Origin of the sequence: Bradyrhizobium canariense, assembly GCF_019402665.1 — a bacterium.
Lineage (GTDB): Bacteria > Pseudomonadota > Alphaproteobacteria > Rhizobiales > Xanthobacteraceae > Bradyrhizobium > Bradyrhizobium canariense.
This window is the reverse complement of the sequence record NZ_VSST01000024.1, coordinates 1-57,176: the sequence shown is the minus strand read 5'-3', so window position 1 is coordinate 57,176 and position 57,176 is coordinate 1. Positions and strand designations below refer to the sequence as shown.

52 protein-coding genes and 2 pseudogenes are annotated in these 57,176 nt (G+C 64.4%); 29 read left to right on the top strand and 25 right to left on the bottom strand.

What is annotated here, in order from left to right:
- Positions 1-5 precede the first annotated feature (5 nt).
- From FXB41_RS14040 to gltX, 3 genes are all read right to left on the bottom strand, one after another.
- Positions 6-1,184 (bottom strand): ROK family transcriptional regulator, encoded by a 1,179-nt coding sequence (locus FXB41_RS14040; RefSeq protein WP_219682255.1) that lies wholly within the window; start codon positions 1,182-1,184, stop codon positions 6-8.
- A gap of 177 nt (positions 1,185-1,361) precedes the next feature.
- Entirely contained in the window at positions 1,362-2,666 is a 1,305-nt protein-coding gene (gene gltA, locus FXB41_RS14035; protein ID WP_007603656.1) for a citrate synthase, read from the bottom strand.
- Between the two features lie 182 nt (positions 2,667-2,848).
- Positions 2,849-4,279, bottom strand: a complete 1,431-nt coding sequence (gene gltX / locus FXB41_RS14030) for a glutamate--tRNA ligase (RefSeq protein ID WP_219682187.1) — start codon at positions 4,277-4,279, stop codon at positions 2,849-2,851.
- Positions 4,280-4,346: 67 nt separating this feature from the next.
- On the opposite strand from gltX, the gene FXB41_RS14025 reads away from it, so the two are divergent.
- The 5 genes and pseudogenes from FXB41_RS14025 to FXB41_RS14005 all read left to right on the top strand — a co-directional run bounded on the left by FXB41_RS14025 (position 4,347) and on the right by FXB41_RS14005 (position 9,785).
- The gene (locus FXB41_RS14025) at positions 4,347-4,934 is read left to right on the top strand and encodes an NAD(P)H-dependent oxidoreductase (RefSeq protein ID WP_007603660.1); all 588 of its coding nucleotides are present in this window, start codon (positions 4,347-4,349) and stop codon (positions 4,932-4,934) included.
- Positions 4,935-5,013: 79 nt separating this feature from the next.
- Positions 5,014-6,690 carry a glutamine--tRNA ligase/YqeY domain fusion protein gene (locus tag FXB41_RS14020; protein WP_219682186.1) on the top strand — a complete coding sequence of 559 codons (1,677 nt, stop codon included), beginning with the start codon at positions 5,014-5,016 and terminating at the stop codon, positions 6,688-6,690.
- A 19-nt stretch (positions 6,691-6,709) separates the two neighbouring features.
- Entirely contained in the window at positions 6,710-7,096 is a 387-nt protein-coding gene (locus tag FXB41_RS14015) for a YybH family protein (RefSeq protein WP_219682185.1), read from the top strand.
- 85 nt (positions 7,097-7,181) lie between these two features.
- On the top strand, positions 7,182-7,415 hold the full coding sequence (locus FXB41_RS14010) for a DUF2171 domain-containing protein (RefSeq protein ID WP_007610829.1): 234 nt from the start codon (positions 7,182-7,184) through the stop codon (positions 7,413-7,415).
- Positions 7,416-7,510: 95 nt separating this feature from the next.
- Positions 7,511-9,785: pseudogene (locus FXB41_RS14005) on the top strand (ComEC/Rec2 family competence protein).
- A 137-nt stretch (positions 9,786-9,922) separates the two neighbouring features.
- Here FXB41_RS14005 and FXB41_RS14000 read toward each other — a convergent pair.
- From FXB41_RS14000 to FXB41_RS13975, 6 genes are all read right to left on the bottom strand, one after another.
- Positions 9,923-10,357: a hypothetical protein gene (locus FXB41_RS14000; RefSeq protein ID WP_219682184.1), complete on the bottom strand. Its 435-nt coding sequence runs from the start codon at positions 10,355-10,357 to the stop codon at positions 9,923-9,925.
- 452 nt (positions 10,358-10,809) lie between these two features.
- Positions 10,810-11,511, bottom strand: a complete 702-nt coding sequence (gene lexA, locus FXB41_RS13995) for a transcriptional repressor LexA (protein ID WP_007590583.1) — start codon at positions 11,509-11,511, stop codon at positions 10,810-10,812.
- 176 nt (positions 11,512-11,687) lie between these two features.
- On the bottom strand, positions 11,688-12,899 hold the full coding sequence (locus FXB41_RS13990) for a molybdopterin molybdotransferase MoeA (RefSeq protein ID WP_219682183.1): 1,212 nt from the start codon (positions 12,897-12,899) through the stop codon (positions 11,688-11,690).
- Between the two features lie 258 nt (positions 12,900-13,157).
- Positions 13,158-13,349, bottom strand: coding sequence for a hypothetical protein (locus tag FXB41_RS13985; protein ID WP_007590586.1), 192 nt, complete (start codon positions 13,347-13,349; stop codon positions 13,158-13,160).
- Between the two features lie 168 nt (positions 13,350-13,517).
- Positions 13,518-14,150, bottom strand: a complete 633-nt coding sequence (locus FXB41_RS13980) for an HAD family hydrolase (RefSeq protein WP_027567128.1) — start codon at positions 14,148-14,150, stop codon at positions 13,518-13,520.
- Positions 14,151-14,158: 8 nt separating this feature from the next.
- Positions 14,159-15,292 carry an alpha-hydroxy acid oxidase gene (locus tag FXB41_RS13975; RefSeq protein WP_219682182.1) on the bottom strand — a complete coding sequence of 378 codons (1,134 nt, stop codon included), beginning with the start codon at positions 15,290-15,292 and terminating at the stop codon, positions 14,159-14,161.
- 306 nt (positions 15,293-15,598) lie between these two features.
- On the opposite strand from FXB41_RS13975, the gene FXB41_RS13970 reads away from it, so the two are divergent.
- Complete coding sequence (locus FXB41_RS13970; protein WP_007590590.1) at positions 15,599-16,936, top strand: S41 family peptidase; 1,338 nt, start codon at positions 15,599-15,601, stop codon at positions 16,934-16,936.
- Between the two features lie 75 nt (positions 16,937-17,011).
- Here the strand turns inward: FXB41_RS13970 and FXB41_RS41480 are convergent, their stop codons facing one another.
- The 4 genes from FXB41_RS41480 to FXB41_RS13955 all read right to left on the bottom strand — a co-directional run bounded on the left by FXB41_RS41480 (position 17,012) and on the right by FXB41_RS13955 (position 21,584).
- Positions 17,012-17,143 (bottom strand): hypothetical protein, encoded by a 132-nt coding sequence (locus tag FXB41_RS41480; RefSeq protein ID WP_283843426.1) that lies wholly within the window; start codon positions 17,141-17,143, stop codon positions 17,012-17,014.
- Between the two features lie 45 nt (positions 17,144-17,188).
- Positions 17,189-18,049 (bottom strand): DMT family transporter, encoded by an 861-nt coding sequence (locus FXB41_RS13965; protein ID WP_219682181.1) that lies wholly within the window; start codon positions 18,047-18,049, stop codon positions 17,189-17,191.
- A 69-nt stretch (positions 18,050-18,118) separates the two neighbouring features.
- Complete coding sequence (locus FXB41_RS13960; protein WP_246648829.1) at positions 18,119-18,679, bottom strand: TetR/AcrR family transcriptional regulator; 561 nt, start codon at positions 18,677-18,679, stop codon at positions 18,119-18,121.
- A gap of 172 nt (positions 18,680-18,851) precedes the next feature.
- On the bottom strand, positions 18,852-21,584 hold the full coding sequence (locus FXB41_RS13955) for a bifunctional diguanylate cyclase/phosphodiesterase (RefSeq protein WP_219682180.1): 2,733 nt from the start codon (positions 21,582-21,584) through the stop codon (positions 18,852-18,854).
- A 193-nt stretch (positions 21,585-21,777) separates the two neighbouring features.
- Between FXB41_RS13955 and FXB41_RS40680 the strand changes: the two genes are divergently transcribed.
- Positions 21,778-21,894 carry a Flp family type IVb pilin gene (locus FXB41_RS40680; protein WP_246648839.1) on the top strand — a complete coding sequence of 39 codons (117 nt, stop codon included), beginning with the start codon at positions 21,778-21,780 and terminating at the stop codon, positions 21,892-21,894.
- Here FXB41_RS40680 and FXB41_RS13950 read toward each other — a convergent pair.
- On the bottom strand, positions 21,875-23,131 hold the full coding sequence (locus FXB41_RS13950; protein WP_007590594.1) for an MFS transporter: 1,257 nt from the start codon (positions 23,129-23,131) through the stop codon (positions 21,875-21,877). The genes FXB41_RS40680 and FXB41_RS13950 overlap by 20 nt on opposite strands.
- Complete coding sequence (locus FXB41_RS13945; protein WP_219682179.1) at positions 23,128-24,543, bottom strand: amidase; 1,416 nt, start codon at positions 24,541-24,543, stop codon at positions 23,128-23,130. Before FXB41_RS13945 ends, FXB41_RS13950 begins: the two co-directional genes overlap by 4 nt.
- Between FXB41_RS13945 and FXB41_RS13940 the strand changes: the two genes are divergently transcribed.
- Complete coding sequence (locus FXB41_RS13940) at positions 24,542-25,267, top strand: CGNR zinc finger domain-containing protein (protein WP_246648828.1); 726 nt, start codon at positions 24,542-24,544, stop codon at positions 25,265-25,267. The genes FXB41_RS13945 and FXB41_RS13940 overlap by 2 nt on opposite strands.
- A gap of 11 nt (positions 25,268-25,278) precedes the next feature.
- Here the strand turns inward: FXB41_RS13940 and moaC are convergent, their stop codons facing one another.
- Genes moaC through FXB41_RS13920 form a run of 4 tightly spaced genes read right to left on the bottom strand, consistent with a single transcriptional unit; the run spans position 25,279 to position 29,543 of the window.
- On the bottom strand, positions 25,279-25,791 hold the full coding sequence (moaC, locus tag FXB41_RS13935; protein WP_007590598.1) for a cyclic pyranopterin monophosphate synthase MoaC: 513 nt from the start codon (positions 25,789-25,791) through the stop codon (positions 25,279-25,281).
- Positions 25,791-26,609, bottom strand: coding sequence for an indole-3-glycerol phosphate synthase TrpC (gene trpC, locus FXB41_RS13930; protein WP_219682178.1), 819 nt, complete (start codon positions 26,607-26,609; stop codon positions 25,791-25,793). The genes moaC and trpC overlap by 1 nt, the downstream gene beginning before the upstream one ends.
- Before the next feature lie 7 nt (positions 26,610-26,616).
- A complete protein-coding gene (gene trpD / locus FXB41_RS13925) occupies positions 26,617-27,630 on the bottom strand; it encodes an anthranilate phosphoribosyltransferase (RefSeq protein WP_007590600.1) in 1,014 nt (337 codons plus the stop codon).
- A gap of 14 nt (positions 27,631-27,644) precedes the next feature.
- Positions 27,645-29,543, bottom strand: a complete 1,899-nt coding sequence (locus FXB41_RS13920; RefSeq protein ID WP_219682177.1) for a peptidylprolyl isomerase — start codon at positions 29,541-29,543, stop codon at positions 27,645-27,647.
- A gap of 223 nt (positions 29,544-29,766) precedes the next feature.
- On the opposite strand from FXB41_RS13920, the gene tpiA reads away from it, so the two are divergent.
- From tpiA to pyrG, 3 genes are all read left to right on the top strand, one after another.
- Positions 29,767-30,522: a triose-phosphate isomerase gene (gene tpiA, locus FXB41_RS13915; RefSeq protein WP_219682176.1), complete on the top strand. Its 756-nt coding sequence runs from the start codon at positions 29,767-29,769 to the stop codon at positions 30,520-30,522.
- A gap of 140 nt (positions 30,523-30,662) precedes the next feature.
- Positions 30,663-31,049 carry a preprotein translocase subunit SecG gene (gene secG / locus FXB41_RS13910; RefSeq protein ID WP_219682175.1) on the top strand — a complete coding sequence of 129 codons (387 nt, stop codon included), beginning with the start codon at positions 30,663-30,665 and terminating at the stop codon, positions 31,047-31,049.
- Positions 31,050-31,215: 166 nt separating this feature from the next.
- Entirely contained in the window at positions 31,216-32,847 is a 1,632-nt protein-coding gene (gene pyrG / locus FXB41_RS13905; protein WP_007590604.1) for a CTP synthase, read from the top strand.
- Positions 32,848-32,852: 5 nt separating this feature from the next.
- On the opposite strand, the gene FXB41_RS13900 is transcribed toward pyrG, so the two are convergent.
- From FXB41_RS13900 to FXB41_RS13890, 3 genes are all read right to left on the bottom strand, one after another.
- Positions 32,853-33,515, bottom strand: coding sequence for a class I SAM-dependent methyltransferase (locus FXB41_RS13900; RefSeq protein ID WP_219682174.1), 663 nt, complete (start codon positions 33,513-33,515; stop codon positions 32,853-32,855).
- 103 nt (positions 33,516-33,618) lie between these two features.
- Positions 33,619-34,995, bottom strand: coding sequence for a sensor histidine kinase (locus tag FXB41_RS13895; RefSeq protein ID WP_219682173.1), 1,377 nt, complete (start codon positions 34,993-34,995; stop codon positions 33,619-33,621).
- A complete protein-coding gene (locus FXB41_RS13890; protein WP_007590606.1) occupies positions 34,992-35,666 on the bottom strand; it encodes a response regulator transcription factor in 675 nt (224 codons plus the stop codon). The genes FXB41_RS13895 and FXB41_RS13890 overlap by 4 nt, the downstream gene beginning before the upstream one ends.
- Before the next feature lie 198 nt (positions 35,667-35,864).
- On the opposite strand from FXB41_RS13890, the gene FXB41_RS13885 reads away from it, so the two are divergent.
- The 4 genes from FXB41_RS13885 to glsA all read left to right on the top strand — a co-directional run bounded on the left by FXB41_RS13885 (position 35,865) and on the right by glsA (position 40,407).
- The gene (locus tag FXB41_RS13885; protein ID WP_007590607.1) at positions 35,865-36,191 is read left to right on the top strand and encodes an NIPSNAP family protein; all 327 of its coding nucleotides are present in this window, start codon (positions 35,865-35,867) and stop codon (positions 36,189-36,191) included.
- A gap of 125 nt (positions 36,192-36,316) precedes the next feature.
- Entirely contained in the window at positions 36,317-37,180 is an 864-nt protein-coding gene (kdsA, locus tag FXB41_RS13880) for a 3-deoxy-8-phosphooctulonate synthase (protein ID WP_219682172.1), read from the top strand.
- Complete coding sequence (locus FXB41_RS13875; RefSeq protein ID WP_219682171.1) at positions 37,180-38,388, top strand: MFS transporter; 1,209 nt, start codon at positions 37,180-37,182, stop codon at positions 38,386-38,388. Before kdsA ends, FXB41_RS13875 begins: the two co-directional genes overlap by 1 nt.
- A gap of 144 nt (positions 38,389-38,532) precedes the next feature.
- On the top strand, positions 38,533-40,407 hold the full coding sequence (gene glsA, locus FXB41_RS13870; RefSeq protein WP_219682170.1) for a glutaminase A: 1,875 nt from the start codon (positions 38,533-38,535) through the stop codon (positions 40,405-40,407).
- A 124-nt stretch (positions 40,408-40,531) separates the two neighbouring features.
- Here glsA and FXB41_RS13865 read toward each other — a convergent pair whose 3' ends face one another.
- Positions 40,532-41,926, bottom strand: a complete 1,395-nt coding sequence (locus FXB41_RS13865) for an amidase (RefSeq protein ID WP_311985845.1) — start codon at positions 41,924-41,926, stop codon at positions 40,532-40,534.
- Positions 41,927-42,266: 340 nt separating this feature from the next.
- Here FXB41_RS13865 and FXB41_RS13860 point away from each other — a divergent pair, with 340 nt between their 5' ends.
- Both FXB41_RS13860 and FXB41_RS13855 read left to right on the top strand, forming a co-directional pair.
- Positions 42,267-44,021, top strand: a complete 1,755-nt coding sequence (locus tag FXB41_RS13860; protein ID WP_219682169.1) for a winged helix-turn-helix domain-containing tetratricopeptide repeat protein — start codon at positions 42,267-42,269, stop codon at positions 44,019-44,021.
- A gap of 71 nt (positions 44,022-44,092) precedes the next feature.
- A pseudogene (locus FXB41_RS13855) lies at positions 44,093-44,368 on the top strand (hypothetical protein); the annotation flags it as partial.
- Here the strand turns inward: FXB41_RS13855 and FXB41_RS13850 are convergent.
- On the bottom strand, positions 44,334-45,119 hold the full coding sequence (locus FXB41_RS13850) for a substrate-binding domain-containing protein (RefSeq protein ID WP_219682167.1): 786 nt from the start codon (positions 45,117-45,119) through the stop codon (positions 44,334-44,336). The pseudogene FXB41_RS13855 and the gene FXB41_RS13850 sit on opposite strands and share 35 nt — an antisense overlap.
- Before the next feature lie 16 nt (positions 45,120-45,135).
- Positions 45,136-45,612, bottom strand: coding sequence for a preQ(1) synthase (queF, locus tag FXB41_RS13845; protein WP_007590611.1), 477 nt, complete (start codon positions 45,610-45,612; stop codon positions 45,136-45,138).
- Positions 45,613-45,735: 123 nt separating this feature from the next.
- Between queF and eno the strand changes: the two genes are divergently transcribed.
- The 12 genes from eno to FXB41_RS13785 all read left to right on the top strand — a co-directional run.
- Entirely contained in the window at positions 45,736-47,019 is a 1,284-nt protein-coding gene (eno, locus tag FXB41_RS13840) for a phosphopyruvate hydratase (protein ID WP_007590612.1), read from the top strand.
- A gap of 34 nt (positions 47,020-47,053) precedes the next feature.
- A complete protein-coding gene (locus tag FXB41_RS13835; RefSeq protein WP_219682166.1) occupies positions 47,054-48,187 on the top strand; it encodes a zinc-binding dehydrogenase in 1,134 nt (377 codons plus the stop codon).
- Between the two features lie 121 nt (positions 48,188-48,308).
- On the top strand, positions 48,309-49,307 hold the full coding sequence (locus FXB41_RS13830; RefSeq protein ID WP_219682165.1) for an MBL fold metallo-hydrolase: 999 nt from the start codon (positions 48,309-48,311) through the stop codon (positions 49,305-49,307).
- Between the two features lie 175 nt (positions 49,308-49,482).
- Complete coding sequence (locus FXB41_RS13825) at positions 49,483-50,034, top strand: NADPH-dependent FMN reductase (protein WP_219682164.1); 552 nt, start codon at positions 49,483-49,485, stop codon at positions 50,032-50,034.
- A gap of 236 nt (positions 50,035-50,270) precedes the next feature.
- Positions 50,271-50,588, top strand: coding sequence for an FtsB family cell division protein (locus FXB41_RS13820; protein WP_007590617.1), 318 nt, complete (start codon positions 50,271-50,273; stop codon positions 50,586-50,588).
- Positions 50,589-50,755: 167 nt separating this feature from the next.
- On the top strand, positions 50,756-51,718 hold the full coding sequence (locus tag FXB41_RS13815) for a helix-turn-helix domain-containing protein (protein ID WP_219682163.1): 963 nt from the start codon (positions 50,756-50,758) through the stop codon (positions 51,716-51,718).
- A gap of 294 nt (positions 51,719-52,012) precedes the next feature.
- Entirely contained in the window at positions 52,013-53,530 is a 1,518-nt protein-coding gene (gene adh / locus FXB41_RS13810; RefSeq protein ID WP_219682162.1) for an aldehyde dehydrogenase, read from the top strand.
- 267 nt (positions 53,531-53,797) lie between these two features.
- Complete coding sequence (pdhA, locus tag FXB41_RS13805) at positions 53,798-54,820, top strand: pyruvate dehydrogenase (acetyl-transferring) E1 component subunit alpha (protein WP_007590620.1); 1,023 nt, start codon at positions 53,798-53,800, stop codon at positions 54,818-54,820.
- 29 nt (positions 54,821-54,849) lie between these two features.
- On the top strand, positions 54,850-56,232 hold the full coding sequence (locus tag FXB41_RS13800; RefSeq protein WP_219682161.1) for a pyruvate dehydrogenase complex E1 component subunit beta: 1,383 nt from the start codon (positions 54,850-54,852) through the stop codon (positions 56,230-56,232).
- A gap of 3 nt (positions 56,233-56,235) precedes the next feature.
- Entirely contained in the window at positions 56,236-56,538 is a 303-nt protein-coding gene (locus FXB41_RS13795; protein WP_007590623.1) for a DUF5076 domain-containing protein, read from the top strand.
- A 2-nt stretch (positions 56,539-56,540) separates the two neighbouring features.
- The gene (locus tag FXB41_RS13790; RefSeq protein ID WP_007590624.1) at positions 56,541-56,993 is read left to right on the top strand and encodes a nucleoside deaminase; all 453 of its coding nucleotides are present in this window, start codon (positions 56,541-56,543) and stop codon (positions 56,991-56,993) included.
- 61 nt (positions 56,994-57,054) lie between these two features.
- The coding region (locus tag FXB41_RS13785) for a biotin/lipoyl-containing protein (RefSeq protein WP_219682252.1) at positions 57,055-57,176 on the top strand (122 nt) is incomplete at its 3' end.

Here is a 57,176-nt window from a genome sequence, read left to right as displayed (position 1 = left end):
ATATCTCAGGCGGCCTCGATCGATGCGGCCGGCATGCCGCCGCGGCAAGCGAGACAGAAAGCCGCGAATGCCAGCGCCGCTCGCGGATCGTTGCCATTCGACGGCGGTACGAAAGCGAGCGACACTTGCGCGTGCTTGCGGCCGCCCAACAGGCAGGCGTCGATTCCTGCGACGAGCGCGTTGCGATCGTCGTCGGCGAGAAGCGACGGCCAGCCGCTGATCGCGACGCCCTTGCATGGCTTCACGTTCAGCGTGTTGCCGATCGCAAGTCCAAGCCGGAACAGCCGCTGGCGCAATTCCTGCCGCACGCGCGACGAGAGCGGTATCTCAGTCACCCATTCGCTACCGAGTTGAAGCAACTCGGCTTCCGCGACGCCCAGAAGCTCGGCCAGGGCCGGAAGCGACGTATAGGCCTCGACGCAGCCATGATGACCACAGCGGCAAATTGGTCCGTCGGCTTCGAACACCATGTGGCCGAGCTCGACCGGCTGGAGGGCATCGTCCTCGACCGGATCATCCATCCAGGTGCCCGCAACGCCCTGGCCGACGAAGACGAAGAGATGTGCGCCGCTGAAGGGATAATTCTCCGTGCGGCAGCGGTGAAAGATGGCGTGCGCGACCACCGAATTGGTGAACTCGACCGGCGCGCCGGCAAACGTCCCGCCGAACATCTCGCTGATACGCCCGATGTCGCAGGGAATGATCGGATTGCTTGATGTGCCCGAGCGGCCGAGGCCCGGAATGGAGACGCCGATCTGCGCGAGGGAGATGCGCCGGCGCTGCGTCCAGTCGCGCAGCAATGTCATGGCCTCGCGAAACGCCCAGCCGACCGTCGCTGCGGTCGGCGTCTTCAGCAGCGGCACATGCCCGATGTCGTGCAGTTCGCCCGACAGGCCCCCGATGCCGACGCTGAGCCGCTGGGTGGTCAGCTCGAAAGCCGCGAGCGTCACCGCCCCATCGAGCGACACGAGGCCGGTCGGGCCACCGACATAAGGGGCAGGGCGCCGGACTTCTTCGATCAGGCCTTCGGCCTTCAGGTCGAACAGGATGCGCGACAGGCTCGCTTCCGACAGGCGCACGGCCTTGGCCAGCGGCGGGCGAAACGACCCGCCTGACTGAAGCAGATGAGTCAAAATGGCAGCACGCGTCTGCCGCCGACTTCTCGGCTGCTCCGGCATTTCCATCCCTGTCGTCATTCTTACTTAGTGTAAGAATGCGCGCGGAGCATTTCGGCTGTCAAGCGGTCGCCGACGCATTGCGCCGACTTGTTGTTGTGCGCGGCAGCAAGATTGTGTCGGCGCAAAACAAAAACGGCGCCATCCGGAGATGGCGCCGCTTCGAAAGCCGTGATGGGCTCGACCTTACTTGCGGTTGTTGATCGCGACGTAGTCGCGCTTGGTGACACCGGTGTAGAGCTGGCGCGGACGGCCGATCTTCTGCTGCGGATCCTCGATCATCTCGCTCCACTGGCTGATCCAGCCGACGGTGCGGGCGACCGCGAACAGCACGGTGAACATCGAGACCGGGAAGCCCATCGCCTTCAGCGTGATGCCCGAATAGAAGTCGACGTTCGGGTAGAGCTTGCGGTCGATGAAGTACTGGTCGCTGAGCGCGATCTTCTCGAGCTCGAGCGCCACCTTCAGCATCGGATCGTCGCCATGGCCGGTCTCCTTGAGCACGGCGTGACACATCTTCTGCATGATCTTGGCGCGCGGATCGTAGTTCTTGTAGACGCGGTGACCGAAGCCCATCAGGCGGACTTCAGAGTTCTTGTCCTTCACCTTGGCGATGAATTCGGGGATCTTGTCGACCGAGCCGATCTCGGCGAGCATTGCCAGCGCTGCTTCGTTGGCGCCGCCATGCGCCGGGCCCCACAGGCAGGCGATGCCGGCTGCGATGCAGGCGAACGGGTTGGCGCCGGAGGAGCCGGCGATACGCACCGTCGAGGTCGAGGCGTTCTGCTCGTGGTCGGCGTGCAGGATGAAGATTTTGTCCAGCGCGTCAGCCAGCACCGGGTTGATCTTGTACTCCTCGCACGGCACGGCGAAGCACATGTGCAGGAAGTTCTCGGCGAACTTCAGCGAGTTTTTCGGATACACGAAGGGCTGGCCGACTGTGTACTTGTAGGCCATCGCAGCCAGCGTCGGGATCTTGGCGATCATGCGCATGGAGGCGATCATGCGTTGCTTCGGATCGTTGATGTCGGTTGAGTCGTGATAGAACGCGGCGAGCGCGCCGACAGCCGCCACCATGATCGCCATCGGATGGGCGTCGCGGCGGAAGCCTTGGAAGAAGCGGGCCATCTGCTCGTGCACCATCGTGTGATGGATCACGCGATCGTCGAAATCCTTCTTCTGCGCGGCGGTGGGAAGCTCCCCGAACAGCAGCAGATAGCAGGTCTCGAGGAAGTCGCCGTTCTCGGCGAGCTGCTCGATCGGATAGCCGCGGTATTCCAGCACGCCCGCGTCACCGTCGATATAGGTGATCTTGGACTGGCAGCTCGCTGTCGAGGTGAAGCCGGGATCGTAGGTGAACAGGCCGGACTGGCCGTAGAGCTTGCCGATATCGATGACGTCGGGCCCGACGCTGCCGCTGTGGATCGGAAGATCGAAATTCTTGTTTCCGACCGTCAGTGTGGCGGTCTTATTGCTTGGTTTTGCGTCCATCAGAGGTCCCCGATGTATGGTGAAACGGGCCGGACCCGGAGGCCCCGACGAGATATCGCGGGGCAGGCCGGATGTTCCAGAAGGTACGGCTGAGATGGGTATATTATTGCTGTGTGCGCTGCAAGATGGCGCCACGCATGGTCGACTTACGTCGTAGCCTAGTCCTTGGGCCGGTCCTTGGCCTAGTCCCTGGCCTGATCTTTAAGCCGGCCCAGGCTTTCCTGGCGTCCCAGGACGTCCAAGACCTCGAATATGCCGGGCGACGTCGTCCGTCCGGTCAGCGCCGCCCGCAGCGGCTGGGCGACCGCGCCGAGCTTGAGACTATTTTCCTCGGCATAGGCGCGCAGGGCGGCTTCCGCATTGGCCGCGCTCCACGTCTCGACTTTCTCCAGCGCGGAATGAAGCTGGCCGATCAGCTTGCGGTTCTCAGGGGTCAGCAGCGCTGCCGCCTTTGGATCAAGCTCCAGCGGCCGGTCGGCGAAGATGAAATAGGCGCTGTCGATCAGCTCGATCAGCGTCTTGGCGCGCTCCTTCAGGGCCGGCATGGCCTTCAGGAGCTGCGCGCGCGTGGCGTCGTTTAACTTGGCCTTAATCTCGTCGCGGCTCGGCACGACGTGGTCGAGCACGTCCTCGAACATCTTCACGAGTGATTGATCGTCGGCATTGCGGATGTAGTGGCCGTTGAGGTTTTCCAGCTTGGCGAAATCGAAGCGCGCTGCTGCGCGGCCGACGCTGGTGAGGTCGAAGGCTGCGATCATCTCCTCCGTCGAGAAGATTTCCTGGTCGCCATGGCTCCAGCCGAGCCGGACGAGATAGTTGCGGAGCGCGGCCGGGAGGTATCCCATGGCGCGGTAGGCATCGACGCCGAGCGCGCCGTGCCTCTTGGAGAGCTTCGAACCGTCCGGGCCATGGATCAGAGGGATGTGAGACATGCTCGGCAGCGTCCAGCCCATCGCGTCGTAGATCTGCTTTTGGCGGGCCGCGTTGATCAAATGGTCGTCGCCGCGGATGACATGGGTGACGCCCATATCGTGGTCGTCGACCACCACTGCGAGCATGTAGGTCGGGTTGCCATCGCCGCGCAGCAGGACGAGATCGTCGAGGTTTTCGTTCTGCCAGACCACGCGACCCTGGACCTGGTCTTCGATCACGGTTTCGCCGGTCTGGGGCGCGCGGAGCCGGATGGTGGGCTTCACGTCGGTTGGGGCCGTCGCCGGATCGCGGTCGCGCCACAGGCCGTCATAGAGGCGGGTGCGCCCCTCTGCGCGCGCCTTCTCGCGCATCGCGGTGAGCTCCTCGGCGGTGGCGTAGCAGCGATAGGCCTTGCCCTCGGCGAGCAGCTGCTCGGCGACTTCGCGGTGGCGGGCGGCGCGGCTGAACTGGTAGATGACATCGCCATCCCAGCCGAGCTCCAGCCATTTCAGGCCGTCGAGGATGGCGCCGATCGCCGCCTCGGTGGAGCGCTCCCGGTCGGTATCCTCGATCCGGAGCAGCATCTTGCCGCCGTGCTTCTTCGCATAGAGCCAGTTGAACAGGGCCGTGCGCGCGCCCCCGATATGGAGGAAGCCGGTCGGCGAGGGAGCAAAGCGGGTGACGACGGGAGAGGTGTTCATTGACCGCGCGGGATAAGGGAGGTGGCTGATTGGCGACCGTGTATCATAGGCGCGGGAGATTGTGCCAATGCTAATCCAGGTCGTTCATAGCCATCCGCTCGCGGACAGTTACAACCATGCACTGTTCCATACCATCGTCGAGACGCTGAAAACTCGACACGAAGTGATCGCGACTGACCTTTACCGCGAGGGGTTTTCCCCGGAGATGACCGAGGCGGAGCGGCGCAGCTACTATCACGGCCCCTATGCAGAGGACGCGGTGGCGAGCCTCATCGAGCACGTACGGCGCGTCGACGGCATTATCTTCTGCTTTCCGCATTGGTGGTTTTCGATGCCTGCCATGCTCAAGGGCTATTTCGACCGGGTCTGGGCGCCGGGTACGGCGTTCGCCCACGATCTGAAGGGTGGGCGCATCAAGCCGCTGCTGACCAACATCCGCCTGTTCGGCGTTGTGACGAGCTACGGCTCACCGTGGTGGTTGAGCCGGATCGTCATGCAAGACCCCGGCCGCAAGGTGTTGCTTAGGGCACTGAAACCGATGTGTGGATCCGGCGTTCGGTCGTTCTATTTGGCGCACTACGATATGGATCGCTCCACCTTGGCATCCCGGGCTGCCTTCATCGAGCGCGTGCGTGCCAGAATCGCCGAAGTTTGACCGGACGGTGGGCATGGGGCTTGGCCTAGGGGCTCGAATTTGGCAGAAGGGCCGCTGATTTCCCTACAGGATTTTCGTAATGACAGAACCGGTGGCGAACGAGGTTGGGCGCGATTTCATTCGTGACATCATCCAGGCCGACCTCGATCAGGCCAAATACAAGGAGATCGTGACCCGGTTCCCGCCGGAGCCGAACGGCTATCTCCATATCGGCCACGCCAAGTCGATCGCGCTCAATTTCGGCATCGCCCAGGAGTTTCCGGGCCGCTGCCATCTGCGCTTCGACGACACCAACCCGGTCAAGGAAGAGCAGGAATATATCGATTCCATCCAGGCAGACGTGCGCTGGCTCGGCTTCGACTGGGGCAAGAACCTGTTCTTCGCCTCGGACTATTTCGACCGCCTCTATGAATGGGCGGAGCAGCTGATCCGAGACGGGCTCGCCTATGTCGACGACCAGACCCAGGAGGAGATCCGTCTTGCGCGCGGCACGCTGACCGAGCCCGGCAAGAACTCGCCCTTTCGCGATCGCACCGTGGATGAAAACCTCGACCTGTTCCGCCGCATGAAGGCGGGCGAATTCCCGAATGGGGCGCGCGTGCTGCGGGCCAAGATCGACATGGGTGCGGGCAACATCAATCTGCGCGACCCCGTGCTGTACCGCATCCTGCATGCGCACCATCCGCGCACCGGGACCAAGTGGAGCATCTATCCGAGCTACGACTATGCGCACGGCCAGTCGGACGCGATCGAGGGTATCACGCACTCGATCTGCACCCTGGAATTCGAGGACCACCGGCCGCTCTACGACTGGTTCATCGAGAAGCTGCCGGTGCCATCGAAGCCGCACCAGTACGAATTCGCGCGGCTGAACCTGACCTACACGCTGCTGTCCAAGCGCGTGCTGACCCAGCTCGTCCGCGAGGGCCATGTCGCGGGCTGGGACGATCCGCGCATGCCGACGATGGCGGGCATGCGCCGCCGCGGCGTGCCGCCGGCCGCCCTTCGCGAATTCGTCAAGCGCATTGGCGTGGCGAAAGCCAACAGCGTCGTCGACGTCGGCATGCTCGAGTTCTGCATTCGCGAGGAGCTGAACCGGACGTCACAGCGGCGGATGGCGGTGCTGAAGCCGCTAAAAGTCGTGATCGAGAATTATCCGGAAGGGCAGACCGAGGAGCTCGAGGCGATCAACCATCCGGACGATCCCTCTGCCGGCACCCGGAAGGTCACGTTCGGCCGTGAGCTCTACATCGAGCAGGACGACTTCATGGAGAACCCGCCGAAGAAGTTCTTCCGTCTGTCGCCAGGCAACGAGGTGCGGCTGCGCTACGCCTATTTCGTCAAATGCACCGGCGTGATCAAGAACGATGCCGGCGAGGTGGTGGAGCTGCGCTGCACCTACGATCCCGCGACCAAAGGCGGTAACGCGCCCGATGGCCGCAAGGTCAAGGCCACCATGCACTGGCTGTCGGCGGCGACATCCGTGCCCGCGGAAATCCGCATCTACAACCAGCTGTTTGCCAACCCGAGCCCGGACGCCTCGAACTTCGCCGCCGATCTCAATCCGCAGTCGCTGGAAATTCTAGCTGATGCCCGCGTCGAAGCATCGGTCGCCGAGAGCAATTCGACCGAGCCGATGCAGTTCGAGCGTCAGGGCTATTTCGTGCGCGACAACGACTCGACACCCGGCAAGCCGGTATTTTCCAGGACCATTGGTCTGCGCGACACGTTCGCGAAGGAAGTCGCGAAGGGCTGAAAAGGGCTGCGAGACCACAATGAGCGACGAAGCCGACGCGATCGTTTCCGCCATCATCGCCAAATGGCGCGCCGGCTTCGCAACGCTCGACGCCGCGGCACTCTCGTCTCTGTATTCGAAGAACGCCTTCTTCTTCGGCTCCAACCCAAAGCTCTATCGGGGCAGGGATGGCGTCGCAGACTATTTCAACGGCCTGCCGCGCTGGCGCAAGCCGAGCGCGGTCTTCTCCGAGGTGTATGCGGCGCAGGCAGCTCCTGATCTCATCAATATGGCCGCAACCATCTCGTTCAATCTCGCCGGCGAACGCCCCGATTTCTCGGTCAAGATGAGCTGGGTCATCATGCGCGAGGACGGCGACTGGAAGATCGTCAATCACCATGCTTCGTCGCAGACGCCGCTGATCTGACCAGCGGGGCACACGGCTTCGTCATTCTCGTGAGAGAACGAATGTGCACCTCGCGCGTTGGGGTGGGCCCAACAAGGAACCCACCATGCAGAACATCGCAGAACACATGGAAGTCATCGGCGCCGACGGCGTCCATATCGGCACCGTTGACAAGGTCGAAGGCAATCGCATCAAGCTGACCAAGAAGGACAGCGGCGAGGGCAGCCACAAGGGGCATCATCACTTCATCGACAAGGGCCTCGTCGCGGACATCGAGGGCAACAAGGTCCGGCTGTCGGCCAAGGCGGATGTCGCGGTGACGATGGAAGAGGAAAAGTAGGGGGCGCGCCCTTTCGTTCCTGATCCGTACCGCTATCCGCCCGCCTGCACGTTCCGGTAGCTTCGGCCTTCGTTGCGTATCACCGAGTGCAGGGAATGGCGGAGCCGGGCCGGCCAGTACGGTCGCAGGGGATCGCGGGGACGTGGCCCGCGGGCCGCGCCGCGTCCGCTGGCGGCCTCGCGCCTGCAGGCCTCGACCTCTGGACATCGCTGGCCGAGACCGTCCGCGCCTGGCTACGCGCCGAGGCTGGCGCCGGGCGGCTGTTGCCGTGGGTGCCCGTAGCGTTTGGCTGCGGCATCGCGCTTTATTTTTCCGCCGATCACGAGCCGGTGCTGTGGATCGTCGCCACGACCGCCATCGCGCTCCTGCTTGGCGCGGCTCTGTTGCGGCGGAGCCGGCTGTTCGCCCCGGCCATCATGATCGCGGCGGTCGCGGCCGGTTTTGCCGTGGCGACCTGGAAGACGGCGCGCATCGCCCACCCGGTGCTGGCCAAGGCGCTCTATTCAGTGTCGTTGTCGGGCTTCGTCGAGGCCCGCGATATCCGCGAGCGTACCGATCGTTTCGTGCTGCGCGTCACGGCGATGGAGGCGCAACGCAGCGACGTCAGGCTCGAGCGCGTGCGCCTGTCGGTCCGCAAGGGCACCGCGCCGGAGGTCGGCAGCTTCGTTCAGCTGAAGGCGCGGCTGATGCCGCCACTCGCGCCGGTGCGGCCCGGCAGCTACGACTTTTCGCGTGACATGTTCTTCCAGGGCATCGGCGCCTCCGGCTTCGCGATGGGCGCAATCACGGTGGCGGCGCCGCCTGAGACCGCCGGCTTGCGGCTGCGTTACGCGGCCTTCATGCAAGGCCTGCGCGATGCGATCGATGCCCGCATCCGGGCGACGCTCGACGGCGACAACCGGGCGATCGCGACCGCGCTGCTCACCGGGCGGCGCGATGCGATCACCACGCCCGTCAACGACGCGATGTTCATCTCCGGCCTCGGCCACGTGCTCTCGATCTCCGGTTATCACATGGCGGTCGTTGCCGGTGTCGTGTTCTTCGCGGTGCGCGCGCTGCTCGCTCTGATCCCCAGACTGGCGGCCGGCTTCGCCATCAAGAAATGGTCGGCCGCCGCCGCGCTGGTCGCCGCTGCGTTCTACCTGCTGCTGTCAGGCGCGGAGGTCGCGACGCAAAGGTCGTTCTTCATGACCGCGGTAGTGCTGATCGCGGTGATGGTCGATCGCCGCGCCATCACCTTCCGCACGCTTGCTGTCGCCGCGCTGATCGTGCTCGCGGTCGCGCCGGAAGCGCTGGTGCATCCGAGCTTCCAGATGTCGTTTGCAGCAACGCTCGGGCTGGTGGCGCTGGTGCAGATCGGCATGCCGAATTTGTTTGCCTCGCCGGACCATTCGGCGACTGCACGCATTGCGATGTGGGGCGGCCGCGAGATCGCGATGCTGTTCATGGCTTCGCTGATTGCGGGACTTGCGACCACACCCTACGCCGCTTTCCACTTCCACCGTGTCACGCCGTTCGGCGTGCTCGCCAATCTCGGCGCGATGCCGGTGGTCTCGGCGCTGGTGATGCCGGCGGGGCTGTTGGGGCTGCTTGCTGCACCGTTCGGGCTGGACAGCGTGTTCTGGTGGCTGATGGGGATCGGCATCGACTGGATGGTCGCGGTCTCGCGCTGGGTCGCAGCATTGCCGGGTGCCGTCGGCCGCATCGCGGCGTTCGGGATCGGGCCGCTGATCGCGGCGAGCCTGGGAATCATCGTGCTGGGCTTGTTGCGGACGCCGCTGCGCTGGTCCGGCGCCTTGGTGCTGCTGGCAGCGATCCTCTGGGGACTGTCGGCGCGGCAGCCCGACATCCTGATCGCCGGGGATGGCGCGAGCGTCGCGGTGCGGGGCAAGGACGGATATCTGCACCTGATCAGGACCAGCAAGGACAGCTTTCTGCTCAAGGAATGGCTCGCTGCCGACGCCGATCCGCGCGATGCCGGCAGAGCCTCGCTGGCTGATGGCGTGTCCTGTGACGAATCCGGCTGCGTGACGCCACTGATCGACGGGAGGCTGGTCGCGCTGGCACTGCGGGTCGACGCTCTCGCCGACGATTGCAGTCGGGCCGCGCTGGTGGTGACGACGCGTCCCGCGCCGCCCGATTGCGCGGCGATGGTGGTCGATCGGCAGCGGCTCGCCAGCCAGAGCGCACTGGCGCTGACGCAGTGACGGATTTGTGGTTCAGGCGGTGAGGGCGAGAGGCACGAGCCGCCCCTGGTTGCCGGCCGGCGCCGGCGAGGGTGATTTCGACGGCAGCCTTGCGCCGAAGGCGACCGCGCCCCGCATCAAGGACGCAACGCCGGCGGAGACCGACTTGCAGGCCGACGATTGATCTGATGGTGCGGAGCAACGCAGCGGGTCGGTGCGTCCGCTCGGATTCGCTGGCGCAAACCACACCATCTCGCCGGCCACGGCCGGCGATGGCAATTCAATCCTGACCTCCGACCTCGTAGCCGGAGGGCGGCTGTTTCAGCCGATCGGCAGGTGCGTGACGGTCGGCTGCCTCTCGGCGATGATCTGCGCCTTGTGCTCGCGCTCGATGACCGACTGGGTCACAGGCAGTTGCAGCACGGTCGCGCGCTGGCCTTCGACGAGCTGCGTCACCAGCACAAATTTGCCGTCGGGGAATTCGATCGCGTCATGATGGCGGTCGGGAACGTGCGGATCGATCTTGCCGAACTTGCCCACGCGGGAATTGATGGTCCGCGTCCAGATCCAGCGATTGTCGTAGCGGACGTCGTCTGCGAAGGCGAGCTCCGTTCCCGGCAGCAGGCAGACGGCAACAGACGGATCGGCTGCGGAGGCGAAGCCGCGCGTCGAGGTGCCGCGGAAATTTGTCGTGACGATCGTCTCGCCGACTTCGGCGGGGCGCGACGCGACGGCATGCAGGCTGTAGTCACACATCGGGTGCTCCTCATGCTGGGATAGCAACCCGCGTCTCTTATCGAGGCGCAGGCCTCTATCAGAGTTGAAGCACGAAAGCTCTGCTCGGTTGTGGGCAAATCTGCGGCTGGTTTCCGCAAGCCGCGATCACATTATCTTTCCCGAATTCAATAGGAACAAAGAGAGTTGCGATGCATTCGGGAGGCGCATGCGCGAATATTGCCGGCTGGTGCAACGACCTCGATCGCTGGTCGCTGTTTCCTCGCACACTCGAGCCGCGAAGCGGTGCTGTTTCGGTGCTGCTTCTTGGGCGTCGCGAGTAGCCAGCGCCGGAGGAGGGGCCGGATAGTCTGTGCAGAACCAGAAAGACTATCCAGCCGGAGCGGACGATGATCCGCTCCAATCTCTGACCGGCGATGCCGATCGGAAGCGCGCGAGGCGCCAACTTCTCCAGGTATCAAGTACGTCCGGTATCAGTACTTCCGGTAAAGCCCGATCAGCTTGCCCTGAATCTTCACCCGATTGGGCGGCAGGATGCGGACCTCATAGGCAGCGTTGGCGGGCTCGAGCGCGATCGAGGCGCCGCGACGGCGGAAGCGCTTCAGCGTCGCTTCCTCGTCGTCGATCAGCGCCACCACGATGTCGCCGGTATCGGCGCTCTCGTTGCGCTGAATCAGCGCCATGTCGCCGTCAAGGATGCCGGCATCAACCATGGAATCACCGCGCACTTCCAGCGCGTAATGTTCGCCCGAGCCGAGCATGTCGGGCGGTACGCTGATGGTGTGGCTGCGTGTCTGCAACGCCTCGATCGGCGTGCCGGCCGCGATGCGGCCCATCACCGGTACCGCCACGGGGCGTTCGCCCTCGTCCGCGGGCAGGCTGGAGCCCGCACGCACCTTGCCGAGATTGCCCTCGATGACGCTGGGGGTGAAGCCGCGGCGGCTGCCGGCGGCTGCCTGGAGCTCCGGCAGCTTGATGACTTCAATCGCACGGGCGCGGTTGGGCAGGCGTCGGATGAAGCCACGCTCCTCGAGCGCCGTGATCAGGCGATGGATGCCCGACTTCGAGCGCAGATCGAGCGCATCCTTCATCTCGTCGAAGGAGGGCGGCACGCCGCTTTCCTTCAGACGTTCACTGATGAACCGCAGAAGCTCGTATTGTTTGCGCGTTAACATCTCGACCAAAGTCCCCCGGTTGATGTCGTCCGATTCCGAGACGCAGAATTCGGCAATAAGCCGCTACATGCTCGAAACAAATCATGAACGGACACTATATGTTCGATACATGTTCCGCAACTGCTTAATTTACCGTGAACAGAGCAAAGTTCGCGGAACGCGCGTTGCGGGGGTGCTCAGACGGGGAGCCGCAACACTTCGCAAGCCGTGCCGGCTTCGGCCTTCGGCGCGAATGGTGCGCGCACGAGAAGTACCTGTGCTGCAGCGAGATTCGCAAGCAGCGAAGAGTCCTGATGATTGACGGGAAGAACGACGCGTGTGCCATCGTCACGCTCCTCCAGATGCGCGCGCAGATAGTCCTCGCGCTGGTCGTTGGCGCCGACGCCGCGGCCGAGCACGGCGCGTTCGCGGCGATGGTGAATCACTGAACGGCCCGACAGGGCGCGAATCAGCGGCACCATGAACAGGAAAGCGCACACGTAGGACGACACGGGATTGCCCGGCAGGCCGATCACACCCATTGCGCCGAGTCGCCCGTGCATCATCGGCTTGCCTGGCCGCATCGCGATCTTCCAGAACGCCATCGCGATGCCTTCGTCCCGCAGTGCCTGCTGGACCAGATCGTGGTCGCCGACCGATGCGCCGCCGGTCGTGATCAGGATGTCGGCGCCGCTCTCGCGGGCGCGGCGGATGCCGGCGGTGGTCGCCTCCAGCGTGTCGGCGGCAATACCGAGGTCGATCGTCTCGGCGCCTTCGCTGCGGGCGAGCGCGTGCAGGGCGTAGCCGTTGGAATAGACGATCTGGCCGTGGCCTGGCGTGGTGCCTGGCATCACTAGCTCGTCGCCGGTGGCGAGAATCGCGACCTTTGGACGCCTGAAAACGACAAGGTGCGGATGATTCATCCCGGCAGCGAGCGCGAGGTCGCGCTCGGTGACACGGCTTCCCTTGCGCAGGAGCACGTCACCCTCGCGGAAATCGACGCCGGCGGGGCGGATGTGCCGACCGGCGATCGCGGCTTCCTTGATCATGATCCGCTTGCCGGCGGCGACCGTGTCCTCCTGGATCACGACGGCGTCCGCGCCACCGGGAACGACGCCGCCGGTGAAGATCCGTACGGCCTCGCCGGCGCCGATCGTCCCGGCGAACGGTCGGCCCGCCGCGACTTCGCCGACCACGGTGAGCTCCGAATCGATCGTCGCGGCATCGGCCGCGCGCACCGCGTAGCCGTCCATCGCCGACATCGCCTGCGGCGGCTGCGTGCGCCGCGCCGCGAGGTCACGCGCGAGCACGCGATGATGGGCCTCGTCGAGGGAAATCATTTCTTCCGGCAGCGGCTCTGCACCCGCCAGCACCGCGGCAAGCGCGTCGGAAACCGGCATCAAGGCCACGGCGAAAACTCCTGCTCGGCACGTTCGGGCGAATGTTCCGCACGTCTTCTAGCCGAGCGCGGGCGCAGAGGCAAAAACCGCTGAGCGGGCACAGTCATCCCGCCGCTTCACATTGTTCCGGAAGGCAGGATCAAGCGCGTCGCGGCATGATGCGAAGAACCTGACAAATCGGCAGGAGAGCGGCCATGGAAGCGACGAAAATCACGGCAAGGAAAATCACGGCAAGGCGAGAACGACGAGCGCCCCGGGCTGCATCGATCAGCTCCCTGCCTGCCCGGGAGTTACGTCGGGCGCCTTGGCTCCCTGGTCTTTGTCGGGCAGCGGATCGGCCTGGGATTTCAGGTCGGCGGCCTTGCTCACAAGCTTGGCGGAAAGGTCCGAATCTGAAGTTGTCCTGGCGAATTCAAGAAGAAGAGAGGCCTGCTTGGTGAGGTAGGTTTTGCCCAGCACGATGATGCATCCGTCCGTAGAAGTCCCAACGGACTCTAAGAGTCCGGAAGGCGGTATTCCGTTCCCGGAACTCTGTACAAAAATGCACAAAGTGATCGGGTTCCTCAATTTCTCAAAATTGGTCCCGGCGGGCGGTGCCGCCGTGGGTTTCGCGACACCGACTCCTCGTCAAATGCCCAATGCCTTCAATGCGTTCCCGACGTCACGCGGCGAGGTCACATGCACCGCCGTCAAGCCGCGCGCCCGCGCTCCCTCGATGTTTTCGGCAAGATCATCGAAGAACACGATGCGCCCGGCGGGCACGCCGATCGCCGCAACGACGTGGTCGAAGGCCTCCGCATCCGGTTTGCGCAAGCCGATGCTGGACGACAAATACAGCTCGCGGAAATGGCCGAGGAGGTCGGCATATTCCCTCGAGAAATGGTCCACGTGCGGCCGGTTGGTGTTGGAGAAAGCGTAGAGCGGCATCTGCTTCGCTGCCCGCGGCAGCAGCTCGGCGATGTCAGGCATTTCGCCGGCGAAGATCGCGTTCCAGCCTTCCAGGAACTGCGCGTCCGAAATGCCGATTCCGAGCGAGGCTCGCAATGAGGCGAAATAATCCTCATCGCTGATCTTCCCCATCTCGTGCAACCGATAGGCTTCGCTGTCCCGCACATAGCGCGCGACGATGGCTTCGGGCTTGCAGCCGGCATGTCCCGCCCAGCAGGCGATTGCCTTGGAGAAATCGATATCGAGCACTACGCGGCCGAGATCGAACAGGAGCGCATCCGCGCTGCCGGGAGAGAGCGATGTCACCTGCATCCTTTCACTCAGTATCGATATGGCTCGTGGTCGAACAGCGGAAACGCGCTGAACACACTCGGCGCGTTGGTTGCGGTCGCCTGGTGCAGGCAGGATTTGTCGAGCTCGGCGAACGACGTCGCACCCAAGAGGCCGAGGCAGCGCAGCACTTCGTCCTCGAGCAGCTCCAGCATGCGCGCCACGCCGGCTTCGCCGGCCGCCGCCAGCGCCCAGCATTGCAGCCGGCCGATGCCGACGAGGTCGGCGCCCGCCGCGATCGCCTTGACGATGTCGGTGCCGCGACAGACACCGCCATCGACCATGATCTTGGCGCGGCCGTTCACGGCATCGACGATCTCGGGCAGCACATGCATGGCGCCGCGACCGTGATCGAGCTGACGGCCGCCATGGTTGGAGACGTAGATCCATTCGACGCCGTGATCGATCGCGATCAGCGCGTCCTCTGGCGTCGCGATGCCCTTGAGGATCAGCGGGATCTTGAACTTGTCCTTGATCATCTTCACCGTCCGCCACTCCAGACCCTTCTGGTAATCGCCGCCGGTGGCGCGCAGGCGGCTCTCGCGAACGTAGCGCTTGGCGATGTCACGTTCGCGACGGCTGTAATGAGCGGTGTCGACGGTCAGGCAGAAGGCGGCGTAGGCGTTCTTCTCGGCCCGGCTGACGACGTCGGCAACGAAGGCGTCGTCGCCGCGCACATAGAGCTGGTAGAGGCGCAGCGCGTCGGGCGCAGCTTCGGCGGTCTTCTCGAGGCCGGGCTCGGACACGGAACTGAGCATGTGCGCCGCACCGAAAGGACCGCAGGCGCGTGCCACGCTCGCCGCACCATCCGGATCGAAGATCTCAAGCGCGCCGACGGGGGCGAGTACCACCGGCAGGCGCATCTTGCGGCCGAACTGCTCGACCGAGCCGGTGACCTTGCGGACATCGCGCAGCACGCGTGGGCGGAAGGCGATCTCGTCCAGTGCCATGCGGTTGCGACGCATGGTGGTCTCGGTCTCGGCCGCGCCGACGATATAATCCCAGGCATTCTGGTTGAGGTTGGCGCGGGCTTTCCGGATGAATTCATGCAGATTCTGGAACGGCTCGGTGCTGGCGCCGAGCTCGACGTTCCTTTCCGGTTGGATGCGGGGTGCTTCGTTCATTGTTATCCTCCCGAGAATTTGAAGCCTTCCCTCATCGCCTAACCCGTCCGGGGCGCCAAAACCATCCTAAAATGGCATGGCAGCGAGGCGTGGGCCGGCCGGCCGACCCCCGCTGCGCACCAACCGGGTCCTGCAACGTTGCCGAAAGTTTAGGTCCGGACGAAGGGATTTTTACGGTGTACCCGCCGGCGTGGCATCCCGGCCTTGAAGAAACCAGAATGGTATTGTGAGAAGCAGGCTGGATCGCCATTTGCATGGCGGCTCCCCAGCCCCACCGAACCGCGAAGCAAAAAGGCCAGCCTATCCATGCGGAAAACCCTGCTGTTTCCACTGGGCGCGCTCACCGGAGCGTGTCTGACCCTTCTGGTAGCCAGTCCGCACGGCGGCGTATGGGCGGCACGGGCGGCAGCGAGCGCGGATGACGCCTATTCCAAGCTCAATTTGTTCGGCGAAGTGTTCGAGCGGGTGAAGGCGAGCTACGTCGAGAAGCCTGACAATGCCAAGCTGATCGAAGGCGCGATCACCGGCATGGTGACCTCGCTCGATCCGCACTCGCGCTACATGAACGACAAGGCCTGGACCGAGATGCAGGAGACCACCTCCGGCGAGTTCGGCGGGCTCGGCATCGAGGTCACGATGGAGGACGGTCTCGTCAAGGTCGTCTCGCCGATCGACGACACGCCGGCGTCTAAAGCCGGCATCATGTCGGGCGACCTCATCAGCAAGATCGACGGCGATGCGGTGCAGGGCATGACGCTCGAGCAGGCCGTCAACAAGATGAAGGGGCCGGTCGAGACCCAGACCAAGCTCACGATCGTGCGCAAGGGCGCCGACGCCCCGCTCGACGTCGCGATCAAGCGCGAGATCATCCATGTGCGCCCGGTGCGCTTCCACGTCGAGAACGGCGACATCGGCTATATCCGCGTCACCTCGTTCAACGAGCAGACGACCGATGGCCTGAAGAAGGCGATCGCATCGATCTCCAAGGACGTTCCGCCGGAGAAGCTGGTCGGCTATGTGATGGACCTGCGCAACAATCCGGGCGGATTGCTCGACCAGGCCGTATCGGTGTCGAGTGCGTTCCTGCAGCGTGGCGAGGTCGTCTCGACCCGCGGCCGCAATCCGGAAGAGACCCAGCGCTTCACGGCGCATGGAGGCGACCTCACCAAGGGCAAGCCGCTGGTGGTTCTCGTCAATGGCGGCTCGGCCTCGGCCTCGGAGATCGTGGCCGGCGCGCTACATGACCACAAGCGCGCGACGCTGATCGGCACGCGCTCGTTCGGCAAGGGCTCGGTGCAGACCATCATTCCGCTCGGCACCGGCAACGGCGCGCTGGCGCTGACCACGGCGCGCTACTACACGCCCTCGGGCCGCTCGATCCAGGCCCAGGGCATCGCGCCCGACATCGAGATCCTCCAGGACGTGCCGGCTGAGCTGAAGGGCCGGATGGACACCATGGCGGAGTCCCAGATGCGCGGCCATCTCCAGGCAGCCGACGGCACCGAGCAGACCGGGTCGCAGTCCTATGTCCCGCCGGAAGCGAAAGACGACAAGGCCCTGCATACGGCCTACGACTTCCTGCACGGCCAAACCGCGAATGCGGTGGCCGCCAAGCCGGCGTCGAGGGCTGCGGTGCCGAACTAGGCCCTCGCCAGTTCCAGAGATCGATCGCCCGGGCGTGGTTGACCGCTCCCGGGCGATTTCGTTTTGGACGCCGTCTCAGCTGGGATTCATGGCCGCAAGGGTGGCCTCGTAGCAGCCATCGCGCTCGGCCCAGCGCAGGGCGCGGTCGCGCTCGACCAGCACTTCGTCGCGGGGATGGACCCGCAGCTCCAGCGACTGCGTTAACAAGGTCAGCGGCGTGCTGAGAATCTGCCAACGACGCGACTTCCAAGTTCAAATTGGTCGAGCGCTCGGTCTTAGCTGAGTGACAGCGACGCCGGAGATCGCGAGCAGCCCGCCGATCATCAACATTGGGGTCATGCGTTCGCCAAGAAACAACATGCTCGACATCAAGGCGAACACCGGAAGCAGCAAACCGAAGGGCGCGACGCGACCCATGGAGCAACGCCCGATCAGCCAGAACCACAGGCCAAATCCGACAATTCCCCCGATGAAAATCGTATAGGCGAGTGCCAGCCAACCACGTCCATCTGCAGTGACGAGGCTCGCGAGTTGTCCATGTTCAAGGAGCAGCGACATCAACATGACCTGCGGCACCGTGAACAGCGAGGACCATCCCATCAACATCAGGGGATCAAAAGGGCCGTAGCGTTTCGTCAGGACATTGGACACCGCGAATGCGAAGGCTGCCCCGACCACGAGCAGCAGTGGAAGCGCGTTTGCGGACGGGCCGGGCCCCGCTGCCAGCACGACCACGCCGACAAATGCAAGCACCACTCCAGCGGACGTGGTGAGAGACGGCCGCTCCGCGAGCAGCGGCCAGGCCAGCAGGACGGTGAAGGGCGTGGCGAGTTGAATTGCGACGGCCGACATGCTTCCCGAGCCGAGGCCGAGGCCAACATAGAAGAGCCCGAAGTTCAGTCCGCCAAGGAAAAACGAAATCGCTGCGATCGGGCCAAACTGTTGACGTGCGGGCCTTTTGACAAAGGGAACAAGCAGCAGCGCGATGGCCAGGAAGCGCAGCGCGAGGAAGAAGAGGGGTGGAAACTCCATAACGCCCACTTTGATGGCCACGAATTGATAACCCCAGAGCAAGGGGACGACCACCGCGCAGACGATCTGAAAGCCGGACATGGTATCGTTCTTTTCAAGACCGTTCGGTCTAGATATAGGCGTGCGAGCAGCGGAAACGTCCATGGTTGTCTACCCGATGAAGCGGTCGAGAAAAGCGTCAACGGTGGCTTGCGAAATGATCCGTGTCGGTGCCGTTTTACCGACCACCCGCAGGCCCTCGACGAAACAGACGAGAATTCGGGCGGCACTCGAAGGCTCGACACCATCGGCCAACTTGCCCGCTGCCTCCGCACGGGAAAGTGCACCAGCCACCCGAGCCTCCATAGCTTTGAAAAAGCTCCCGATGCGACGATCAATTTCGGCATCACGGCCAGCCAGTTCCATGGCTGTGGCTACCAACAGGCATCCGCGCCGACCATTGGCACCGCTGTTGCGGTCAACATAGCCGGCAAGGTAGGCCCTTAGGCCGTCGATCGGCTCCCGGCGGGGGTCGAGTTCGATATCCATCCGTGTCAAGGCAATGGCAATGTAGCGATCAAGCGCAAGCAGGAACAGCGAGTGCTTGTCGCCGAAAGCGGCGTAGAGGCTGCCCCGCGAGAGCTTCGTCGCACGAAGAAGGTCCGGTAGCGCCGTGGCGTGATAGCCGCGGGACCAGAACACATCCATCGCGCGTTCGACGGCGGATTCCATGTCGAAACTTCGGGGACGGCCACGGGGCAACTGCACAGGGGTTTGGCGGGGCATTGCCGATATATAGACCGAATGGTCTTTAATTTCTAGGGGCGCCACCGCCGTTTGGCCGTCCGCCGATGTTTCTGCTTGGCCTCCCGAGCCGACAATTGCGCCTGTGTGAGTCCAGGCCCTAGCTTGCCTCCCGGCGGCGGCCTTCGTTGCCGCCGCGCTGGGCGAGACGGCCGCGATGAGCTGCGAACAGCTCCAGCACTTTGTCGGCGGGTTTGGCGGCGCTGAACAGATAGCCCTGCATCTCGGAGCAGCCGAGCGCGCGCAGCAACCGCTGCTGCTCCTCGGTCTCGACACCCTCGGCCGTGGTGGTCATGCGGCGGGCAGCCGCGAGATTGACGACCGCCTGCACGATGCTGGAGGAGCCGTCGGGGCCGGCGATGTCGTTGACGAAGCAGCGGTCGATCTTGATCTTGTCGAACGGGAAGCGGTGCAGATAGCTCAGCGAGGAGTAGCCGGTGCCGAAATCGTCGAGCGCGATGCGGACGCCGATGGCGCGGAGTTGATGCAGGATCGCAAGCGCGGTGTCGTCGTCGCGGATCAGCACCGCCTCGGTGATCTCAAGCTCGAGCCGGCTTGCCGGCAAATTGGAGGCGGCAAGCGCTGCCATGATCTTCAGCGCCAGCGTGCCGCTCTTGAACTGCACCGGCGAGACGTTGACGGCGAGGCGGACGTCGTCGGGCCAGTTCGCTGCGTCCCGGCAGGCGGTCGCCAGCACCCATTCGCCGATCTCGTTGATCAGGCCGGTGTCCTCGGCGATCGGGATGAACTCGGCCGGCGAGACCATGCCGCGTTCGGGATGGCGCCAGCGCACCAGCGCCTCGCAGCCGGTGATGCGGTCGTCCTTCAGGCTGAGGCAAGGCTGGTAATACACCTCGAGGCCGCCTTCGAGCCCGCCTTGAGCGATGGCGTGGCGCAGGTCGATCTCGAGCTGCCGCCGCTCGTGGATCTTGGCGTCCATCTCAGGCTCGAAAAAGCGATAAGTGCGGCGCCCGGCGGCTTTAGCGGCGTACATCGCCATATCCGCGTTCTTCAGGATCTGGTCCAGCGCCGTTCCATGTTGCGGCGCCAGCGCGATGCCGATGCTGGCGTCGGTGGCAAGATGATGTCCCATGCAGTCGAACGGCGCGCGGATGGCCTCAAACACCCGCGCGACGAGCTCGTTGACCTGATCCAGCGATGTCACCGCGCTCTGGATGATGGCAAATTCGTCGCCGCCGAGGCGCGCCACGAAGTCTGTCGGACCCGCACACCGGTGGAGGCTCTGCGCGACTGACTTCAGGAGCTCGTCGCCGATGAGATGCCCGAGCGCGTCGTTGACGCCCTTGAACTCGTCGATATCGATGTAGTGCACCGCGAGTTGTTCGCCCCCGGCGACGAGATCGAGTTCCTGACGTAGATGCTCGTGGAACATGGTGCGGTTGGGCAGGTCGGTCAGCGCGTCGTAGTGAGCGAGATGGGTGATGCGCTCCTCGATACGCCGGCGCTCCGTGATGTCCTCATGCGTCGCGACCCAGCCGCCGTCCGTGAGCGGTTCGTTGACGATCTGGATCGAGCGACCGTCGGAGGTCTCGACTACCATGGAATTGCGCACGTGGACGTCGCGCAGGACCCGTGCGACATACTGGTCCACATCGCCGGTGAACGAGCCGGTGGCTCTGCGGTGCGCAATGATATCGTGGAAGCTGCAGCCGGGTCTCACGATTTCGGACGACAGCCCGTACATCTCGACGTAGCGCTGATTGCAGATCACGAGCTGCTGCGATGCGTCGAACAGCAGCAGGCCCTGGGTCATGTTGTTGACGGCGCGGTCGAGACGCTGCTTTTCCAGCGTCAGCCGTTCCCGCGAAAGACGATGCTGCTCCAGGAGCTTGCGTATGATCGCGATCAGCACGCCCGCGATGGCGAGCGCGGAAGAGGCGGCGACCGAGATCAGGATGCCGATCTGCTCGCGCCAGTCCGTCAGGGCCGTCGCGCGCGTCGTGGTGGCCATCATCAGGATCGGGAAGTGAGGCAGGCCGTGTGAGGAAATCAGCCGGTCCTCGCCGTCGACGGGGCTCATGAAGCGGCCGGCAAAATGGTCGAGCCCGAAAACCCTTTGATGCGCGAACGGACCGTTCTTGAAATTCCGCCCCATCAATTCGCTGGAATGGGGATAACGGGCGAGCATCGTGCCGTCCCGGTGCAGCATCGAGATCGTCGTGCTTTCGCCGAGCACGGCGGACTCGAAGAACTTTTCGAAATTTGCCGGCTCGATGCCGCGTCCGACCGCACCCAAGAATTCGCCGTTCGGTCCGACGACCTTGCGCACGATCAGGATGGTCCAGGCGCCGGAGATGCGACTGTAGAGTGGCTCGATCAGGACGTCGGGAGCATCGGGATCGTACCGGAAGGTGCGAAAATAGGCGCGATCGGCAACGTTCACGTTCGGGGCCGGCCATGCCGTCGACGAATTGATCAAATTGCCTTCGGCATCGATGATATTGAGGCCGCCTATGTGGGGTAGTGCATCGATCTTCGAGCGCAGCATCCGGTGGAGGTCCTGGCCGGCGAGGCGCTTGCGATAGTCCGCCGCACTGGTGATGCCGCTCGCGCGGACGTAGTCGACGAAATCCTTCTGGATGACTGCGAAATCCTGCAATTGCTGGTCGAAATGATGGGCCAGCATCAGCACGGTGTTTTCCAGCTCGCGGCCGGAGCTGCGCAGCGCACGTTCGCGGAAATTCTGCGCCATCAGGGTCGCGCCGACCGCGATCGCAGCGATCAGCAGCGTGCCGCCCACCACCAGCCAGCGGATCGGTCCGCTGCGCACGAAGGCCTGGTCAAAAAGGCGACTGCCGAATCCCGTCATCATGATCGATCGTTGTGGTGCACACGTCAGGGTCAATTCTTGGCACCGGGAACATCCGTCGGTTTACGGGAACGGAGTGGAGGCGAAGTTAGCAAGCTGGGTTAATGCGCCGTGAACGGACGCTCGCAAAAGCAATCAATATGCGGGACGCGAGACGTGCAGCATTGTCGGAAGCTTCCGCGCGGCCGGACAATTTCTGCCGACCATCGCGCTGATCGCCGCCGGCATCGCGCTTGCGATCATCGCCGTGGTGAACGGCCTGGGCAGCAAGCTCGATTCAAGATTCGGGGCGATCAGCGCGTCGTTGCGCTGATCGGCCGGGTTTCGCTGCGCGCCAGTATCGCCAACACGATCAGTGCCGCGACGATGTTCGCGGCGGCGCTGATCAGGATCGGCAAAGTATAGCTGTGATTGAGGTCGTAGGCGAAGCCGGCCGCACTCGGACCAACCAATGTCCCGAACGCCACGCTGGTGTAGAGAATGCCGATGATTCCGCTGACGTTGCGTCCGCCAAAATAGTCCATGACCACGGCGGGCAGCACCGCGACCCAGCCGCCGTAGAACACACCGTAAATGAAGGCAAAAGCGGCGAGGGTCCGGACATCAGCGGCAATGGCCCAGATCGCCATCGCGAACGCCATTCCGATCATGACCATGATCAGAGAGCGATCGCGGCCCATCCGGTCGGCGATCGCGCCGAGAAAGAAGCGACCAGCGGTGCTGCCGGCCCCGATCACGCCCAGCAGCAGCACGGCAGAGGACGCCGCGACACCGTGGTCGCGCGCGTAAGGCACGAGATGAACGAATGGAACGAAGGCGCCGAACGAGCAGACCAGACACGATGCGTAAAGGGCGACAAAACGCGTCGACCGGACGGCCTCGCGCACCGAGGCGCCGCCGGCGTTGACCGTGTCCGCCGCGTCGCAAGGCGGATCGCCGTCGGGCCGGAGGCCGCGGTCCTTCGGATCGTTCTCGATGAGCATCGACATCCCGCCGCCCAGCACCAGCGCAATCGCGCCCAGCGCCAGATAGGCGCCGCGCCAGCCCATCGATGCGATCAGCAAGGAGGCGAGCGGCGGCATTGCCAGCGTGCCGAGCCCGATGCCGCTCACCGCGAGCCCAGAGGCAAAGCCGCGGCGCTTGACGAACCAGCGTTGCACCGCGCCGATTGCCGGAACATAGGCGCAGCCGACGCCGAGGCCGACACCGAGCCCGTAGGCGAGATAGACCTCCACGAGGGAACGTGCAGCGCTCGCGGCCGCAAGTCCAACCGCCATCAGGACCATGCCCGCTACGGCCAGTGGACGCGAACCGAGCCGGTCGGCGAGGGGACCGCTGACGAGTCCGAGAGCGAAGTACAGAAAGCCCGCAATCGAGAACACCAGCGAGATTGAACCACGGGAGGCGCCGAAATCGCGCTGGAGCGGCTCCAGAAATGCGCTGAAGGTGTAGACAGAACCAAAGCCGACGAACATCACGGCAAATGCCGCCGCGACGACGAACCAGCCGTGGAAAATGCTTCGACCTACGGGATTGAATGGAATGGTCAATGCTGCCTCCGCGAGGTGAGGGAAGGATGGCGACGATGCCAGGACGTGACACGCTGGAACGCAGCGCCAGCGCGAACCAGCGTGGCCTCGTCGAGATGGGCGGCGACAAGCTGGAACGCGATCGGCAGTCCGTCCGCCGATGCACCACCTGGTAGCGTGATCGTGGGATGACCGGTCATATCGAACGGGCAGGTGTAGCGTTGCAGCTTCGCGATCAGATCCGGCTGCTCGCCGAGGGTCCGGATCATGGCCAGCGTCAACGGCGCGAAAGGGTGGACCGGGATCAGCAGCAGGTCGATGGTCTCGAACAGTGCGGTCACCTGGCCGCGCAGTGCCAGCCGCCGCAGCAGGATCTTCTGATAATCGAGACCGGAGAGCGCGCGACCAGCCTCGAGCAGCGAGCCGAGGATTGGGCCATACTCATTCTTGCGGACAGGATAGGTCGCCTCGTGCGCGACCGCAGCTTCCACCGCACAGTTAGGGGTCCAGTCGGCGATCGCCGGTTCTACGTCGGGAAATCTGACGTTGACGGTGTGGGCGCCAAGCGCACGGAAAGCATCGATGGCATCCGCCAACACGTGCCGTGTCGCAACGTCCACGTCCTCGCCGTTCCAGGCAGCGTCGACACCGATCCGCAGGCCCCGCACGTCCCGTGCGGCCGCGGCAAGATAGTCAGGCACCGGATTGAGCAGCGACGTCGGGTCATTGGGGTCGTGTCCGGCGATGACCCCAAGCAGTACGCCGGCATCGACCGCGCTGCGGCCGATCGGTCCGATATGGTCGAGCGTCGCGGCCAGCTCGAACGTGCCGTGGCGGCTGACGCGGCCCCAGCTCGGCTTCAGCCCAGTCAGGCCGTTGGCGGCGCAGGGCCAGCGGATCGAGCCACCGGTGTCGGAGCCAAGCGAGCCGAAGCAAAGTCCGGCGGCCGTCGCGACCGCCGAGCCGCTGGACGAGATACCCGGCCAGTAATTCCGATTCCATGGATTTCTCGGTGGCGTCACTAGCGGGTGGTGATCGGAATAGGCGCCCTCGGTGAGCTGCAACTTGCCGAGCACCACACCGCCTGCATCCCTGATCCTGCGCGTGACGGTCGCATCTTCACCAGGACGGAAATCGCGATGAAGCGTGGTGCCGGCCGCCGTCGGAATGCCCTTGGTCCAAAACAGATCCTTCAGCGCAATCGGCACGCCATGCAGGGGGCCCCGATACTGGCCATTTGCGATCTCAGCGTCCGCGGCCTTCGCCTCGGCGATAGCCGTTTCCGGCATCACGTGAACGTAGCTGCCGAGTTCATGGTCCAGGGCGTCGATACGGTCGAGTTGCGCGCGCGTCACCTCCAACGCGGAGATTTCGCGCGCCTCGAGGCGTGCAGCAAGCTCGATGAGTTCGAGATAGTGCGGGGCTTCGGCCATGGCGTTCTCCATTTTGTCATCGCAACCTCGCTCGATTTCGATGAGATGCAGACACCTGTATAATAAATATACCGGTGTCTGTTGCTGTCAACCGGTAAATATGTTTTACTGGTGTTCCAATTCTCCGGGTATTCCGATGTCGAAAGAGTCACGCAAGTTCCAGGTTCCTGACGCGTTGGCGAACATCTACGATTTCGCCAACACGCTCGATGTTCGCCACTTCTCGCATTTCGGGGTGGAGCACCCGCAGAGCGACGAACTTGCCGGGATGAAGCAGCTCGCGGACTGGATGCAGGAGCGCGGCCTCGGCGGCGGGCGCATCACGCCCGCAATGTTCGCGACCGCGCTGCGGCTGCGCGAAGCGCTACGCGCCTATCTGCAATGCGAGCCGGCCGAGCGGCGCCGGAACAAGGAGGTTCTCGGCGCGCTCGGTGACGCGCTCGCGGCGTTTCCGTTGCGGGTGGAGGCGCGGGTTGGCTGCGGCGCAGTATTATCGGCGATGCGCGACGATGCGCTCGCCGGCCTGTCGGCTATCGCCATTGAGTTGCACAACGCAACGCTTGTGGGAACGTTGGACCGGTTGAAGATGTGCGCCTCTGAGGAATGCCGGCGGGTGTTCTTCGATCGGTCGAAGCCATCGACGCGACGGTGGTGCATGTCGACGCTGTGCGGCAATCGGATGAAGACGCGTGCCTATCGCGAGCGGCAGCGCGAGGCGAAATAGATTAGCCGCAATCAGACGCGGTAATGGCCGGACTTGCCGCCGAGCTTCTCGACCAGATGGATGCCTTCGATGCGCACGCCGCGTTCCACCGCCTTGATCATGTCGTAGATGGTGAGGCAGGCGACCGAGACGGCGGTGAGCGCTTCCATCTCGACGCCGGTCGGTCCCGTGACCTTCACGCTGGCGCGGACGAGGCAGCCCGGCAGCTTTGCGTCGGGCTCGATTTCGACCGTCACCTTCGACAGCGCGAGCGGATGGCAGAGCGGGATCAGCTCCGCGGTGCGCTTGGCGGCCATGATGCCGGCGATGCGGGCGGTGCCGAGCACGTCGCCCTTCTTGGCGTTGCCGGACACGATCAGGTCAAGCGTCGCCCTGGTCATGACGACGCGTCCTTCCGCGACCGCGAGCCGCTCGCTCGCGGGCTTGTCCGACACGTCAACCATCCGCGCCTCGCCGGAAGCGCCGATATGGGTGAGGGCAGGGCCGGTCTTGGTCGGTTTGGCCTTTGCGGGCTGACGCGCCATCAGTTCGTGCCTGTGGCGCGCGCGGTCTCGCGCGCCAGCAGTGTGCGCGTCGCAGCGGTAACGTCGGCTTGCCGCATCAGGCTCTCGCCGACCAGGAAGGTCGACATGCCGACGCGCTCGAGCCGGGCGAGATCGGCGGGCGTGAAGATGCCGCTCTCGCCGACCATCAGCCGGTCGCCGGGGATCAGCGGAGCCAATGTTTCGCTGGTCGCAAGCGTGGTTTCGAAGGTGCGCAAATTGCGATTGTTGACGCCGATCATCGGCGAACGCAGCTTCAGCGCGCGGTCAAGCTCGGCGCGGTCGTGGATCTCGATCAGTACGTCCATGCCATAGGCGATCGCGGCGTCCTCGAGCTCTTTGGCCGTGGCATCATCGAGCGCCGCCATGATGATCAGGATGCAGTCGGCGCCGTGCGCGCGGGCCTCCGCCACCTGATAAGTGTCGAACATGAAATCCTTGCGCAGCACCGGCAGTGACGTTGCCGCGCGGGCCGCCACCATGAAGTCGAGATGGCCCTGGAACGAGGGCGTGTCCGTCAGCACCGACAGGCAGGCAGCGCCCCCGGCCTCATAGGCCCTGGCCAGCAGCGGCGGATCGAAATCGGCGCGGATCAGGCCCTTTGAGGGCGAGGCCTTCTTGACCTCCGCGATCAGCGCATAGTCGCCATCGGCGTGCTTGGCCTTGATCGCGCGCAGGAAGCCGCGCGGTGCTGCTTGCGCCCTGGCCTTCGCCTCCACCGCCGACGGCGGCTGCGCGCGCTTGGCCGCAGCGATTTCCTCGCGCTTGTAGGCTTCGATCTTGGTCAAGATGTCCGACATGTCAGGCTCAGTCGTTAGAGACCGCGATCAGATGTTTCAGCCGCGCGCGCGCCGCTCCGCTGTCGAGTGATTTTGCGCCGATCACGACACCTTCCTTGAGATCCCTGGCACGCCCGGCCACGACCAATGCGGCAGCGGCGTTGATCAGCGCGACGTCACGGTAGGGGCTCGGCTTGCCGTCGAGCACGCCCTGCAAGGCGATAGCGTTGGCGTCGGCGTCGCCGCCTTTGAGTGCACCGGCCTCGCAGCGCGGCAGGCCCGCGTCCTCCGGTGTCACCTCGAAATTCCGGATCTCGCCATTGTGGAGCGCGGAGACGAAGGTCGGGCCGGTGAGGGTGATCTCGTCGAGGCCATCGGAACCGTGTACGACCCAGGCGGATTCGGAGCCGAGGTTCTTGAGCACTTGCGCCAGCGGCTGCACCCATTGCCGGGAGAACACGCCGACCATCTGCCGCTTCACGCCGGCTGGGTTGGTCAGCGGCCCGAGCAGATTGAAAATCGTGCGCGTGGCAAGCTCCACCCGGGTCGGGCCGACGTTCTTCATGGCGGGATGATGGGCGGGGGCGAACATGAAACCGATGCCGCATTCGCGCACGCAGCGACCGACCTGCTCGGGCCTCAGATCGATCTTCACCCCGAGCGAGGCCAGCACGTCGGCGGTGCCCGAGCGCGACGACAGCGCGCGGTTGCCGTGCTTGGCGACCGGCAGGCCTGTGCCCGAGACGATGAAGGAGGCACAGGTCGAGACGTTGACCGAGCCGGAGCCGTCGCCGCCGGTGCCGACGATGTCGACGGCCTCGGGCGGTGCCGCCACGGTCAGCATCTTGGAGCGCATTGCCATGACCGCGCCGGTGATCTCGTCGACGGTCTCGCCGCGCACCCGCAGCGCCATCAAGAGGCCGCCCATCTGCGAAGGCGTGGCTTCGCCGGACATCAGGGCGTCGAAGGCGGACGCCGCTTCGTCACGCGACAGGCTGGCGCCGGTCGCCACTTTTCCAATGATCGATTTCAGGTCGTCCATCGCGTGCTTTCAACTCACTGGTTCGCGCCGGTCACCTGCGCGAAGGCGGCCTGATTAATGGTGGTCCCAATGTCGGTTTCAAGCTTGTTGACGTAGGAAGCGACCTGCTCCTCGGTCTGCGCGCGGTCGAGAGTGTCCTTCAGCTTCTTGATCGCCTCCGACCCGGCATCGACCGTGGGATCGATGATCTCAGTGACGCGGAACACGATCACCTCGGTGCCGCCGGTCACTGCCGTCTGCCCGACGCCGTCCTTGCCGACGCGGAAGGCGGCCGACACGACGGTTGCGGGCACGCTGGCGGGCGAGTCGTCGCGCTTGAAGCCGCTGGCGGTCTCGACCTTGGCGCCGATCGCGGCTGCTTCGTCAGCGAGCTTGCCGCCAGATTCAAGCTTCTGCACGATCTCGGTCGCCTTGGCCTTCAGCTTGGTCGCGATCTGGTCCTGGCGCCAGCGCGCCTCGACCTGGTCGCGGACCTCGTCGAGATTGCGGTCGCGCGACGGCGTGATGGCAAGCACGTCGTACCAGACATAGCCGCCCTTGAACGAGATCGAGTCGTTGTCGACGCCGACATCGGTGTTGAAGGCCTGCGACACCACGTCGAGGCCCTGCGGAATGCCGGAGACCGGCTGGCCGCTCGGGGCGCGGCCGGAACGGTCGACGGCGTCGATGGTCACGGCGGTGAGGCCTAGCTTCTGCGCCGCGTCGATCACGCTGGCACCGCCGCCGCGCTCGTCTTCCATCTTGTCGCGGAGATCGGCGACCTTGACGCGCGCGCGCTCGGTGGCGATCTCGCGCTTGATGTCGGCGGCAACGCTCGCGTAGTTCGCCTCCACGCCCGGCTCGATCTTTTCGACCTTGACGATCGACGTGCCGAGACGGCCCTGGATGGGCTGGCTGATTTCACCGGCGGGAAGCGCGAAGACAGCGTCTCCAACTGCGGGATCGAGCGAAGATTTGGTCACGAGCCCGAGATCGACGTCGGACGCGCTCAGTCCGCGCTCCTTGCCGAGGTCCTCGAACGACGTCCCGCTGGTGAGCCGCTCACGTGCGGCCTGCGCCTCGGCGGCATTGGGAAATACGATCTGCTGGATCTGGCGCTTCTCCGGCGTGCCGAGCCGATCCTTGCGCTGCTCGAACGCTTTCTTGGCGTCCTCGTCCGACACCTCGCTCCACTTGCCGATCTCCTCCGGCGAGACCACGACGAACGCGATCTTGCGATATTCGGGCGCGCGGAACTGGACCTTGTGATCCTCGAAATAGGCGGCGAGCGCCTCGGGCGATGGCGCGTCGATGGTGCCTGCCTGGGCTGCGTCGAGCCTGACGAATTCAATGGCGCGCTGCTCGTTCTGGAAGCGCGTCAGCACGTCGAGCATCGCCTTCGGCGGCTCGATACCGGCACCGATTGTGCCGGTGATCTGCCGACGCAGCGAGACCTTGCGCTGCTCGGAGACGTAGCGCTGCTCGGTGTAGCCGAAATTGCGGATCACGGACTGGAAGCGGTTCGGATCGAAGTTGCCGCCGACGCCCTTGAAGTTCGGGTCGTTCATGATGAGCTGGCGGATCTGGTCGTCCGACTGGCCGAGCCCGAGCCGGCGCGCCTCTTCGTCGAGGGCGGCTTCCGCGATCGTCTGCTGGAGCACCTGACGGTCGAGGCCGAAGGCGCGCGCCTGTTCAGGCGACAGCGGCCGGCCGAACTGGCGGCTGATCTGCTGGAGGCGATCGGTGTAAATCTGGCGGAACTCGTTCAACGAAATCTCGGTGCCGCCGACCTTGGCCACGGTGGATTGCCCAAAGCCCTTGAAGATGTCGGCAATGCCCCAAACGCCGAAACTGATGATCAGCACGCCCATCACAACGGCCATAATGGTCTTGCCGAGCCAGTTTGATGAGGCCTTGCGCATTCCTCGAAGCATTTGGTCCAACTTGTTTGGCAGGAGGGGAACGGGAGCGCGTCTTAATGCAGATTCCGCAAAAGCGCGTCACCAAATTGATCAATCATCATAAAGTGGTGGCTTTCCCCCCGCAACCTCGGGTCTAGCAGGCTTTCGATCCCTGCGGTTAAAAGCCCCTGGACTCTGGAACTGCCACGGGACCTCTGCTAGCGCATGAACAAACCGAATTTCGCTGGAATTTGACATGACCGATGCCATCCGCCCCCTGATCGCCGGCAACTGGAAAATGAACGGCCTGAAGGCCTCGACTGCCGAATTCGACGCCATGCTCAATGGCGCGGCAGAGGTGGCCGGCAAAGCCGACCTGCTGGTTTGCCCGCCGGCGACCCTGATCGCTGCCTTTGCCGAGAAGGCGCGCGGCACGAAGATCGCGGTGGGGGCCCAGGATTGCCACCCCAAGTCCTCCGGCGCCCATACCGGCGATATCGCCGCCGAAATGCTGGCGGATTCGGGTGCGACCGCGATCATCGTCGGCCATTCCGAGCGCCGCGCCGACCACGGCGAGGGCGATGCCTTGATCCGGCAGAAGGCTGAGGCCGCCTGGCGCGCCGGGGCGACGGCTATCGTCTGCATCGGCGAGACGCAGGGCCAGCGCGATGCTGGCCAGACCCTGGACATCCTGCGCGGCCAGCTCACCGGCTCGCTGCCGGATGGCTCGACCGCCGCCAATCTTGTCGTGGCCTATGAGCCGGTCTGGGCAATCGGCACCGGCCTGACCCCGACGTCCCGGGATGTCGAGCAGATTCATGGGTTTATCCGAGAATTCCTGACCTCCCGGTTCAAGGCCGACGGCGCCGGGATGCGCATCCTCTATGGCGGCTCGGTCAAGCCGTCGAACGCGGCGGAGCTGATGGCCGTGAAGAACGTCAATGGCGCGCTGGTCGGCGGAGCCAGCCTGAAGGCGGCCGATTTCCTTGCGATTGCGCAGGGCTGTCCCTAGCTAACTCCAAACCTTAGGACCCGGCGGATCGGGGGTGGCAATGCCCCCTCCGATCGTGTAACACCGCGCAACTTCAGGAAAACCCGCGAAGCACGATTGGCCGCCGTCTCGGCGCTGTCGGCTTGTGACGGAAGGACACTATGCAGACTGTTGTCATCGTCATTCACCTCATGATCGTCACCGTCATGATCGGCGCCGTCCTGCTCCAGAAGTCGGAAGGCGGGGGCCTCGGCATGGGAGGTGGCGCAGGCTTCATGTCGAGCCGCGGCACCGCGAACCTTTTGACGCGGACCACCGCAATTTTGGCCGTTGGCTTCTTCCTCACCAGCCTGTTCCTGTCCTGGTATGCCGGCTACGACCGCAAGCCGTCGTCGATCATCGGCGCGCCGGCGTCGCAGACCCAGCCGGCCGGTGGCCGACCGATCGCTCCGCCGACCTCGGGCGGCATCCTGGATTCGCTGAAGAAGGCCGACGAGCAGCAGCAGGCTCCGGCACCGAGCGGCCCGCAAGTACCGCGTTCGCAATAAAGCAGGGGGGCCATGCAGGGCGGCTTCTACCGTCCTGGATCAACAATCCCCATCAAGGCTCTGTCACCACTCTTAGTTCTGGCTCACCCACAGCCCCGCAAAATGTTTGGGGCGGAATACGAATCGCTTTGGCGAATCGAATTCGAGGGATTAGAGGTTAAGCCCCATGGCGCGGTACATATTCATCACCGGCGGCGTGGTTTCTTCGCTCGGCAAGGGTCTGGCTTCAGCGGCACTCGGTGCCCTGTTGCAAGCCCGGGGCTACAAGGTCCGCCTCCGCAAGCTCGATCCCTATCTCAACCTCGATCCCGGAACGATGTCGCCGTATCAGCACGGCGAAGTGTTCGTGACGGATGACGGCGCGGAGACCGACCTCGATCTCGGCCACTACGAGCGCTTCACCGGGCGCCCGGCGACCAAGGCCGACAACATCACGACCGGGCGCATCTACCAGGACATCATCTCCAAGGAGCGGCGCGGCGATTATCTCGGCGCCACCATCCAGGTGGTTCCGCATGTCACCAACGCCATCAAGGATTTCGTCCTCGACGGCAACGACGATTACGACTTCGTGCTGGTCGAGATCGGTGGCACCGTCGGCGACATCGAGGGCCTGCCGTTCTTCGAGGCGATCCGCCAGCTCAAGAACGAGCTGCCGCGCGATCACGCCATCTACATTCATCTGACGCTGCTGCCTTACATCCCGAGCGCCGGTGAGCTGAAGACAAAGCCGACGCAGCACTCCGTCAAGGAGCTGCGCTCGATCGGCATCCAGCCGGACATCCTGCTCTGCCGTACCGATCGCGAGATCCCGAAGGAGGAACGGCGCAAGCTCGGGCTGTTCTGTAACGTGCGCGAGAGCGCCGTCATCGAGGCGCGCGACGCCGACAGCATCTACGCTGTCCCTCAGGCTTATCATGCCGCAGGCCTCGACGACGAAGTGCTTGCCGCCTTCGGCATCGGCTCGCGGATTCCGCCGGAGCTGCGGAGCTGGCAGCAGATCAACGAGCGCATTCGCAATCCCGAGGGCAACGTCACCATCGCCATCGTCGGTAAGTATACCGGCATGAAGGATGCGTATAAGTCGCTGATCGAGGCGCTCTCGCATGGCGGCATCGCCAACAAGGTGAAGGTGAATCTCGACTGGATCGAAAGCGAGATCTTCGAGAAGGAAGATCCCGCGCCGTTCCTCGAGCACGTCAACGGCATTCTGGTGCCTGGTGGATTCGGCCAGCGCGGCGCCGAAGGCAAGATCCGCGCGGCGCAGTTCGCGCGCGAGCGCGACGTGCCGTATTTCGGCATCTGCTTCGGCATGCAGATGGCGGTGATCGAGGCAGCTCGGAATCTCGTCGGGATCGAGGAGGCCAACTCCACCGAGTTCGGCCCGACCAAGGAGCCCCTGGTCGGCCTGATGACGGAATGGCTGCGCGGCAACGAGCTCGAGAAGCGCACCAACGCCGGCGATCTCGGCGGCACGATGCGCTTGGGCGCCTATCCCGCAGCGCTCAATCGCGGCAGCCGCGTCTCGGAGGTCTATGGCGGCGCGACCGAGATTTCTGAGCGCCACCGCCATCGCTACGAGGTCAACACCGCCTACAAGGATCGCCTCGAGCAGCACGGGCTGAAATTCTCGGGCCTGTCGCCCGACGGCGTGCTGCCGGAGATCGTCGAGTACGAGGATCACCCCTGGTTCATCGGCGTCCAGTTCCATCCCGAACTGAAGTCGCGCCCCTTCGAGCCGCATCCGCTGTTCGCGTCGTTCATTCGTGCGGCGATGGTGCAGAGCCGCCTGGTGTAAGCGGCTCAGGGCGTGGCGGTGCAGTCACGTGCGAGAAGCATCGGCTCCGGCGCAGCCGGCATTGACGTATCAGGCGCAAGCGATCCCGTGACGAGCTTCATCTGCGGTCGTCGCGTCAGCTTGTAGACGGCGGCCGGCGGCACGTTCAGCAGGGCACGATCCACCAGCTTTGCGCGCAAGCCTAGCCGGTCGAGCACGGGCCGCGGGATCGGGCAACTCATGCCATAGGTGAACTGGTAGAACGCGCCGCCGGGGCGGACATGACTGAACGCGCCACCGACGATCGAGACGACCTTGCGCGTCGACATGTTGAGCAGCGGCAGGCCGCTCACGACCGCGCCGACGGGTGCGCCGTCATAGAGGCGTTCCGCTGCCAGCCGCCCCGCATCCATCCACAAGACGCGCGCGTTGGGGAAACGCATCTGTAGCAGCTTCATGAAGTCGGAGCCGTATTCGACCAGCGTGAGGTCCTGCTGGCGCACGCCGCGTTTGAGCAGCTTGTAGGTGAACGCGCCGGTGCCGGGGCCGAGCTCGAGAACAGGGCCGGTCGATGCGGTGATCTCGCGGGTGATGAGATCGGCCAGCGCCGCGCCTGACGGCGCGATCGCGCCGACGCGACGCGGGGCTGACATCCATGACAGGAAGAACGAGAGGAAATCGTTGGGCATGCGCACTCCGGCATCTTGGTTGCGCCTCGCAGGTCAGAGGTGAGGCGGCCGAACAATCGCTTGCGTGCATTGCGACAGCATTGCGTGCCGCCTGCCGATTGCGTCAATTCTCCCGGACTGGCGGCAGTGAAATCCTGAAGCACGCGCCGCCGATCGCTCCGTCCGCGACCGAGATGTGGCCGCCATGCAGGAGCACGATCTCGCGCACCATGTTGAGGCCGAGGCCGGCACCGCGATCGAGCGGTGTCAGCCGATAGAATGGCTCGAATATCTGTTCGCGCTGATCGGCCGGAATGCCGGCGCCTTCGTCCGTGACCTCGATGCTCGCGGGCCTCGTGACACGAATGCCGATGGTGCCGCGGCGAGGGCCGTGCTGGATCGCATTCTGCACGAGGTTGGTCAGCGCGCGCTCCAGCGCCGCCGCATCGCCGATCGTTTCGACCGGCGTGGAGGGGGCATCGAGCGCCAGCTCGTAGCCGGCGGCAATGGCCAGCGGCGCGAGATCTGCGGCCGCACTTTGCGCGATTGCGACGAGGTCGACGCGCGTGAAGGGATGACCGCAGCGGTCGAGGCGCTGAATGTCGAGCAGTTGCTCGGCAAGCGTAGCCAGCCGCGCGGAATCCTCCAGCAACCGGGTCTTCTCCGGCCCCGCCGGAAGCGACTCCAGCCGCGTGTTCAGGATTGCAATTGGCGTGCGCAACTCGTGTGCGGCATCGGCGACGAAGCGCTTGTGGCGGGCATAGCCCTGGTCTAGCCGCGCCAGCGCGTCGTTGACCGCGGTCACGAGCGGCATGACCTCCAGCGGAATCCGGTCCAGCGACAGCCGCGCGCCGCGTTGATGGATGTCGATGCGCCGCGCCTGGTCCGCCGTCGCATCGATCCCCCTAAAGGCGCGCCGCACGATCATCGGTGTGGCAATGAAGGTCGCCGTACCCATGAGGAGCAGTCCGGGCAGGGCCATGCCGAGCAATGCAAGCGACGTCATGAACAACGCCTTGGCGCCGGTGAGCCTGCCTTGCGTCGCCGTGATGATTTGCACATTGCCGGCGTCGGTATCGACCCGCTTCAGCCGCGCCGGGGGCTTGCGCGGATCGTCCTCGAGCAGCTGCCAGCCGAGCCGCGCCTGGCTGATCTGGTCGAGGCCGCTGCCGATCGCGGCGAACTCGGCCGGCACGGCGCCTTCGCTGAGCGAATGTCCCTGCCTGTCGCGGACCAGGAACCAGAGATCGGGGGTCTCGCTGCGCAATTGTTTCAGCTCGGTCGTCGATCGCAGGGCCAGGTTGCCTTGCGCATCGCGCGCGAGCGCGCGCTGGACGATGTCGATCACGCGATCTTCGTCGCGCCCGGCGATCACGAACCCGGACGCGCTCAATGCCCCGACGACGACGGCAACGAGCGCCGTGAGCAGCACCGCCTGGAGCGACAGCAGGCGCCAGCTCAGTCGCGAGCGCAGGCAATAGGGATCGTGGTGCTTGCTCATGGCAGCTTTTTCAAGAGATAGCCGACGCCGCGGATGCCGTGGATCTCCACGCGCGCATCGGCTTCCGAGAGTTTGCGGCGCAGGCGCGACACGTGCGTATCGAGCGCGTTCGACTGGATCTCGTCGTCGAAACTGTAGACGGCTTCTTCCAGCGCGGAGCGCAGCACGGTCCGGCCCATGCGGCGGACCAGGGCTTCCAGCACGAGGAGCTCGCGCCGTGGCAGCTCGAGCGGAGCCCCGTCGATGCTTGCCTCGCGATGGCCGAAATCGAAAGCGAGGCGGCCGGCGTGCATGATGTCGGGCTGCATCCCGGCGGGCCGGCGCAGCACGGCGCGCAGCCGCGCCAATAATTCCTCCACCGCGAACGGCTTTGACAGATAATCATCCGCCCCGCAGTCCAGTCCGGCGACCCGATCGGCGAGTTCGCCGCGCGCCGTCAACACGATGATCGGCACGCCGTCGGCGCGCGCCCGCAGTTTCGGGATCAGGGTGAGACCGTCGCCATCGGGAAGCTGGCGATCGAGCAGGACGGCGGCGTGGACGTCGGCAGAAATGGCCTCTTCCGCCTCGGCGAGCGTTGGGGCGTGGTCGACCACCATATCGTAGCGCTTCAGCGCCGACGCCAGCGCGTCGGCCATTTCGGCCTCGTCCTCGACGAGCAAAATCCGCATGATCCGCACCTCAACCTCAATCACGCCAATCTAGCGGCCGTATCATTGCGGCAGCATTGCGGGAACCGCCTCACGAGGAAGTGGCTTTGAGCGGGCCCTAGCCATGCGCGGAACGCCACCGGGGGCGGCCGAGCGGGCCTCAAGACACCGTCAGGGCCAGCCGTTATAACCGCCGGACCTGATCAGGGAGGAACAAGAATGATCTACGAAATGCGCATCTATCGCTGCGTGCCCGGCCGCCTGCCGGCACTTCTCAAGCGGTTCGAGACCGTCACGCTGAAGGTGTGGGAAAAGCACGGCATCAGGCAGGCCGGGTTTTTCACGACGCTCATCGGTGAATCCAACCAGGAGCTGACCTATTTCCTGGCCTGGGAGTCGCTCGCCGAGCGCGAGAAGAAGTGGGCCGCCTTCATGACCGATCCGGACTGGATGAAAGGGCGCGCCGAGAGCGAGGCGGACGGCCAGATTGTCGGCAACATCGTCAGCCAGATCCTGGCGCCGACCGCCTTCTCGGCGGTGAAGTAGAGGCCGCCGGCGCGAGGCCATAGCTGAGGGCCTGGGTGCAACCCTGATATTCTGGGAGGCGAGGCCGAATGGGGTTGATCCGCCCTTCATCGCGGCTATGGTCGCGCCGAAACGAGGGATTTGCCTTGAGCTCTTCGACGTCAGCGGCGCCGGTCGTCACCATTGGCAAGGTCAAATTCGGCAATGATCTGCCGATCTCGATCATTGCCGGGCCGTGTCAGCTCGAAAGCCGCCAGCATGCGCTGGAGGTGGCCTCCGCGCTGAAGGAGATCGCCGCGCGACTGCAGATCGGCCTCGTCTACAAGACCTCATTCGACAAGGCCAATCGCACCAGCGCGTCGGCTGCGCGTGGCCTCGGGCTTGCCCAGTCGCTGCCGATCTTTGCCGAAATCCGATCGTCGCTCGGCCTGCCGGTCCTGACCGACGTGCACGACTCCGCGCAGTGCGCCGAGGTGGCGCAGGCGGTGGACATCCTGCAGATCCCCGCCTTTCTGTGTCGCCAGACCGATCTGCTGCTGGCGGCCGCCGCAACCGGCAAGGTCGTCAACGTCAAGAAGGGTCAGTTTCTCGCGCCCTGGGACATGGCCAACGTCGTCTCCAAAATCACGAGCGCGAACAATCCCAACGTGCTCGTGACCGAACGCGGTGCCTCCTTCGGCTACAACACCCTGGTCTCGGACATGCGCGCATTGCCGATCCTGGCGCGCTCCACCGGCGCACCCGTGATCTTCGACGCGACTCATTCGGTGCAACAGCCGGGCGGGAAGGGGACGTCTTCCGGAGGCGAGCGCGAATTCGTGCCGGTGCTCGCGCGCGCAGCCGTCGCTGTTGGTGTTGCCGGTGTCTTCATCGAGACTCATCCCGACCCCGACAGCGCGCCGTCCGACGGACTCAACATGGTGCCGCTGCGCGAGTTCGAAGGGCTGATCCGAAGGCTGATGGCGTTCGACACGCTCGCCAAGGATTCGACCAAAGCCGACCCGCGCTGATGCAGCAAGGCGAGGCGCGGGCGCACGATCACGGCCTGCCGGCCGCGCTCTACGTCATCTCCGGTGCAAGCTTTGCCGCGGCGCTCTCCGCGCGCGCGCTCGATCCGGTGCTGCCGCACGTCGCCGAGGACTTTGGCGTCAGTATCGCGACGGCTGCGGGCTTTGCCGCGATGTTCGCCTTCACCTTCTCGATCATCCAGCCGATCGTCGGTGCCGCCGCCGATCTGTTCGGCAAGACGCGGCTGATGATCGGCTGCCTCGCGCTGCTCGGCCTTGCCAATATCCTGGGGGCGCTCTCGAGCTCGTTCTCTGTTCTGTTCGCAACCCGTATCCTCGCCGGCATCGGCTCCGGCGGCGTGTTTCCGGTGGCGCTCAGCCTGACCAGCGATCTCGTCGGTCCGGAGAAACGCCAGGTCGCGATCAGCCGCACGCTCGCCGGCGCGATGACGGGCAATCTGCTCGGCGCCTCCGCTTCCGGCTTGATCGGCGATTTCCTCGGCTGGCGCGGCGTGCTGGCGGTGCTCGGGGTGCTCGTGATTGTTGCGTCGGTCGCGGTCGCCGCCGGTTTTCGTGGCGCCAAGGTCAAGCATCCGCCGAAGACGAGCCTGTCGGCGCTGAAGGCGGGCTATCGCACCATCTTCACCAACCCGAACGCCTATGTCTGTTATTCGGCGGTGTTCATCGAAGGCTGCTGCGTGCTCGGCCTGTTTCCCTACATCGCCTCGTTCCTGTTCGAGCTCGGTCAGACCTCGCTCTCGATCGCGGGCATCGTCATCGCGGGATTTGCGGTCGGCGGCTTGTTCTACACACTGACGGTGTCGCGCCTGCTGCCATGGCTGGGCATGAAGGGCATGATGATCGCGGGCATGACGCTGGTCGCTTCGCAGCTCGTTGTCGTCGCCTTCGGCCCGCGCTGGGAAGTGCAGGCGCTCAATCTTGTCGTGATGGGCTGGGGCTTCTACATCGCCCATGGTTGCCTTCAGATGTTTGCCAGCGAGCTCTCGGTCGAAGCACGCGCCACCGCGCTGTCGCTGCATTCGTTCTTCTTCTTCATGGGGCAGACGGTCGGGCCGCTCGCCTATGGCCTTGGCCTGCAGCATGGCGGCAAGATGCCGACCCTGTTCGCGAGCGCCGCGATCATGGTGGCGCTCGGTTTCGTGTGCGCGCGGCTGTTGAAGCAGCGGGCGCCATCCGACGCGCGGACCTGACGGAAGTATCGAACTACCGGCCAGATCAACGGTCGCGCTTCTGTTCGCTGGCACAATGCGCAACTCGCGTCACCGTGCCACGGGAGCCCGTGCATGCATGGCACATGAATTGCTTTGATTTTGGGCAAAGCGAGGTGTGAGATCGTGGACGCCCAGACCAGCCGTTCGCCCAGCGCGACCAGCGTGATCCGATCGACCGGGTATCCCACCAAGCCCCCGCTCCGGCGCTTCCTGACCGCTTGCTACGAAGAATTCCGAGCCGACAATTCTGGCGAGCTTGCCGACTACATCCCCGAGCTGAAGCGCGCCAACCCCGACCATTTTGGCATCGCGCTTGTCACCATCGACGGCCATGTCTACGAGGTCGGCGACAGCGCGGTGCCGTTCACGATCCAGTCGGTCTCAAAAGCCTTCGTGTTCGCACTGGCGCTGGAGATGGTCGGCGAGGAACGCGTCTCGGCGACCATTGGGGTCGAGCCGAGCGGCGAGGCCTTCAATTCGATCCGGCTCACCAACGACAATCGCCCCTTCAATCCCATGGTCAATGCCGGTGCGATTGCCTGCTCGGGCCTGATCTACGAGGTGGACGGGAAGGGCGCCTTCGAGCGCGTCCGCTCGAAGCTCAGCCAGTTTGCCGGCCGCGAGCTCGGAGTCGACGAGGCCGTGCACGCCTCGGAGATGGCGACCGGCAACCGCAACCGGGCCATTGCCTGGCTGTTGCGGAATTACGCGGTGCTGCCTGATGACGTCGACGCCGTGCTCGACGTCTATTTCCGCCAATGCGCGATCCTGGTCACCGCGCGCGATCTGGCGGTGATGGCGGCAACGCTCGCCAATCGCGGCATCAATCCGGTGACGGGCGCGCAGGTGATCACGCCACACATCGTCGCCCGCACGCTCTCGGTGATGACGAGCTCGGGCATGTACGACTATGCCGGCGAGTGGACCTACCGCGTCGGCATCCCCGCCAAGAGCGGTGTCGGCGGCGGTATCGTCGCGGCGCTGCCCTCGCAACTCGGGCTCGGCACCTTCTCGCCGCTGCTGGACAACCACTTCAACAGCGCGCGCGGCCTGAAAGTGTGCGAGGCGCTGTCAGCGCGGTTCGACCTGCACATGCTCAACCGTAATGCCGATGTCCGCACCAGCATCATGGCGGACTACGACGTCTACGGAATTTCCTCGCGCCGAAGCCGCCCGCCGCGCGAGCAGCAGATTCTCGACGAGCGCCACAGCGACATCCGCGTGCTCGAACTGGTCGGCGCGATGAATTTCGGCACCATCGACTATGTCACGCGACGGCTCACCAGCGAGCCGCCGAATGCGCCGCTGCTGATCATCGATTTCCGTCGCGTCCCCGACATCACCGCGGCAGGTGCTGAGCTTCTGGGCGAGACGCTGGCGGCGCTCGGCAATGCCGGCATCATCACGATCCTGTCGGGCTTCGAGGAGACCTCGGCTGTGTGGACGGCGATCTCGGCGCGCACGGCCGAGCCGCGCCGGTTACGGCGTTTTGCACTGCTGGACGATGCGATCGAATGGGCCGAGGATCAGGTGATCTACCGCTTCGGCGGCTTCACCGACGTGAAGGAGAGCGCGCATCTCGGCGAGCAGGCACTGCTGGCCGAGCTCGATGCCGACGAGATCGCCGCCATCGTCAAGCTGTCGACCACGCGGCACTACGCGGCCGGCCAGCGCATCATCGCCGCCGGCGAGCCCGCCAATTCGCTGTTCTTCCTCCAGAGCGGCATGGTCAGCGTGAAGCTGCGGAGCGGCGTGCGGCTGGCCTCGCTCGGTTCCGGCATGGCATTCGGCGAGATGGCGATCCTGGAGGGAAGCCGCAGCGCCGACGTGTTCGCCGACACGCCGGTGACCTGCCTCGAATTGCCGCTCGACAGCTTTGCCGATTATCGTCGCGTGCATCCCGAGACCTCGCTCAAAATCATGCGCAATCTCGCTGCGATTTTGGCGCGGCGTCTGGTGCTCGCAAATGCGAAGGTCGATTTGCTCAGCGCCTATTAGACCTGCGGCTGAGGAGCACTCTTCTGCTCGTGAGTGTCTTTTGACACGCCGATGTCAGGCGGTGCGCTTCAAGACGAGCAGGCGCCGGGCGACCTCCGCTGCTCGCATCGCGATGCCTGCCTGATTATCGAGCCATTTCGGGCGGCTTGGTAAATCCACCATACTCTCTTTCGAGCAATTGCGCGAAGGCAAGCGTAGTGCGGTCCTCGTACCGTGGGCCCATGATCTGGACGCCGATCGGAAGGCCGCTCTTCGATTGCCCTGCTGGTATCACCGTTGCGGGCAGGCCGGGCGGTGTCGCGAGCGTCGCCCATACGACCAGGGACAGATAGGGATGGATCTCGCCATCGATGTCGATCGTGCGCTGCTCTTGATCCGGCTTGTGGCCGTGCGGGAATGCGGTCACGGCAAAGGCGGGACAGAGGACCACGTCGAATTCCCCGAACAGACGGGCCCATTGCAGACGCAGACGGGCGCGGGCGATTTCCGCCGCCATTACCTCGTGGTGGCTCAGCAGCGGCGCGCGCGTCCGCCAGGCCTTCAGACTGTCGTCATCCGGCTTCAACGCTGCGACCTTTTCCTGAATGTCCTTGAAGAATTCGGGATCACGACCGAACGCGGCAAAATTGCGCACCAGGCGCGTGTGCAAACGCGCGGACTCGGCGAGATCGGGCAGCAGCGAGCTGGATCGCGCGACTGTCACGCCGGTCGCCACCAGTCGGTTCGCGAGTTGATCGATCGCACTCCGTATCTCCTGTTCCACCGGCAACAGAGGATGACCATCGAGAACCAGAACGCGAAAGTTTTTCAGCACCGTGTGCCGTGCGGCAGGAAGCTGGAGGCGATAGGCCGCAGCCTCATTGTCATCGGGCCCGGCGATGACATCCAACGCCAAGGAAAGATCGGCGGCACTGCGGGCCATCGGCCCGCAGACGCCCATTCCATTGGTCAAATCTGTTGCGAAAGCAGGCGAGCGTGGCGGTGCGTGGCCGCGCTGAGGGACCAGATTGGATGTCGGCTTATGGGTGAACACGCCGCACAAATGTGCGGGCACGCGCAGCGATGCGCTGAGATCGGACCCAAGCTCCAGCGGGACATATCCGGCCGCCAGCGCTGCGGCCGATCCGCCGGATGAACCGCCCGGCGAGCGCTTGAGATCCCAAGGATTGTTCGTCGTCCCATAGATGGGGTTGGAACTTTGCCAGTCGGCAATGGAGAAGGCGATGTTGGTCTTGCCCAGGATCACGGCCCCTGCCGCCTTCAGCCGGGCGACCGCAACGGCATCCTCGGCGGCCCGCCAGTCGCGGCCAGCCGGCAAACCCCACGTGGTCGGCAGGCCGCCGACGTTGAAGGATTCCTTGACCGTCATGGGTATCCCAAGCAACTGCCGGCGCTCGCCGCGCGCAAGCGCCGCGTCCGCTTCGCGCGCTGCGGTCCGGGCCCGCTCGAAATCACGCACGACCACGGCGTTAATGCGGGAATCGAGGGCCTCGATTCGGCCGATCGCGTGCTCGACCAACTCGGTTGCCGAGACCTTTGCGTGCATCGAGCAATGCGCGCAACTGGCTTACATTGGCGTAGGCCAGATCCTGTTCCGAACGGGACGAGACTGCGGCTCCCTGGGCAAAAGCCGGCTTGAGCGATGTCTCTGCCGCGGGCACGATGGCCCCGGCGGCCGCACCCAGAAACAGACGTCGGTTCAAAGCCATGAGGACCTCCTGCGGCCACTGTGATCCCGACTGCCATTCCCGTGACGATAGATTTGGATTAGCATTCCGGATCGGGCTGTGACCGTACCGCTACGGCCCATCTCGGACACGCTAGGCGCGTCGCCGCCGGGACACCCGAAAGAGTGCCGAATGAACGCCGAAATTGGCACGAAAACCAAACCGGGTGTCGCTGCTGGCGGTGCGGCGGGCGCAGCTTCGCCCGGTGTGCTTCATTTCGCGCATTTTGACATCAACGTGGAGCGCGGCGAATTGCTCGTCCGCGGCTCCGTGGTCGCATTGCGTCCGAAGAGCTTTGCCCTGCTGATCTATCTCGCCCGTCGTCCCAGCCGACTGTTGAGCAAGGATGAGCTGATCGAAGCGGTATGGCCTGACGTGGTGGTCACCGACGATTCCCTCGTTCAGTGCATCAGCGAACTCCGAGCCGCGTTTGGGGATAGCAGTCAACAGGTGATCAAGACCGTGCCTCGCCGCGGCTATTTGCTGGACGCTCGGTGCATCGATGCCTCGCCCGTCTCTGAAGCGGCAGGCGTCCGGGAGGATGCCAGCCGGCCTGGCTTGCTGGCGTCCCTGACTAGCCGGTCGTCGCCATGGCTGGTTGCGCTCGGGACCGTCTGCGCCGTCGCGATTGCCGCCGCGCTCTGGCTCGGAATACCAGACAGGGCACAGAGCCCCGGCCTCATGAGCAAGAACACGATCACCATTTTGCCTCTTAATGGTACCGGCAGCGAAAACGCCGGCGAACTCGCCGAGGCCATTGGTGAAGATCTCTCGATCGAAATCTCGCGCCTGCCCGACACGCTCGTGATCGGGGATTCTAGCAGGCATTCACCGCCCGGCTTCGCTGGTGATGCGTCGCAGGTCGGCCGCCGATTGGACGTTGCCTACGTCTTGAGCGGCAGCGTGCAGCGACAAGGCGAAGCGGTCTCGATCGTCTTGAAGCTGCAGGCGAATGCCAACGACGCACTCTTGTGGTCGGGCCGATTCGATTACGCTGAACAGGCTGGATGGAATTGGCGACGGGACGTCACCGCGCGCATCGCCAATGAGCTGAAGGTCCGCATCGATGAGGCCGAAACACCGCTCGACAGGCCTTATGCCGGCCGCAGCTTCGCAGCGATCGATCCGACGCTCCAGGGCTGGCGTTTGCTCAAACGGATCCATACGCGCGACGGGCCGCAGCGGGCGCGCGCTCTGTTCGAACAGTCACTGCAAATCGATCCCGATTCAGCCTCTGCATTAGCAGGTCTGGCGCTCAGTCATGTCACGGAGGTGCTGAACAGATGGAGCACCGCACCCGACCGCCAGACCGCGCTCGCAGCGCAAGCGATCGAACGATCATTGGCGCTCCAGCCCAACGATGCTCGCGCAAACTATGTCCGCAGCCTCGTATTGTCGGTTCAAAGCCGGATCGATGATGCCGAACACGCCCTTCAGCGCGCGCTCGCGCTCTACCCGAACCAGCCGCGGGCGCTGCAGCGACTTGGTTTTCTGAAGTTGCAGCAAGGCCATCCGGAAGAGGTCGCCGGTCCGGTGATGCTCTCGCTCCGCCTCGATCCGCTGAATTCCGAGCAGGTGGGGCTGGGCTACTTTACACTGGGAATGGCCGAATTTCACCTGCATCACGACGACCTTGCCTACGCGCATATGCGCCAGGTGACGATCAGTAGCCCGCAAAACGGATTTGCCTGGCAATGGCTTGCCGCGATCGATGCCCTGCACGGGCGCAGTGAGCAGGCCAAAGTTAACCTGATCGAGTATCAAAAACGTCTTCCGGGCCACACCGTTGGCAGCCTGAAAGCATCCGAGTACTCGCGTGACCCGACCTTCTGGCTGGAGCGCAACCGCTTCTATGAGGGTTTGAAGCTGGCCGGTCTGCCTCAGTGACCCTCATGGCGGGGCTGGCCTCGTCCGCGATGCGGTGCGACGCCTTGCTCCAAGACTGATCGGTGCGCAATCTTGCCCCAATCTACAAAGGCGGTCTCCAGAGCGTGACGCCAAGCGGCAGTTGTATCGCCAACGCTTACACCAGCAATCACGAACTGATCTCGTCGGGAAAGCTCGGCGTGTTCAAGAGCTTCGGATTGCATGTCGTCGATGCGACTGGACGTGTCCACGCCACGCATTTGCGGATTCAGGCTCTGCTGCTGCCGGTCAAGACGCTGGTGCTGAGCGGGCATTGTTTTGCCCGCGAGCCCGCTAGTTCCCGATCGGCTCCATGCCGCTCTCTATGATCGCGTCGCGGGCGGCCGGGGAAGCTAGGAACTTGATCAAGGCCCGGCCAGCCTCGGGCTCTTTAGAAACGCTTGCGATGCCGGCTGAGAAGATCGTGATCTGCTGCAATTCGTTCGGCAGCGGCCCGACGATATCGATCCCCTTCACGGGCTTCAGCTCGCTGATCTGCTGAAAGCCGAGCTCGGCATCGCCGTGGGCGACGATCTCGCCGACCGGCGTTGCCGGAATCTTGCGCGCCTTGTCCTTCATGACATCGGCAATGCCGAGCTTTTCAAACATTTCGGTCGAAACATAGACGCCGCTGGCGCTGTCGGAATAGGCGATCGTCTTCGCTGCGAGCAACGCGCGCTTGACCGCTTCCACCGAGCTGATGTCCGGCTTCGGCGCGCCAGATTTCACGGCGATGCCGATCGGCGATCTCGTCAGGTCGACCTGGCTGCCGGCAACGACCTTGCCCTTGCTGGCGAGATCGGTGAGGGCGTAGCCCACCATGATCAGGACATCGGCCGCCTCTCCGCGCTCCAGCCGGACCGGGATGGCATTGGTCGTGGTCCCCATCGAGGGCCCATACTCCGTCAGCACCTTGTTGCCGGTGGCCTTCTCGAACTCCGGCACAAGCACCTTGTAGGCGGCCGTCAGGCCGCCCGAGATCATCACCCGGACTTCGACAGCCTCGGCCGCGCCGGTCAGCCACAGGATGCCCAGAAGGCCCAATCCAAGGTTTCGGAATGTTGCTGAGGTCGATTTCATTGTTGTTCCTCTCCCACTAACCCCTTCCGCGATAGGGCGCGACGCCCTGCTCGGGCACCCACAATCCCTTGGGCGCGCGGCCGGTCTGCCAGAACACGTCGATCGGGATGCCGCCGCGCGGATACCAATAGCCGCCGATGCGCAAGAACTTCGGCTTGATCTCGCTTGCGATGCGCTTGCCGATCATCACCGTGCAATCCTCGTGGAAGGCGCCGTGATTGCGGAAGCTCGCGATGTAGAGCTTGAGCGATTTCGACTCCAGCAACCATTGGCCGGGGGCGTAGTCGATCATCAGATGTGCGAAATCCGGCTGTCCGGTGACCGGGCAGAGCGAGGTGAACTCGGGCACGGTGAAACGGACCAGATAATCGGTGCCTCCTTGCGGATTGGGCACGCGGTCGAGTTTTGCCTTCTCGGGCGCATCCGGCCATTCCACGGCGCGGCCAAGCTGCAAAGCAGGGGAGTTGTTCGATTTGCTGGGTTTTTTCGACATCAGGCCGCCTCCGTGGCGCCCTCTTAGCCAATCATCGTGCGGCCGTCACCCGGCCTTTTCCGTTTCGATGCATTGCGGTAGAAGCACCCCAACTGACTGCTTAGTCCCCGAAAAGAGGCCCTCATGACCGCCATCATCGACATCATCGGACGCGAAATCCTGGATAGCCGTGGCAATCCCACCGTCGAGGTCGACGTCGTGCTGGAAGATGGTGCGCTCGGCCGTGCCGCCGTGCCGTCAGGCGCCTCGACCGGTGCCCATGAGGCGGTGGAACTGCGCGACGGCGACAAGGCCCGCTATCTCGGCAAGGGCGTCACCAAGGCGGTCGGCGCCGTCAACGGCGAGATCTTCGAGGCGCTGAGCGGCCTCGATGTCGAGCAGCAGGCCCAGCTCGACCAGATCATGATCGACCTCGACGGCACGCCGAACAAGAGCCGGCTGGGCGCCAACGCCATCCTCGGCGTGTCGCTCGCCTGCGCCAAGGCGGCCGCGAACTCGCTCGACATGCCGCTGTACCGTTACGTCGGCGGCACCTCCGCGCGTCTCTTGCCGGTGCCGATGATGAACATCATCAATGGCGGAATGCACGCCGACAATCCGATCGACTTCCAGGAGTTCATGATCCTGCCGGTTGGCGCATCCTCCTTCGCCGAGGGCCTGCGCTACGGCGCCGAAGTCTTCCATACCCTGAAGTCGGAGCTGAAGAAGGCCGGCCACAACACCAATGTCGGCGACGAGGGCGGCTTTGCCCCGAACCTGCCGTCGGCGGACGCCGCGCTCGAATTCGTCATGAACGCGATCGGCAAGGCCGGCTACAAGGCGGGCTCCGACATCGTCATCGGCCTCGACTGCGCCTCGACCGAGTTCTTCAAGGACGGCAAGTACGTCTACGAAGGCGAGGGCAAGACCCGCTCGATCTCCGAGCAGGCGAAGTATCTCGCCGACCTGGTCTCGCGCTATCCGATCGTGACCATCGAGGACGGCATGTCGGAAGACGACATGGACGGCTGGAAGGAGTTGACCGACCTCGTCGGCAAGAAGTGCCAGCTCGTCGGCGACGATCTCTTCGTCACCAACGTCAAGCGGCTCGCTGAAGGCATCAAGGCCGGACGGGCCAACTCGATCCTGATCAAGGTCAACCAGATCGGCACGCTGACCGAGACTCTCGCCGCCGTCGAGATGGCGCACAAGGCCGGCTACACCTCGGTGATGTCGCACCGCTCCGGCGAGACCGAGGATTCCACCATCGCCGACCTCGCGGTCGCCACCAATTGCGGACAGATCAAGACCGGCTCCCTTGCGCGCTCCGATCGCACCGCCAAATACAACCAGCTCTTGCGCATCGAGCAGCAGCTCGGCAAGCAGGCGCTCTACGGCGGCAAGGCGGCACTGAAGGCGCTGGCATAAGCCAGCGCTCGGACAAGGACAGGGGAGGATCGACATGAGCGACGGCAAGAACGGCCTGCAACTGCGTTCGCTGATCAAGAAGAGCGGTGAGCTCGAAATCTCGCTGCTCGACGTGCCGACCCCCGAACCCGCCGCGGACGAGGTCGTCGTCCGCGTCGAGGCGGCGCCGATCAATCCGTCCGACCTCGGGCTCCTGATCGGCGCGGCCGACATGAGCACGGCAAAGGCTTCCGGCGACAAGAGCGCTCCCGTCATCACCGCCAAGGTGCCGGAAGCCGCGATGCGGGCGATGGCAGGCCGGCTCGACGAATCCATGCCGGTCGGTAACGAAGGCGCGGGCGTCGTGATCAGGACCGGCTCGTCCGATGCCGCGAAGGCGCTGATGGGCAAGACCGTCGCCATGATCGGCGGCGCGATGTACACGCAGTATCGCACGCTGAAAGTGCGCGAGTGCCTGCCGCTGCCGGAGGGCACCACGCCGGCCGAAGGTGCCTCCTGCTTCGTCAATCCGCTGACCGCGCTCGGCATGACCGAGACCATGCGGCGCGAGGGTCACAAGGCGCTGGTGCACACTGCGGCCGCATCCAATCTCGGCCAGATGCTGAACAAGATCTGCATCAAGGACGGGATCCCGCTGGTCAACATCGTGCGCAGCAAGGAGCAGGCCGACATCCTGCACAAGATCGGCGCCAAATATGTCGTCGATTCCACCGCGCCGAGCTTCCTCGGCGATCTCACCAATGCGCTGGTCGAGACCGGCGCCACCATCGCCTTCGACGCCATCGGCGGCGGCAAGCTCGCCGGCGACATCCTCAACTGCATGGAAGTCGCGATCAACAAGACCGCGAAGGAATACAGCCGCTACGGCTCCAACGTGCACAAGCAGGTCTACGTCTATGGCGCGCTCGATGTCCGCCCGATCGAGCTGCCGCGCGGCTTCGGCATGGCCTGGGGCGTCGGCGGCTGGCTGCTGTTTCCGTTCCTGATGAAGATCGGGCAGGCGGACGGGGCCAGGCTGCGCCAGCGCGTCGTCGACGAACTGAAGACCACGTTCGCCAGCCACTACACCAAGGTGGTATCGCTTTCCGAGGCGCTCGATCCCGCCAATATCGCGGTCTATGCCAAACGCGCCACCGGCGAAAAATTCCTCATCAACCCAAATAAATAATCGGCACGTGCGACGGCACGTCACCCAAAGAAGGTCTTGCCTTCTGAGCGAAGCGGGAGATTATTCCGCCGCCATCGAAAGCGGACAAATCCGCAAGGCGCGCTCAGAAGGGGACTTCTCCATGACCGATCTCAATCGCCGCCATCTGCTCGCAGGCGCCGCCGTCCTCGGTGCGGCTGCGATGACCAAGCTTGGATTGACCACCGCCAATGCCGCGGTGCCGCAAGCCGGCACGCAGGCGCCGGGCTTCTACCGCTACAAGGTCGGCAGCTACGAGTGCACCTCGATCAATGACGGTGCGCGCACTTTCCCGATGCCGGACAAGTTCGTCGTCAACGCGTCGAAGGAGGAAGCGCTGGCCGCGGGCGAGGCGGCCTACATGCCGAAGGGCATGGTCACGGTGCCGTTCAACCCGCAGCTCATCAACACCGGCTCCAAGCTCGTGCTGATCGATACCGGCAACGGTGTCGCCAATCTCGAGCCCAGCAAGGGCGAGGTCGGCCGCACGCTGCAGAACCTCCAGGCCGCCGGCGTCGACCCGAAGAGCATCGATGTCGTGCTGCTCTCGCATCTGCATCCCGACCACACCAACGGCATTCGTCTCGCCGACGGCGCGCTTGCCTTCCCCAATGCGGAGATCATGGTGCCGGGCAAGGACTGGGAGTTCTGGACCAGCGAGGACAACGCCGCCAAGGCCGAGTCCAACGCGATGATGAAGAACTACTTCGCCAACGTGAAGAAGACCTTTGCCGGCCTCGAATCCAAGGTGACGAAGTACGCCTGGGGCAAGGAGGTCGCGCCGGGCATCACCTCGATCGCGACGCCCGGTCACACCCCGGGGCACACCTCGTTCGCGGTCGCCTCCGGCGATGCCAAGGTGCTGATCCAGTCCGACGTCACCAACATCCCGGAGTTCTTCCTGCGCAATCCGGACTGGCATGTGGTGTTCGATACCGATGCTGCGCTGGCGCAGGAGACGCGTCACAAGTTCTACGACATTGCGGCGGCCGAGAAGGCGACCGTGATCGGCTTCCACTTCACGTTTCCCTCGGTCGGCCATGTCGAGAAGGACGGCGCCAAATATCGCCTGATCCCGTCGGCGTGGAATCCGACGATCTGAACCGATTTGCGGATTGCACCAACGACTCAGGCCGCCACTTGGCGGCCTGATGGTTTGGGCAACCGTTCAGAAACCCAGCGTTTCCAAATCCGACCGGTCCATGCACTTGCATCCATCACTCGGGATCGCTTAAGTGCCGCCCCGGCACTCCCGCTGAAGACTTCGAGGACACTCCATGGCCTACAATATCGTCACGATCGCCGGCAGCCTGCGCAAGGACAGCTTTTCGCTGAAGATCGCCAATGCGCTCGCCAAGCTCGCGCCGGCCTCGCTCAAGCTCGAGGTCATCACGCCGGCCGGCATCTCGTTCTTCAATCAGGACCTCGAGGGCGCGCCGCCGGCCGACTGGCTGTCTTTTCGCGAAAAGATCCAGAAGTCGGACGGCGTCATCTTCGTCACGCCGGAATACAATCGGGCGATCCCGGGCGTGCTGAAGAACGCCATCGACGTCGCCTCGCGGCCCTATGGCAAGAGCTCGTTCAACGGCAAGCCGGTCGGCATCATCGCGAACTCGCCGGGCCCGCTCGGCGGCGTCAGCGCCGCCAAGACGCTGCAGAACATCCTGCCGGGCATTTCCGGCCCGATCATGCAGCAGCCGGAGGCCTATCTGAACGGGGTGGGCGACGCGTTCGACGCTGAGGGCAACCTGACTAAGGAGTCCCTGAAGCCCGTGCTCCAGGCCTATATCGACGCGTTTGCGGTGCACGTCGCGAAGCATCACGGCTGAGGCCAAATCGCCCGCAGCCACAGCATAGGCCCTCATCCTGAGGAGAACGCGAAGCGTTCGTCTCGAAGGATGGCTCCGGGAAACTGCCGTGCCTTCATGGTTCTCGCGGCGATGCGAAGCATCGTCCGCGAGACGGCGCTTTGCGCCTCCTCGCCATGAGGGTCCGCTAGCGTCGCGCGCCGGGCCAGCGGCCGGAAATTAGCACGCCCTTAACCAACCTGTCCCATCTTCCCAAGATGGTCTCCCGCGCGCGCCTGAAATCGATCCTGACCGGTCTTGCCCTCTATGCGATGGCGGCTGCCATCGTCGGTTATTTCGGTGTCAACGCCTATACCGGCAAATACGGCCTCAACGCCCGCCAGGAGCTCGACCAGGAGATCGTGGCGCTGACCAGCGAGCTGGCTCAGCTCAAGCGCGAGCGTGCCAGGAGCGAGCAGCGCGTTTCGCTGCTGCGCTCCGCGAAGATCGACCCCGACATGCTGGACGAGCGGGCGCGCTTCCAGCTCGACTACGTCAATCCGCGCGATCTCGTCCGGACGATCCCGGCGAACTAACCACTCTTCCTAAAGTTGAAGACTTCCAAGTTGAAGCCTGGAACCGGACTGCCGCCTTGACGGCAGCGCCGCAAAGGGCTCATGGCTGCCAGCGCCATGGCCAGGGTTGACGCAGATCAACCGGGCCGTGCCGGCACCGTTTAGATTGCCACCTGGAGGAAACAGTGATGAATGGGCAATCCCCCCGGCATCACGCGGCCCGTGTCGAGGCCGCCATTACGTCAGGCCAGGCGGCACGCTCGTCGCTTGTGGCCTCGTGGCGCCGTTCGTCCAGATTGCATCGTCTCGATCCCGCAGGCCGCAGCTCACCGAACCGGCTGAGCGAAGCCGAGTTGCACCACGCGCGCGAGCGCATCGCGCCGCTGCTCGCCGCTGCGCGAGGTGCAATGGACCGGCTCTACCAGGCGGTCGGCGCCAGCGGCTGCTGCGTGCTGCTCGCCGACGGCGACGGCGTGCCGGTCGATCGCCGCGGCACCCCGGCGGACGATGCGACATTTCAGTCCTGGGGCCTCTGGACCGGCGCGGTCTGGAGCGAGGAGCATGAGGGCACCAACGGCATCGGTACCTGCCTCGTCGAGCAACGACCGCTGACGATCGACCGCGACCAGCATTTCTTTACCCGTAACACGCTTCTGAGCTGCACCGCCGTTCCGATCTTCGACCATGAGGCTGCGTTCGCGGGCGTGCTCGACGTCTCCTCCTGCCGCGCCGACCGCACTGACGTGTTTTCCAGTCTGATCGCGCTCGCGGCCGGTGAGGCGGCCAAGCGTATCGAAGCCGATCTGTTTCGCAGGGCCTTCGCCCACGCCCGCATCGTGCTGACGCAAGCTGCGGACGGCCAGTGCGGCGGCCTCGTTGCGGTCGATGCGGACGATCTCGTGATCGGCGCGACCAGGACTGCCCGGGCAGGACTGGGGCTCGCGCCGGGCCGGGCGTTGCGACCAGTGCCCGCGGCCGATCTCCTCGGCGGCGACACCGCGCGCGATCATCTTGCTGGCGGTCAGCGCGCGGTGTTGCAGCGGGCACTGCTGCGCGCCGGTGGCAACGTGTCGGCGGCCGCCAAGGCCCTCGGCGTCAGCCGCGCCACGCTGCACAGAAAACTCAAGCGGTTCGAGCTGAACGCGCATTGAGCTGCTGGTAGATATTCATGGTGAGGAGACCGCGAAGCGGTCGTCGCGAACCACAAGAGGCCCTGCTGTCACCACCAGCCATCCTTCGAGACGCGCGCACGAGCGCGCTCCTCAGGATGAGGTCAGTATGTGCGGCGGCATGACGTGCAGCCTCGACACCTGTCGCAGAACTGCGACAGGTCGGCTCCGTCATCGCTCCCATCAGGGCTGACAGAACACGCCTCCCGCGACATCGTTGGCGCAAGTCGCGACCACGCGACGAATTGCGCAAACAGCAAACATCGGGAGCGATCAATGAACAAGGTAGAATTCCTCAGCGTCACCAAAATTCCCTTCGCCGAACGCTACGACAATTTCATCGGCGGCAAATTCGTCGCGCCGATCGCCGGCAAGTATTTCGACAATGCCTCGCCGGTGACGGGCCAGATCGTCTGCAAGATCGCGCGCTCCGACGCGCAGGACGTCGAAGCAGCCCTCGATGCAGCGCATGCCGCGAAGGCCGCCTGGGGCCGCACCAGCGTCGCCGAGCGCGCCGCGATGCTGAACCGGATCGCCGACCGCATGGAAGACAATCTCGAGCGTCTCGCCATCGCCGAGACCTGGGACAACGGCAAGCCGATCCGCGAGACCCGCGCCGCCGACCTGCCGCTGGCGATCGACCACTTCCGTTATTTCGCCGGCGCCATCCGCGCCCAGGAAGGCAGTCTCTCCGAGATCGATCACGACACCGTCGCCTATCATTTCCACGAACCGCTCGGCGTGGTCGGCCAGATCATTCCTTGGAACTTCCCGCTGCTGATGGCCTGCTGGAAGCTCGCGCCCGCGCTCGCCGCCGACAATTGCGTTGTGCTCAAACCGGCCGAGCAGACCCCGGCCTCGATCATGGTCTGGGCCGAGATCATCGGCGACATTCTGCCGGCCGGCGTCCTCAACATCGTCAACGGCTTTGGGTTGGAAGCCGGCAAGCCGCTCGCGTCCAGCCCGCGCATCGCCAAGATCGCCTTCACCGGCGAGACCACGACGGGCCGGCTGATTATGCAATATGCCAGCCAGAACCTCATTCCCGTCACGCTCGAGCTAGGCGGCAAGTCGCCCAACATCTTCTTCAGCGACGTCACCGTCGAAGACGACGACTTCTTCGACAAGGCGATCGAAGGTTTCGTCATGTTCGCGCTGAACCAGGGCGAGGTCTGCACCTGTCCGAGCCGGGCGCTGGTCCATGCCGATATCTATGACCGCTTCATGGAGCGGGCGCTGAAGCGCGTCGCCGCGATCAAGCAGGGCGACCCGCGCGCGGCCGACACCATGATCGGCGCGCAGGCGTCGGGCGAGCAGCTCGCAAAAATTCTCTCCTACATCGACATCGGCAAGCAAGAGGGGGCAAAGGTGCTGGCCGGCGGCGGACGCGCCGAGCTTGGCGGCGATCTCGCCGGCGGCTTCTACGTCCAGCCGACCGTGTTCGAGGGCCACAACAAGATGCGCGTCTTCCAGGAGGAGATCTTCGGCCCCGTCGTTTCGGTCACGACCTTCAAGAGCGACGAAGAGGCGCTCGAGATCGCCAACGACACGCCCTATGGCCTGGGGGCCGGCGTCTGGAGCCGCGACGCCAACCGCTGCTATCGCTTCGGCCGGGCGATCCAGGCCGGCCGGGTCTGGACCAACTGCTACCATGCCTATCCCGCGCATGCGGCCTTCGGCGGCTACAAGCAGTCGGGCGTCGGGCGCGAGACCCACAAGATGATGCTCGATCACTACCAGCAGACCAAGAACCTGCTGGTCAGCTACAGCCCCAAGAAGCTCGGCTTCTTCTGATCGGGCGGGCGGAGAGGGCGGCGCCGTTCTGCGCCGCCCGTTCCAAATGTCGGGACCGCGTTGGCTCAACGTTGCTTGACGCGGCCACGAATCTGCGCGTGCGGCGACCGTGTCGATTTGTTGCCCGATCCGCGTCAAAGATTTTGCAATATTACGATCACGTTGCAGTGCGGCATAATGAAAGTCGTGCCATGCCGCCGCGGTGCTTTCCAAGGGCGTTTGACTTGGGTTAGAGAGGGCTGAAGTTTTCTCTGACCCGGAATTCCCATGGCCGCACCCAAGAAAGCCGCCGCAAGCACTGCACAGGACAAGACCGACGGCGGTTCGCCCCCGGAATTCACCAGAGAGCAGGAGCTCAAGGCGCTCCGCGACATGCTCCTGATCCGGCGGTTCGAGGAAAAGGCCGGCCAGCTCTACGGCATGGGCGCGATCGGCGGCTTCTGCCACCTTTATATCGGCCAGGAGGCCGTGGTGGTCGGGATGCAGATGGCCCTGAAGCCGGGCGATCAGGTCATCACCGGCTATCGCGATCACGGCCATATGCTCGCCACCGGCATGGAGGCCAACGGCGTCATGGCCGAGCTCACGGGCCGTCGCGGCGGCTATTCCAAGGGCAAGGGCGGCTCCATGCACATGTTCAGCAAGGAGAAGCACTTTTACGGCGGCCACGGCATCGTCGGCGCCCAGGTCTCGCTCGGCACCGGGCTCGCTTTCGCCAATCACTATCGCGACAACGACAATGTCAGCGTCACCTATTTCGGCGACGGTGCGGCCAACCAGGGCCAGGTCTATGAGAGCTTCAACATGGCGGAGCTCTGGAAGCTGCCGGTGATCTACGTCATCGAGAACAACCGCTACGCCATGGGCACTTCGGTCTCGCGCGCCTCGGCGCAGCAGGATTTCTCCAAGCGCGGCGCCTCCTTCAACATTCCCGGCCAGCAGGTCGACGGCATGGACGTCCGTGCCGTCAAGGCCGCCGGCGACGAAGCTGCGGCCTGGTGCCGCGCCGGCAAGGGACCCTTCATCCTGGAGATGCAGACCTACCGTTATCGCGGCCACTCGATGTCCGATCCCGCAAAGTACAGAACGCGCGAGGAGGTCGAGAAAGTCCGCCACGACCAGGATCCGATCGAGCAGGTGCGCAACCGCCTGTTGGCCGCCAAGGTCAGCGAGCAGGATCTGAAGGCGATCGACGCCGAGGTGCGCGACATCGTCAATGCGTCCGCCGATTTCGCCCAGCATGATCCCGAGCCGGATGCCGCCGAGCTCTGGACCGATATTTACCGCTGAACGCGCGCAAGCTTTCTTTTGGAGTCGATATGCCAATTCAAGTGCTGATGCCCGCGTTGTCGCCCACGATGGAGAAGGGCAACCTCTCCAAATGGCTGAAAAAAGAGGGTGAGACGATCAAGTCCGGCGACGTCATCGCCGAGATCGAGACAGACAAGGCGACCATGGAGGTCGAGGCGACCGATGAAGGTACGCTCGGCAAGATCCTGATCCCCGAGGGCACAGCCGACGTTGCCGTGAACACGCCGATTGCGACGATTCTCGCCGATGGCGAGAGTGCCGCCGATCTCGCCAAGGCGCCCGCTCCGCAGCAGAAGGCTGCCGAATCCGCAGCCCCCGCCGCTGCAAAAGCCGAAGCGCCAGCTCCCAAGGCTGCGCCGGCAGCGCAGGCCGTCGCAGAGCCCGACCCGGAAGTGCCTGCCGGCACCGAAATGGTGACGCAGACCATCCGCGAAGCCCTGCGCGATGCCATGGCCGAAGAGATGCGCCGTGACGCCGACGTCTTCGTGATGGGCGAAGAGGTCGCCGAATACCAAGGCGCCTACAAGGTGACGCAAGGGTTGCTTCAGGAATTCGGCGCCAAGCGCGTGATCGACACGCCGATCACCGAGCACGGCTTTGCCGGCATCGGAGTCGGCGCCGCGATGAGCGGGTTGAAGCCGATCGTCGAGTTCATGACCTTCAACTTCGCCATGCAGGCGATCGACCAGATCATCAACTCCGCGGCCAAGACGCTCTACATGTCCGGCGGCCAGATGGGCTGCTCGATCGTGTTCCGCGGGCCCAATGGCGCCGCTTCCCGCGTGGCCGCCCAGCACAGCCAGGATTATTCGTCCTGGTATTCCAATGTCCCGGGCCTCAAGGTCGTCGCGCCGTTCTCGGCCGCTGATTACAAGGGCCTGCTCAAGGCTGCGATCCGCGATCCCAACCCGGTGATCTTCCTCGAGAACGAGATGCTCTACGGTCACACTGGCGAGGTGCCGAAGCTCGACGATTTCGTGATTCCGATCGGCAAGGCGCGCATCGTGCGTTCCGGCAGCCATGTCACGATCATCTCGTGGTCGAACGGCATGAGCTACGCGCTGAAGGCCGCCGACGAACTCGCCAAGGACGGCATCGAGGCCGAAGTGATCGATCTGCGCACGCTGCGCCCGATGGACACCGAGACGATCGTCAACTCGGTCAAGAAGACCGGCCGCGCCGTCACGGTGGAAGAGGGCTGGGCCCAGAGCGGTGTCGGCGCCGAGATCGCCGCGCGAATCATGGAGCATGCCTTCGACTATCTGGATGCGCCTGTAACCCGCGTCTCCGGCAAGGACGTGCCGATGCCCTATGCCGCGAACCTGGAAAAGCTCGCGCTGCCCTCGGCTGCCGAAGTGGTCGAGGCCGCTAAAGCCGTCTGCTACAGGTAGACCATGGCGGGTCCGAAGGAGCAGCCATTACCACCCGACGTCCTCGTCCGCGATGATGCGGTCGAGATCCTGCGCGTGTTCGTGCTGGACGGCGGGCTGTCGATGGCGTTCCAGCGGGCCTTCGACGAACCCGACATGTGGGGCCTGCTGCTCGTCGATCTCGCCCGTCACGCCGCGCGCGCCTATGCGCGCGAGAGCGAATACACCGAGGAGGACGCGCTGAACCGGATCATCGAGATGTTCCAGGCCGAGATCGAGCGTCCCACCGACACCGGCACCACGACGCCGCGCGGGAAGGGGCACTGACCGTGGCGATCGAATCCTATCATTTCGATTTCATGCTGGAGGCGATCCGCGAGGCGGAAGCCTCGATCGCGCAAGGCGGCCTGCCGATCGGCGCCGTGCTGACCCGCGACAACAAGGTCATTGCCCGCGGCCACAACAACCGCGTGCAGGAGAACAATCCGATCCTGCACGGCGAGATGAGTTGCCTGCGCGAGGCGGGTGCGATTTCGTTCCACGATACCGTCATGTACACCACGCTGTCGCCATGCGCGATGTGTGCCGGTGCGCTCGCGCTGTTCAAGGTCAAGCTCGTGGTGATCGGAGAGTCCGTCACCTTCGAGGGCTCCAAGGACATTCTCGACAAGTTCGGCATCCCGTGGATCGACCTTGCGGACGACCGCTCCATCACAATGATGAAGAACTGGCGTTCCATCCCGGCCAATGAGCGCCTGTGGCAGGGCGACATCGGCAATTAAACCTGGTCTGTTCGTCTCCGGTCCGGAGACGGATTTTTGCAAAGTTCTTCTTGAGGTCAGCATGCCCATCAACATCCTGATGCCCGCTCTTTCGCCGACGATGGAGAAGGGCAACCTCGCCAAGTGGCTGAAGAAGGAAGGCGACAAGGTCAAATCCGGCGACGTCATCGCCGAGATCGAGAC

Coding starts and splice junctions, on each gene's coding strand:
- FXB41_RS14040 (WP_219682255.1), bottom strand. CDS start 1,184: ATGGAAATGCCGGAGCAGCCGAGAAGTCGGCGGCAGACGCGTGCTGCC.
- gltA (WP_007603656.1), bottom strand. CDS start 2,666: ATGGACGCAAAACCAAGCAATAAGACCGCCACACTGACGGTCGGAAAC.
- gltX (WP_219682187.1), bottom strand. CDS start 4,279: ATGAACACCTCTCCCGTCGTCACCCGCTTTGCTCCCTCGCCGACCGGC.
- FXB41_RS14025 (WP_007603660.1), top strand. CDS start 4,347: ATGCTAATCCAGGTCGTTCATAGCCATCCGCTCGCGGACAGTTACAAC.
- FXB41_RS14020 (WP_219682186.1), top strand. CDS start 5,014: ATGACAGAACCGGTGGCGAACGAGGTTGGGCGCGATTTCATTCGTGAC.
- FXB41_RS14015 (WP_219682185.1), top strand. CDS start 6,710: ATGAGCGACGAAGCCGACGCGATCGTTTCCGCCATCATCGCCAAATGG.
- FXB41_RS14010 (WP_007610829.1), top strand. CDS start 7,182: ATGCAGAACATCGCAGAACACATGGAAGTCATCGGCGCCGACGGCGTC.
- FXB41_RS14000 (WP_219682184.1), bottom strand. CDS start 10,357: ATGTGTGACTACAGCCTGCATGCCGTCGCGTCGCGCCCCGCCGAAGTC.
- lexA (WP_007590583.1), bottom strand. CDS start 11,511: ATGTTAACGCGCAAACAATACGAGCTTCTGCGGTTCATCAGTGAACGT.
- FXB41_RS13980 (WP_027567128.1), bottom strand. CDS start 14,150: ATGCAGGTGACATCGCTCTCTCCCGGCAGCGCGGATGCGCTCCTGTTC.
- FXB41_RS13975 (WP_219682182.1), bottom strand. CDS start 15,292: ATGAACGAAGCACCCCGCATCCAACCGGAAAGGAACGTCGAGCTCGGC.
- FXB41_RS13970 (WP_007590590.1), top strand. CDS start 15,599: ATGCGGAAAACCCTGCTGTTTCCACTGGGCGCGCTCACCGGAGCGTGT.
- FXB41_RS13965 (WP_219682181.1), bottom strand. CDS start 18,049: ATGTCCGGCTTTCAGATCGTCTGCGCGGTGGTCGTCCCCTTGCTCTGG.
- FXB41_RS13960 (WP_246648829.1), bottom strand. CDS start 18,679: ATGGAATCCGCCGTCGAACGCGCGATGGATGTGTTCTGGTCCCGCGGC.
- FXB41_RS13955 (WP_219682180.1), bottom strand. CDS start 21,584: ATGATGACGGGATTCGGCAGTCGCCTTTTTGACCAGGCCTTCGTGCGC.
- FXB41_RS13940 (WP_246648828.1), top strand. CDS start 24,542: ATGGCGTTCTCCATTTTGTCATCGCAACCTCGCTCGATTTCGATGAGA.
- FXB41_RS13945 (WP_219682179.1), bottom strand. CDS start 24,543: ATGGCCGAAGCCCCGCACTATCTCGAACTCATCGAGCTTGCTGCACGC.
- moaC (WP_007590598.1), bottom strand. CDS start 25,791: ATGGCGCGTCAGCCCGCAAAGGCCAAACCGACCAAGACCGGCCCTGCC.
- trpC (WP_219682178.1), bottom strand. CDS start 26,609: ATGTCGGACATCTTGACCAAGATCGAAGCCTACAAGCGCGAGGAAATC.
- trpD (WP_007590600.1), bottom strand. CDS start 27,630: ATGGACGACCTGAAATCGATCATTGGAAAAGTGGCGACCGGCGCCAGC.
- FXB41_RS13920 (WP_219682177.1), bottom strand. CDS start 29,543: ATGCTTCGAGGAATGCGCAAGGCCTCATCAAACTGGCTCGGCAAGACC.
- tpiA (WP_219682176.1), top strand. CDS start 29,767: ATGACCGATGCCATCCGCCCCCTGATCGCCGGCAACTGGAAAATGAAC.
- secG (WP_219682175.1), top strand. CDS start 30,663: ATGCAGACTGTTGTCATCGTCATTCACCTCATGATCGTCACCGTCATG.
- pyrG (WP_007590604.1), top strand. CDS start 31,216: ATGGCGCGGTACATATTCATCACCGGCGGCGTGGTTTCTTCGCTCGGC.
- FXB41_RS13900 (WP_219682174.1), bottom strand. CDS start 33,515: ATGCCCAACGATTTCCTCTCGTTCTTCCTGTCATGGATGTCAGCCCCG.
- FXB41_RS13895 (WP_219682173.1), bottom strand. CDS start 34,995: ATGAGCAAGCACCACGATCCCTATTGCCTGCGCTCGCGACTGAGCTGG.
- FXB41_RS13890 (WP_007590606.1), bottom strand. CDS start 35,666: ATGCGGATTTTGCTCGTCGAGGACGAGGCCGAAATGGCCGACGCGCTG.
- FXB41_RS13885 (WP_007590607.1), top strand. CDS start 35,865: ATGATCTACGAAATGCGCATCTATCGCTGCGTGCCCGGCCGCCTGCCG.
- FXB41_RS13875 (WP_219682171.1), top strand. CDS start 37,180: ATGCAGCAAGGCGAGGCGCGGGCGCACGATCACGGCCTGCCGGCCGCG.
- FXB41_RS13860 (WP_219682169.1), top strand. CDS start 42,267: ATGAACGCCGAAATTGGCACGAAAACCAAACCGGGTGTCGCTGCTGGC.
- FXB41_RS13850 (WP_219682167.1), bottom strand. CDS start 45,119: ATGAAATCGACCTCAGCAACATTCCGAAACCTTGGATTGGGCCTTCTG.
- queF (WP_007590611.1), bottom strand. CDS start 45,612: ATGTCGAAAAAACCCAGCAAATCGAACAACTCCCCTGCTTTGCAGCTT.
- eno (WP_007590612.1), top strand. CDS start 45,736: ATGACCGCCATCATCGACATCATCGGACGCGAAATCCTGGATAGCCGT.
- FXB41_RS13835 (WP_219682166.1), top strand. CDS start 47,054: ATGAGCGACGGCAAGAACGGCCTGCAACTGCGTTCGCTGATCAAGAAG.
- FXB41_RS13830 (WP_219682165.1), top strand. CDS start 48,309: ATGACCGATCTCAATCGCCGCCATCTGCTCGCAGGCGCCGCCGTCCTC.
- FXB41_RS13825 (WP_219682164.1), top strand. CDS start 49,483: ATGGCCTACAATATCGTCACGATCGCCGGCAGCCTGCGCAAGGACAGC.
- FXB41_RS13820 (WP_007590617.1), top strand. CDS start 50,271: ATGGTCTCCCGCGCGCGCCTGAAATCGATCCTGACCGGTCTTGCCCTC.
- FXB41_RS13815 (WP_219682163.1), top strand. CDS start 50,756: ATGAATGGGCAATCCCCCCGGCATCACGCGGCCCGTGTCGAGGCCGCC.
- adh (WP_219682162.1), top strand. CDS start 52,013: ATGAACAAGGTAGAATTCCTCAGCGTCACCAAAATTCCCTTCGCCGAA.
- pdhA (WP_007590620.1), top strand. CDS start 53,798: ATGGCCGCACCCAAGAAAGCCGCCGCAAGCACTGCACAGGACAAGACC.
- FXB41_RS13800 (WP_219682161.1), top strand. CDS start 54,850: ATGCCAATTCAAGTGCTGATGCCCGCGTTGTCGCCCACGATGGAGAAG.
- FXB41_RS13795 (WP_007590623.1), top strand. CDS start 56,236: ATGGCGGGTCCGAAGGAGCAGCCATTACCACCCGACGTCCTCGTCCGC.